At 41.2% G+C, this 57,671-nt stretch carries 49 protein-coding genes and 4 tRNA genes (1 of these 53 running past the window's edge); 19 read left to right on the forward strand and 34 right to left on the reverse strand.

Going from position 1 to position 57,671, the window contains the following annotated elements:
* Positions 1-150: 150 nt before the first annotated feature.
* The 8 genes from AC0SAP_RS02150 to AC0SAP_RS02185 form a co-directional block, all read right to left on the reverse strand.
* Positions 151-1,569, reverse strand: a complete 1,419-nt coding sequence (locus tag AC0SAP_RS02150; RefSeq protein ID WP_473382681.1) for an FAD-dependent oxidoreductase — start codon at positions 1,567-1,569, stop codon at positions 151-153.
* A 466-nt stretch (positions 1,570-2,035) separates the two neighbouring features.
* Complete coding sequence (locus AC0SAP_RS02155) at positions 2,036-2,965, reverse strand: MetQ/NlpA family ABC transporter substrate-binding protein (RefSeq protein WP_473382682.1); 930 nt, start codon at positions 2,963-2,965, stop codon at positions 2,036-2,038.
* A gap of 260 nt (positions 2,966-3,225) precedes the next feature.
* Positions 3,226-3,849 carry a metallophosphoesterase family protein gene (locus AC0SAP_RS02160; protein ID WP_473382684.1) on the reverse strand — a complete coding sequence of 208 codons (624 nt, stop codon included), beginning with the start codon at positions 3,847-3,849 and terminating at the stop codon, positions 3,226-3,228.
* Between the two features lie 28 nt (positions 3,850-3,877).
* The gene (locus AC0SAP_RS02165; RefSeq protein WP_473382686.1) at positions 3,878-4,426 is read right to left on the reverse strand and encodes a lipocalin family protein; all 549 of its coding nucleotides are present in this window, start codon (positions 4,424-4,426) and stop codon (positions 3,878-3,880) included.
* A 361-nt stretch (positions 4,427-4,787) separates the two neighbouring features.
* A complete protein-coding gene (locus tag AC0SAP_RS02170) occupies positions 4,788-5,282 on the reverse strand; it encodes a DUF2335 domain-containing protein (protein ID WP_286479685.1) in 495 nt (164 codons plus the stop codon).
* 44 nt (positions 5,283-5,326) lie between these two features.
* A complete protein-coding gene (locus AC0SAP_RS02175) occupies positions 5,327-5,515 on the reverse strand; it encodes a hypothetical protein (RefSeq protein ID WP_109201448.1) in 189 nt (62 codons plus the stop codon).
* Positions 5,516-6,054: 539 nt separating this feature from the next.
* Positions 6,055-6,131 (reverse strand) — tRNA-Ile (locus AC0SAP_RS02180).
* A gap of 43 nt (positions 6,132-6,174) precedes the next feature.
* Positions 6,175-6,251 (reverse strand) — tRNA-Met (locus AC0SAP_RS02185).
* A gap of 340 nt (positions 6,252-6,591) precedes the next feature.
* On the opposite strand from AC0SAP_RS02185, the gene AC0SAP_RS02190 reads away from it, so the two are divergent.
* Positions 6,592-7,374 carry a restriction endonuclease gene (locus tag AC0SAP_RS02190; RefSeq protein WP_473382688.1) on the forward strand — a complete coding sequence of 261 codons (783 nt, stop codon included), beginning with the start codon at positions 6,592-6,594 and terminating at the stop codon, positions 7,372-7,374.
* A gap of 205 nt (positions 7,375-7,579) precedes the next feature.
* Here AC0SAP_RS02190 and AC0SAP_RS02195 read toward each other — a convergent pair whose 3' ends face one another.
* Positions 7,580-8,158, reverse strand: a complete 579-nt coding sequence (locus AC0SAP_RS02195; protein WP_473382689.1) for a HutD/Ves family protein — start codon at positions 8,156-8,158, stop codon at positions 7,580-7,582.
* A 400-nt stretch (positions 8,159-8,558) separates the two neighbouring features.
* On the opposite strand from AC0SAP_RS02195, the gene glmS reads away from it, so the two are divergent.
* Entirely contained in the window at positions 8,559-10,412 is a 1,854-nt protein-coding gene (gene glmS / locus AC0SAP_RS02200; RefSeq protein ID WP_473382691.1) for a glutamine--fructose-6-phosphate transaminase (isomerizing), read from the forward strand.
* A 194-nt stretch (positions 10,413-10,606) separates the two neighbouring features.
* Here glmS and AC0SAP_RS02205 read toward each other — a convergent pair whose 3' ends face one another.
* From AC0SAP_RS02205 to AC0SAP_RS02215, 3 genes are all read right to left on the reverse strand, one after another.
* Positions 10,607-11,953, reverse strand: coding sequence for a nucleobase:cation symporter-2 family protein (locus tag AC0SAP_RS02205; RefSeq protein ID WP_473382693.1), 1,347 nt, complete (start codon positions 11,951-11,953; stop codon positions 10,607-10,609).
* A 394-nt stretch (positions 11,954-12,347) separates the two neighbouring features.
* Positions 12,348-13,511, reverse strand: coding sequence for a hypothetical protein (locus AC0SAP_RS02210; protein WP_473382695.1), 1,164 nt, complete (start codon positions 13,509-13,511; stop codon positions 12,348-12,350).
* 177 nt (positions 13,512-13,688) lie between these two features.
* Complete coding sequence (locus tag AC0SAP_RS02215) at positions 13,689-13,988, reverse strand: lipopolysaccharide assembly protein LapA domain-containing protein (protein WP_094567172.1); 300 nt, start codon at positions 13,986-13,988, stop codon at positions 13,689-13,691.
* A gap of 1,000 nt (positions 13,989-14,988) precedes the next feature.
* Here AC0SAP_RS02215 and AC0SAP_RS02220 point away from each other — a divergent pair.
* Positions 14,989-16,989: a hypothetical protein gene (locus AC0SAP_RS02220; protein WP_473382697.1), complete on the forward strand. Its 2,001-nt coding sequence runs from the start codon at positions 14,989-14,991 to the stop codon at positions 16,987-16,989.
* A gap of 12 nt (positions 16,990-17,001) precedes the next feature.
* Positions 17,002-17,520 (forward strand): transcription elongation factor GreB, encoded by a 519-nt coding sequence (gene greB, locus AC0SAP_RS02225; RefSeq protein WP_473382698.1) that lies wholly within the window; start codon positions 17,002-17,004, stop codon positions 17,518-17,520.
* Here the strand turns inward: greB and AC0SAP_RS02230 are convergent.
* From AC0SAP_RS02230 to ispG, 3 genes are all read right to left on the reverse strand, one after another.
* Positions 17,504-18,787, reverse strand: a complete 1,284-nt coding sequence (locus AC0SAP_RS02230; RefSeq protein ID WP_473382990.1) for an arsenic transporter — start codon at positions 18,785-18,787, stop codon at positions 17,504-17,506. The two genes, greB and AC0SAP_RS02230, sit on opposite strands and share 17 nt — an antisense overlap.
* A gap of 135 nt (positions 18,788-18,922) precedes the next feature.
* Positions 18,923-19,669, reverse strand: a complete 747-nt coding sequence (gene trmB / locus AC0SAP_RS02235) for a tRNA (guanosine(46)-N7)-methyltransferase TrmB (protein WP_473382700.1) — start codon at positions 19,667-19,669, stop codon at positions 18,923-18,925.
* Positions 19,647-20,870: a flavodoxin-dependent (E)-4-hydroxy-3-methylbut-2-enyl-diphosphate synthase gene (ispG, locus tag AC0SAP_RS02240; RefSeq protein WP_473382702.1), complete on the reverse strand. Its 1,224-nt coding sequence runs from the start codon at positions 20,868-20,870 to the stop codon at positions 19,647-19,649. The genes trmB and ispG overlap by 23 nt, the downstream gene beginning before the upstream one ends.
* Positions 20,871-21,226: 356 nt before the next feature.
* Here ispG and hemJ point away from each other — a divergent pair, with 356 nt between their 5' ends.
* Entirely contained in the window at positions 21,227-21,664 is a 438-nt protein-coding gene (gene hemJ, locus AC0SAP_RS02245; protein WP_109235620.1) for a protoporphyrinogen oxidase HemJ, read from the forward strand.
* Between the two features lie 155 nt (positions 21,665-21,819).
* On the opposite strand, the gene AC0SAP_RS02250 is transcribed toward hemJ, so the two are convergent.
* A complete protein-coding gene (locus AC0SAP_RS02250; protein ID WP_473382705.1) occupies positions 21,820-22,290 on the reverse strand; it encodes a peroxiredoxin in 471 nt (156 codons plus the stop codon).
* 172 nt (positions 22,291-22,462) lie between these two features.
* On the opposite strand from AC0SAP_RS02250, the gene dprA reads away from it, so the two are divergent.
* A complete protein-coding gene (gene dprA / locus AC0SAP_RS02255) occupies positions 22,463-23,638 on the forward strand; it encodes a DNA-processing protein DprA (protein WP_473382706.1) in 1,176 nt (391 codons plus the stop codon).
* Positions 23,639-23,664: 26 nt separating this feature from the next.
* Here the strand turns inward: dprA and AC0SAP_RS02260 are convergent, their stop codons facing one another.
* Both AC0SAP_RS02260 and AC0SAP_RS02265 read right to left on the reverse strand, forming a co-directional pair.
* Positions 23,665-24,396 (reverse strand): hypothetical protein, encoded by a 732-nt coding sequence (locus AC0SAP_RS02260; RefSeq protein ID WP_473382708.1) that lies wholly within the window; start codon positions 24,394-24,396, stop codon positions 23,665-23,667.
* A 249-nt stretch (positions 24,397-24,645) separates the two neighbouring features.
* Complete coding sequence (locus tag AC0SAP_RS02265; protein ID WP_094567163.1) at positions 24,646-25,335, reverse strand: Bax inhibitor-1 family protein; 690 nt, start codon at positions 25,333-25,335, stop codon at positions 24,646-24,648.
* 445 nt (positions 25,336-25,780) lie between these two features.
* Between AC0SAP_RS02265 and AC0SAP_RS02270 the strand changes: the two genes are divergently transcribed.
* From AC0SAP_RS02270 to AC0SAP_RS02285, 4 genes are all read left to right on the forward strand, one after another.
* Complete coding sequence (locus AC0SAP_RS02270; protein ID WP_473382710.1) at positions 25,781-28,069, forward strand: LPS-assembly protein LptD; 2,289 nt, start codon at positions 25,781-25,783, stop codon at positions 28,067-28,069.
* Between the two features lie 390 nt (positions 28,070-28,459).
* Entirely contained in the window at positions 28,460-29,866 is a 1,407-nt protein-coding gene (locus AC0SAP_RS02275) for an APC family permease (RefSeq protein WP_473382712.1), read from the forward strand.
* A gap of 245 nt (positions 29,867-30,111) precedes the next feature.
* Positions 30,112-30,447 (forward strand): hypothetical protein, encoded by a 336-nt coding sequence (locus AC0SAP_RS02280; RefSeq protein ID WP_473382713.1) that lies wholly within the window; start codon positions 30,112-30,114, stop codon positions 30,445-30,447.
* 148 nt (positions 30,448-30,595) lie between these two features.
* Positions 30,596-31,588, forward strand: a complete 993-nt coding sequence (locus tag AC0SAP_RS02285; RefSeq protein ID WP_473382714.1) for an LLM class flavin-dependent oxidoreductase — start codon at positions 30,596-30,598, stop codon at positions 31,586-31,588.
* Positions 31,589-31,645: 57 nt separating this feature from the next.
* Here AC0SAP_RS02285 and dtd read toward each other — a convergent pair whose 3' ends face one another.
* Positions 31,646-32,101 carry a D-aminoacyl-tRNA deacylase gene (gene dtd / locus AC0SAP_RS02290; RefSeq protein ID WP_473382716.1) on the reverse strand — a complete coding sequence of 152 codons (456 nt, stop codon included), beginning with the start codon at positions 32,099-32,101 and terminating at the stop codon, positions 31,646-31,648.
* A 149-nt stretch (positions 32,102-32,250) separates the two neighbouring features.
* On the opposite strand from dtd, the gene AC0SAP_RS02295 reads away from it, so the two are divergent.
* From AC0SAP_RS02295 to dinB, 7 genes are all read left to right on the forward strand, one after another.
* Positions 32,251-32,859, forward strand: a complete 609-nt coding sequence (locus tag AC0SAP_RS02295) for an HAD family hydrolase (protein ID WP_473382717.1) — start codon at positions 32,251-32,253, stop codon at positions 32,857-32,859.
* A gap of 200 nt (positions 32,860-33,059) precedes the next feature.
* Positions 33,060-33,500 carry a hypothetical protein gene (locus tag AC0SAP_RS02300; protein ID WP_473382718.1) on the forward strand — a complete coding sequence of 147 codons (441 nt, stop codon included), beginning with the start codon at positions 33,060-33,062 and terminating at the stop codon, positions 33,498-33,500.
* A gap of 104 nt (positions 33,501-33,604) precedes the next feature.
* Entirely contained in the window at positions 33,605-34,435 is an 831-nt protein-coding gene (locus AC0SAP_RS02305; RefSeq protein ID WP_473382720.1) for a type III pantothenate kinase, read from the forward strand.
* Between the two features lie 15 nt (positions 34,436-34,450).
* Positions 34,451-35,554 (forward strand): tetraacyldisaccharide 4'-kinase, encoded by a 1,104-nt coding sequence (lpxK, locus tag AC0SAP_RS02310; protein ID WP_473382721.1) that lies wholly within the window; start codon positions 34,451-34,453, stop codon positions 35,552-35,554.
* A 440-nt stretch (positions 35,555-35,994) separates the two neighbouring features.
* Positions 35,995-36,300: a DUF2218 domain-containing protein gene (locus AC0SAP_RS02315; RefSeq protein ID WP_094567153.1), complete on the forward strand. Its 306-nt coding sequence runs from the start codon at positions 35,995-35,997 to the stop codon at positions 36,298-36,300.
* Between the two features lie 13 nt (positions 36,301-36,313).
* Positions 36,314-38,692 (forward strand): ribonuclease R, encoded by a 2,379-nt coding sequence (gene rnr / locus AC0SAP_RS02320; protein ID WP_473382723.1) that lies wholly within the window; start codon positions 36,314-36,316, stop codon positions 38,690-38,692.
* 120 nt (positions 38,693-38,812) lie between these two features.
* Positions 38,813-39,907, forward strand: a complete 1,095-nt coding sequence (gene dinB / locus AC0SAP_RS02325; protein WP_473382724.1) for a DNA polymerase IV — start codon at positions 38,813-38,815, stop codon at positions 39,905-39,907.
* A 115-nt stretch (positions 39,908-40,022) separates the two neighbouring features.
* Here the strand turns inward: dinB and AC0SAP_RS02330 are convergent, their stop codons facing one another.
* Positions 40,023-40,907: a LysR substrate-binding domain-containing protein gene (locus AC0SAP_RS02330; protein WP_473382725.1), complete on the reverse strand. Its 885-nt coding sequence runs from the start codon at positions 40,905-40,907 to the stop codon at positions 40,023-40,025.
* Between the two features lie 328 nt (positions 40,908-41,235).
* Positions 41,236-41,379: a hypothetical protein gene (locus AC0SAP_RS02335; RefSeq protein WP_157953459.1), complete on the reverse strand. Its 144-nt coding sequence runs from the start codon at positions 41,377-41,379 to the stop codon at positions 41,236-41,238.
* 213 nt (positions 41,380-41,592) lie between these two features.
* Between AC0SAP_RS02335 and msrA the strand changes: the two genes are divergently transcribed.
* Both msrA and AC0SAP_RS02345 read left to right on the forward strand, forming a co-directional pair.
* Positions 41,593-42,105 carry a peptide-methionine (S)-S-oxide reductase MsrA gene (msrA, locus tag AC0SAP_RS02340; RefSeq protein WP_473382727.1) on the forward strand — a complete coding sequence of 171 codons (513 nt, stop codon included), beginning with the start codon at positions 41,593-41,595 and terminating at the stop codon, positions 42,103-42,105.
* Positions 42,106-42,425: 320 nt separating this feature from the next.
* Positions 42,426-43,031, forward strand: coding sequence for a hypothetical protein (locus tag AC0SAP_RS02345; RefSeq protein WP_473382728.1), 606 nt, complete (start codon positions 42,426-42,428; stop codon positions 43,029-43,031).
* A 54-nt stretch (positions 43,032-43,085) separates the two neighbouring features.
* Here AC0SAP_RS02345 and AC0SAP_RS02350 read toward each other — a convergent pair whose 3' ends face one another.
* The 13 genes from AC0SAP_RS02350 to ilvD form a co-directional block, all read right to left on the reverse strand.
* Positions 43,086-44,921, reverse strand: coding sequence for an SLC13 family permease (locus AC0SAP_RS02350; RefSeq protein WP_286479969.1), 1,836 nt, complete (start codon positions 44,919-44,921; stop codon positions 43,086-43,088).
* A 540-nt stretch (positions 44,922-45,461) separates the two neighbouring features.
* The gene (locus AC0SAP_RS02355; RefSeq protein ID WP_286479976.1) at positions 45,462-46,007 is read right to left on the reverse strand and encodes an isochorismatase family protein; all 546 of its coding nucleotides are present in this window, start codon (positions 46,005-46,007) and stop codon (positions 45,462-45,464) included.
* A gap of 401 nt (positions 46,008-46,408) precedes the next feature.
* Positions 46,409-46,678, reverse strand: coding sequence for a hypothetical protein (locus AC0SAP_RS02360; protein ID WP_286479984.1), 270 nt, complete (start codon positions 46,676-46,678; stop codon positions 46,409-46,411).
* Positions 46,679-46,910: 232 nt separating this feature from the next.
* Positions 46,911-47,726 carry a tryptophan synthase subunit alpha gene (gene trpA, locus AC0SAP_RS02365; RefSeq protein ID WP_473382731.1) on the reverse strand — a complete coding sequence of 272 codons (816 nt, stop codon included), beginning with the start codon at positions 47,724-47,726 and terminating at the stop codon, positions 46,911-46,913.
* 1 nt (position 47,727) lies between these two features.
* Positions 47,728-48,912, reverse strand: a complete 1,185-nt coding sequence (gene trpB / locus AC0SAP_RS02370; protein ID WP_473382733.1) for a tryptophan synthase subunit beta — start codon at positions 48,910-48,912, stop codon at positions 47,728-47,730.
* Positions 48,913-49,070: 158 nt separating this feature from the next.
* Positions 49,071-50,492, reverse strand: coding sequence for a bifunctional indole-3-glycerol-phosphate synthase TrpC/phosphoribosylanthranilate isomerase TrpF (gene trpCF, locus AC0SAP_RS02375; RefSeq protein WP_473382734.1), 1,422 nt, complete (start codon positions 50,490-50,492; stop codon positions 49,071-49,073).
* 81 nt (positions 50,493-50,573) lie between these two features.
* Positions 50,574-51,650, reverse strand: coding sequence for an anthranilate phosphoribosyltransferase (gene trpD / locus AC0SAP_RS02380; RefSeq protein ID WP_286480006.1), 1,077 nt, complete (start codon positions 51,648-51,650; stop codon positions 50,574-50,576).
* 507 nt (positions 51,651-52,157) lie between these two features.
* Complete coding sequence (locus AC0SAP_RS02385; RefSeq protein WP_473382993.1) at positions 52,158-53,384, reverse strand: metallophosphoesterase; 1,227 nt, start codon at positions 53,382-53,384, stop codon at positions 52,158-52,160.
* 14 nt (positions 53,385-53,398) lie between these two features.
* A complete protein-coding gene (gene nadE / locus AC0SAP_RS02390) occupies positions 53,399-54,148 on the reverse strand; it encodes an NAD(+) synthase (protein ID WP_473382736.1) in 750 nt (249 codons plus the stop codon).
* 188 nt (positions 54,149-54,336) lie between these two features.
* A complete protein-coding gene (locus AC0SAP_RS02395; protein WP_094567377.1) occupies positions 54,337-55,446 on the reverse strand; it encodes a nicotinate phosphoribosyltransferase in 1,110 nt (369 codons plus the stop codon).
* A 305-nt stretch (positions 55,447-55,751) separates the two neighbouring features.
* Positions 55,752-55,828, reverse strand: a tRNA-Asn gene (locus AC0SAP_RS02400).
* Positions 55,829-56,175: 347 nt separating this feature from the next.
* Positions 56,176-56,252, reverse strand: a tRNA-Asn gene (locus AC0SAP_RS02405).
* 118 nt (positions 56,253-56,370) lie between these two features.
* Positions 56,371-57,671, reverse strand: partial view of a dihydroxy-acid dehydratase gene (gene ilvD / locus AC0SAP_RS02410; RefSeq protein WP_286480026.1) — the 3' portion only. Its footprint extends 553 nt past the window's final position; only the last 1,301 of its 1,854 coding nucleotides appear in the window; the start codon falls outside the window, past its right edge; the stop codon is at positions 56,371-56,373.

Consider the following 57,671-nt stretch of genomic DNA (forward strand, 5'->3'; position numbering starts at 1 on the left):
CTCAATAGAACTGCATTATTCTGCCAATATCTATCAATCTCAACTAACCTCAACTGATTTCAATTAATTGAAATGTATAGATGTATAGAGATCAATAGATGAAGTTATAGCAGATAGAACAGATCTATACCGATAGACCTATACCGATAATTATGAGAAACGCTTAATGCTGTATGGCGTTGGATCGATAATCGGTGTTCTACCCATAATAAGATCAGCCGTAAGTTCACCTGCTGCTGGGCTTTCACTCATCCCCCAACCTGTTGCCGTATTGATCACAAGACCTGGATATTTTTCAACTTCAGAGATAATGGGTGAACCATCTGCTGTTGGTGCAATGCATGCGCCCCAACGCTCGATCACTTTAGAATCTGCAAATTGTGGGAACTCTGCCTTCATACGATCAAATACACCATCAAGATGTTCGTTGTTAGGCGTTGCAGAGGCAACACGATACTCTTCAAATGGTGTTACTTCATCCATGCTCCATGATGTTTTCATAGTGAATGAGTTGTAGAGATCACTTCCTAATTTAAACTCTAATGGAAGATCTTCTCCACCTAAGAGATGCATAAATTTAGGACCTAAGAGGAAGCTATCTTTAGTGATAGAACTTGTAAAGATACGCGGTGCAACCGCATAAGTCCCATCAGATTGTTCACGGAAATGGATACCATTTGGAAGATGGACGTTACCTCTTGGTGCGCCTTCTGCTCCTTCTACCACCTGTTGTGAGAGATAGACATTGAGCGTAGGAAGATCAACACCCATATTCCCCATAAAGAGACGCGCCCAGAAACCATTCGCTAATACAACAAGATTGGTTTTAATTGCCCCTTTTTCAGTGACAACTTCTGTGATCTTGCCACCTTCAGTCTCAATACCGCGGGCTGCACAATTGGTAAAGATCTTCACACCGATACGTTTTGCATACTCTGCTAAAACCGTTGTACCGCGCTCTGGATCAACACTTCCGGCATCTTCTTCAAAACCTGCAATTTCCCAAGCTGTTTGAGCATTAGGAAGACGATCTGCTAACTCTTTACCTTGGATGATACGGGTCTTTAAAGGTGTATCAAATCCTGGATTTTGTGAGTTAAGTGCAATCCACTCTTGAACAGTTGCAAGCTCTTCTGGCGTGATAATCGCCTCTACACGGCCTTGCGTACGATAGGAAGTATCTGCCCCGATGCGAGCATTCATCTCGCGCCACAATTTTTTACCATAGTGATGAAGTGGGAAGATCTCCGGCGCTGTTTTATAGCTGATAATTTGGCTATAAGCACGTCCTGATTGTTCCCCTGCAACTTCACCCTTCTCAACAATTGTCACGCTCATACCACGCTCACGCATGTTGATCGCACTCATAATTCCTTGAATACCCGCACCGATAATCACCACATCCGACTCTTTCGGTAAAGGACCCTCAGTTCCCGCAACATATGGTGCGCGAGAAGTTGTTGAAATTAAGGTCCCCTCTCTACGAATCATGGGGGTTACAGCTGCACCAGCCCCTAAAACGCCGACAGCACCAGCACCTAGAAGAAATTTTCTACGTGAAATACTCATATAAAAACTCCACTTCAAATAATTATGTTAAAACACCTAAAAATTTATAAGCGCGTATCTTATCACGAGAAAATTTTATTGATCATGATCAATTTTTAGCAACTATTCTAAAGTGATAACTTTTTTCAATGAAGAGAGATCTATTTTTATCTCCCTGAAAATATTTCACAAAAAAACAGAATATTTTTTATAAGATTAGACATCTCACAAAAAACAGCCCTAAAAGTATCAGTATTATCAAGCAATTAGATGGTTAATAAAAATATTACCTTTTTAGAAAAAAGAGACATTTAAGTGTCACTATCATTTTAATTAAGCACCATTACCTACTCAAATCCTTAAAAAAGGACTCCCTCTTTTCTTAAAGATAAAAAGGGGGATTGATCAACAAATATTCACACTTAGTTAAAAAATGACTCATTTTAAACTTAATTTATCGCGATCATTTAAGAAAGAAAATGAATCTCTAACCTTCAGGCCAGATAAACCAGCCGGCAATTTCAGGATCAGTTTCAATAAAGTGGCGCATCTTATCCGATTTAAATGCCGCTTTTAGATCATCAATCCAGGGTGCATTTTGATCCTCCTTCCTCACTGTAACCATCAGTTCAAGATCAGGAAGAAAGGTCTCATGAGCTAATGCGTATTCGGGCCCTATTCCCCCTAATAGTGCAACACCACCCGGCATCACACCATAATCGATCTCCTCGAGAAGACGAGGAATTAAGGCAGAATCCACCTCTGTAAATTGTAAGTTTTTACTATTTTTGGTGATATCTCTAGCCGTCACAATCGCCAAATCAACTTGAGGATCTAACTCAATCCAACCGATCTTCTGCAATAAGGCATAAGAACGTGCCGCATTCGAGGGATCATTCGGCACTAAAATAGAAGCGCCCTCTTCTACCGTATCTAACGATTTCTGCCGAGTAGAATAGATAAATGCCGGGATTGAAGGCGTATGCACAACAGAGACAAGATCTGCCTCTGTTTCTCGATTATAGACATCGAGATAAGCCTGATGTTGAGCGGTATGAAAATCGATTCCCCCTTCAACTAAAGCGCTATTTGCATCCCGTAATGCACCAAAATTACGAAAAACAACCTCATATCCTTTCGCTTCTAACTCCGGCTTGACAACCTTTTCTACTAAAATATTGTGCGCACTGGGCGGCATTCCAACTCGTAAAACTTTATGATCTGCATCTGAGGAATCACCACAGGCGGCTAGAATACCCCCTAAAAGAAAGAGTCCGGCTACTTTTACACCCTTTTCCAATTTTTGGCGAAAAGAGTTTTCCCCTCCCCTTGATTCAAAGGGATGATTAGCGCTCTTTCCCCTCATATTGCCGGCAGCCACTATCCTAGCGCCACTTATTACACTCTCTCGCTCCATTATGCTCTCCTTTCTCTGCATCACTAAAATTTTGCATAGCCAATAAAAGACCACACTCAAAACTAAACATATAAGATTTGTAAACAAAATAAAGGTATCATGCTTTTTACCAAAAGAGAAGCGGATAAAGAAAAAGCAATCTATTGCCTTCTTATCCTATTGCTTTCTTGCCTTTTGACCTTCTTGTTCTATTTACTTATGAATTACTTATCAATCACTTGTCAATTGCTTAACAATTGCTTAATAATTGATTTTGGGATCTACATAACATCGAGGCTCTTCTTAGAGCGATAGTAGGTAATACGACTATATTGAGGACGTTTAGGCGCATGATCACCACCGGAGTTATAGATCTTAATGCCATAACGGACAAAAATCGGTAGAAGTGGACGATGTGCATGCCCACACAATAGTAATTGCCCTCTAAATTGAGGGAGCTCTCGCGCTAATCGTTTACTACCAACATCTTTTCCTTTCTTTCGATGAAACGCTGTCAGCGTTCCTTTAGGCGGATAGTGATGCAAAACGATATCGCAATCATAATATGGGCTAAAATCACGGCAATCTTCAGGGATTGAGGCTATTTTCAACCCTAAAATAGCGTGAATATCACCATCTCCATAAGGTAGATCTCTCATCCAATCAATCGATCCTTTGACATAATCATGATTACCACTACAGATAATTACCGGCGTTTCTCGCTCTGCCAGCCATCGTTTAAGATATCGAATCTGTTTCTTACCAGAATCATTAGCACGCTCATCGAGAAGATCTCCCGTTAAGCAGATTAGATCAAATTGATCCTCCACTTTAGCAATCCAGCGATAGAGCTTCTTCTGATAGTGCAGATCAGTCACATGTAATATCTCTAACTTTTTTCCCATGCATTATTTTCCATCTATCATCTATTATCTATTGCTGGTCGCCCACACTATTTTGGGTATAGATAATATTATCGAGCTGATATCCCATCGCTTTTGCACTATTGAGATAATCCTTAATAACCTCTGCCGGCAAAGTAGGTGTCCGAGAGAGGAGCCAGAGATATTTTCGATCAGGATCTCCCACTAAAGAGATCTGATAATCAGGGTCGATTCTTAAAACCCAATAATCTCCTTTTGTAAAAGGAATCCAACGAAGATAACGGGGAAGAAATGAGACTTTCAATTCGCTGCCACTGCTATTTTCTAAGGTCGCAAAACCCGTTGCAACATCCATCTTACCATCAGCCACCCGGCAACGATTCACAACAGCAATCCCCTCCCCTTCACGATGATATTGAGCCGCAATATCACCCACACACTTCTCTTGAAAAAAGTTAGGCAAACGCGCAATCTCATACCACTGCCCAAGATATCGTTGACTATCAAAATCAGTGACTGCTTTCACATCACTTGCAGATACCATCTGCCCCAAAGTGACAAAGCCACCCAATACAAGACTCAATAATAATTTTCTCATGTTAGCTCTCTTCTCTCTTTAATTAGATCACGCCTTCTATATGGCTAAATTAAAGTATCTTACCTTGTTGCCAGAAATAATGACAAAAATAACTAATGGTATAAACAATGAAAGTTGGAGAGATAAATAGGGAGCAGAGAATGCTGTATATAGCTTACAATTCCAAGCTATTGGCGATCTAATAAAGGGCTTAGATTTAGACATTTAGGCATTTAGGCAATAAGAAAAGCCCACTAAAAAGTAGGCTTTGTGTTGGTGGTGACCCGTCCTAAATAACGTTGACAAATTTATAAATCAGAACAGTAGCTGTTTATCCGCATAACAATGTCTTGAGAACGATTTTAAGAACAAAGTTTAAATTTTATTTTTCTTTTTTAGAAAATTTACCAAAGTAACTAGATACGATAGGAGCTACACCAAAGCCGAGAATTCCATAAGATAAAACATCCCATCCCATATACATTCCAAACAAAGCTGCTATCACTAAAATTATAGATGTAAAAAATCCATATTTTTGAGCATTAAGATCAAACTTCGTTCCTCTCTCTACAATAATAGACTCCATATCTCTACGATGTTTTCCCTGCCGCTCAAATTCCTTAAAAACGGTTTCAGCAGCATCAGGATAGAGTTCGTTAAATCTTTCTAGATGATCAGGATGAGGAAATGGACTATCGTAACTTTCCTGTTTATGTTGAACAGCTATCTGAGTAATAACCTTTGCAGCTTCAGGATTTTCATATATAACTTTCAGCGCATCATCATCTAAAATACCTTGCTTTTGAAGCTCTTGTATTAAATCATTCGTCTGAGAGTTCTTATTATTTTCAGCTTCCTGATGATTTTCTTTTCTCATGCTAAATCTATGGTAATACTACAGTTTATTTATCAAAAAATGTATCACTCTATATTTTTATCAGATATATATTTTTTTGTGACTCTTTCAAAATCTTTAGATATTTCTAAAATATCCTCAGCAGAAGCCTCTTTAAAGGATTTTTGAGTAATTTTTTTATAGTCATAATAGCTAGAGCCTTGTATAAATATACTTGCTACAGATCGCAAAAATCCTTTTTTTTCATATAGCATACTTATGTCCTCCGGCAAATATTAATAATATTCTCCAATCAATGAAGAAATTTGATTATTTAATCTATTGTAGTATAGCTCTATGAAAATAGCGAAAACCTTCAAATAATCAAATTTAGAAAATATCCCTTTTAGGATTACTGACCAGGTTTACATGGTTTGTTACCCATCCAAACATAATAACGTTACTACTAATCACCTTAATTCTACCACCTACCCGTCACATATAACCCTTATCAATGATTTAAATCTTAAGTTATAACGAAGAAAGAACCCACGAATTATTGGGTAATATCCTTCCCAATCAATTTAGAACAGAATCCTTATTAATTTTATGTCTAACTTAACCGCATTCCCGTCAAAAATCCCGTCAAACACAATTTTAGACAATAAAAAAGCCCCGCATACAAGGCTTAACTTATGTCCCCAAAAGGGTAGATTCAAAAATCAAATATTAATGGTACATAAAATGGTATAAAAAAAGGTATAAACTTTTTTTGAAGCAATAAGAAAGCCCACTAAAAAGTGGGCTTTTGTGTTGGTGGACATAGCTAGATTCGAACTAGCGACCCCAGCATTATGAGTGCTGTGCTCTAACCAACTGAGCTATATGTCCTAATTTTTTGTGGTCTTAAAATTGCACTCTAAAACCACTGATTTGGTGGACATAGGTAGATTCGAACTACCGACCCCAGCATTATGAGTGCTGTGCTCTAACCAACTGAGCTATATGTCCTGAACTAGAAAGGAATTCTATATAGTATCACGATATCTGTCAACACTATCTTTATAATTGCGCACTAATTAAACGAGATATTGAAGAAGTTGTAATTTTACATCCCCTACAATCTAGGCATCTATTAGATAGTAGTGATTGAAAACAATCTCCGTATTAAGGCTTCTTCCCTTTTCTTCTTTCAATTTTAATTAAAATTTCTCTTTAAATCTCTTAAAAACCACTTTTTCAAGTCCATTTTTATCTTTTTTGAGATTAATCAGATAACCTTATGGTAGAATAATCTCTCTTAAGCTAGTTTAAATCAAGGTTTGCGCAGAAAAGTAGAAAATTAATAACGATGAAGTGCGCATTTACAATATCAAAATATTTTTTTGGCTATATCACAATGCCATTGATTACCCTTTCGGTTTTAACCCTAATGGGGCTCTCCCTTATTCACTCTGAAAATCATTGGGTTGCTTATCTTGGCGTTCTCTACTTTACGCTTCTTCTGCTAATTCCTATTGTCAGTATCGGTCGCTGGCTCTACCTCTCCGCATCAGAAGCTTTTATGATTACGACCGCTTGGGCCGGATTTCTGCTCTATATTGCGCTCTTTCGCCATGTTAATCCGCTCTATCCAAGTATTATGGCGCTTATCCCTATCATCCCTACATTTAAAGCAATCGGCGATCTTGTTTTACGAATGGGTAGAAAAATTATCTCACTCAATATCTTCCGTCGAGAATATGAGAAAGATCGGCGTACAGCGAGTTATACCTTAGAGGAGATCGATCAGATGGATGGGGAGAAATTTGAACATTATGTTGCTAACCTTCTTCATCTCTATCAATTTAAAAAGATTCGCGTCTCCCCTTATAGTAATGATAAGGGGCTCGATGTCTATGCTGAACATGAGAAGCTCAAATATGGTTTTCAATGTAAAAGATGGAGCCGAAACGTTCCTCTCTCTGCTATTCAAGAGGTCTATACAGCGAAAGATCTCTATGAGCTTGATCGTATTATTGTCATTACCAATAGTGGTTTTACTAAAGCGGCTATTGAGGCAGCGATTAAGCTTGATGTGATCTTAATCGATCGAAAACGACTAGGTGAGATGATTCGCTATCTACAACCATAAAGGTAAAATTCAGCTAGAAAAAAAGCTACAACATCTAAAGATCTTGTAGCTCTAACTTGTTCATATCGATTAATCTTATCGATTAATCTTATTCATTGATAAGAGTTACGCGGTCAGTCTTACATTTTTTAATTAAAACCATTCATAAAAAATCATTCATAAAAACTGCTGCTAAAAACCTTAAAATGAATCCCTTAATACACCACTATTTATACCAAACTTCAGTAATTAACATCGATGTTGTTGGATCGGCACTCTCAAAAACTAGATCAGCGCCATCATGCTTCTTAAACAGAACGGAATCATATTCAGCAAGGTAAACCACTTCTCCTTCAAAAATAAGATTACAACCTTTGAAAACAGTGACTAAAGTGAAGTCACCTTTACGATTGTAGACCTCTTCCTTCTTTAATGTTACGCAAGAAAGCTCATGCTCTACCGCGGCATCACGACTCATCACGTTATAATCTAAAACAGGACCATCGGCACTTAACACTTCCGCATGATCACCACCATCAAAGGTCACAATAGGTCCTTGATAGGAGAGTGTCTGTTTTGTTTCTCCCAATTTGAGCTCGGCACTCTTTCCTGAGAGAACGCTTAAGCTTCTAGAGACGCCTGGATAGTGAGAAAAATGACCTGGGAAGATGATAGCGGCAGCACTCACGCGCCACTCAAAATTACTAAGGTCCGCATTTAATGGCCAAATAACAATTTGACGGGTTGTCCCTAAACCGTTTTTCCAAGGCTCTTCAATAAGTGTGCTGTATTTTATAAGTTCCATAATTTTCTTAAGCTCTCTCAATCTAGATTAAATATCTTCTCATCTTTTGAAAAGGTCTATACATCTAATAGATCTCAATAATAGGGACTTTTCCCCGCTATTGCAAAAGATATCCCGAAGAATATGATTTTACCTTTGCAATCGCTTAAATATTTACCGACCTTAGAACTCTAAAATGCTCTCTTCTAACGTGCTTTCTACGATTTTTGCCTCTGTTTTGCCTCTATTTGGCCCCTCCACTCTCTTCTATCTCTTTTCTAACTCTCTTATAACGGTAAAAAAAGAAGCTACTTTTAAAAATTTTAATTAGAAATTATCCTGCTTTCCCTCTAAAATACGCTCTTTAATAGATATTTATAGATATTTAATACATTAATAACATTTAATAAAAGGGCGAACAATGTGCGGAATTTTTGGAATCATTAGTCAGCAAAAGAATATCCTTCCCACCCTATTAAACGGCTTAGAACAGCTCGAATACCGAGGTTACGATTCTGTCGGTATCGCCTTTTTAGACAAAAATAATTTAAAACGACTCAGGGCTGTAGGTCGTGTTGAAAATCTGCTCCAAGAAGCCTCTCCTTATGAGAGTTCTATCGGCATCGGCCATACTCGCTGGGCAACACACGGGGGCGTCTCCGTGGAAAATGCTCATCCTCATCAATCGAGTCATTTAATGATTGTCCACAATGGGATTATTGATGGTTATGATGAACATAAACAACGCCTTCAAAGTATCGGTTATCACTTTGAGTCAGAGACAGATACGGAAGTATTAGCGCACCTTTTACATGAATCCTCCACAAAACATGATTCGCTCTTAGAAGCAGTAAAGCATGTTATCGCAACTATTAGCGGTAATTATGCATTTTTAGTTTTAGACCAAAACAATCCTAATGAACTGATCGCAACTGCTCAAGGATGCCCCTTAATCATCGGATTAGGAGAAGAGAGCCACTACATCGCCTCCGACATTGCGGCGATAATCTCAGAGACAAATCGTCTGCTCTATTTAGAGAAGGGAGATCTTGCTATCTTACGTGCCGGTGGTGAACCGACGCTCTTCAATTACCAAGGAGAAGCACTCTCTTCTGAGGAGATTACAGATAAAATTAAAATTTCCGATCTCACATTAGAGAAGCTCGATATCGGCACATATCAACACTTTATGCTCAAAGAGATCTTCGAACAGCCAGTCGTCTTGGAAAATACAATGGCGAAAACAATGGCAGATGCAGATCACTCACCTTTCTCCCCAACACTTTTTGGGGAAAAGGCGGTCAAACTCTTCCCTAAAATCCAACGTATCCAGATTCTTGCGTGTGGGACTTCCTACTTTGCGGGCTTAGTCGCAAAATATTGGTTTGAGGAGATTGCCAAAATCCCAACACTTGTAGAGATCTCCAGTGAATATCGTTATCGCACACCGATTGTTGAAGAGAACACTCTAGTGATAACCATCTCTCAATCTGGTGAAACATTAGATACAATCGAAGCGCTGAAACATGCATTAGAGCTCGGCGCAATGAGTTCGCTCTCTATCTGTAATGTCAAAGAGAGCGTACTGCCCCGTATGAGTGATTGCTACTTCTATACCGAAGCAGGAATCGAGGTGGGCGTTGCTTCTACAAAAGCCTTTACAACACAGCTCATGAGCCTCTTTATATTGGCCAATAGTATTGCCATGAGCCAGGGAAAGCTCTCGTCCAAAGAGGCGAAGAATAATCTGCAGATGATGCGAGAATTACCGGCGATGATCATTCAGAGCTTTAATTGCCAAGAACTTGCAAGTCAATGGGGAACACTCTTCTTAGAAGCAACTAGCGCACTCTATTTAGGTCGCGGGATTCATTACCCCATTGCAGCTGAAGGTGCATTGAAGCTTAAAGAGATCAGCTATATTCATGCAGAAGCTTATCCATCAGGAGAGTTGAAGCATGGGCCGCTTGCGCTTGTCGATGATCAGATGCCTATTATCGCTCTTCTCCCAGATGATGCTCTCTTTGAGAAAGTGCGCGCTAATCTCCATGAGGTTTTAGCACGTAAAGGCCAACTCTTTATTATTACCGATAGCAAGGTGCCACTAGATGACCTCAAAGGTGCCCATATTATGCATCTACCTGAAGTGAGTGATCTTCTAAGCCCAATCCTCTTTACCATCCCGATCCAATTAATCGCCTATTATGCGGCACTGCAGCGTGGAGAGGATATCGATAAACCGAGAAATCTCGCTAAATCGCTCACTGTCGAGTAGTTTATCTTTATAATTTAATAAAACGCAGTTGTAAAAAGGCGAAAGCCAGTGAGATTCATGAATCCTCATACTTTCGCCTTTACTGTTAAGTCTCATTAAATCTTAAAGAGTAATTAAACTCGCTCAAACCTAATCAACTCAGATCAAACTCAATCGAGTAAGTTTGGCCGGCATTAGTCGCTCCTAGAGATCGATTAAGCTTCTGCCTCATCATCCGTTACAATCTCTCTTCCGGGAAGAATAAGGTTTAAGATCAGAGCTGAGAGCGAACCGACGGTAATACCTGATTTAAAGATTACCTGAACAAACTCAGGAAGTGCATTTAACACCTCTGGGCGCATCGTTACCATCAAGCCTAATCCCAATGAGACAGAGATGACTAAACCATTACGTTTATTGATCTCAACACGACCTAATACTTGAATCCCGGCAGCGATAATCATGGCAAACATCATCAAGCCTGCTCCACCTAAAACAGGAAGGGGGATCGATACCACAAGCGCACCAAAGATGGGGAAGATGCCAGCAAAAAGAAGCAAAATTCCTGCCATTGCAACCACAAAACGACTTGCAACGCCCGTTAAAGAGATGATGCCAATATTTTGTGCAAAGGTTGAAAAAGGCGTCGTGGACATTAAAGCGGCAAGCGCTGACCCTAATCCTTCACATAAGATTCCTGCCTTCATCCGTTTACCGGTTACTTTAGTCTGCGTTGCTTCACCGAGTGCGAGGAAGTTTCCACTCGATTCAACAATCGTTACAAGATAGGCGATACTCATTCCGATAATGCCGGAGATTGGAAAGGCAAAACCATATTCAAAGAGCGATGGAAGCGCGAAAACTTTAGCAGACTCAACACCTGAGAAATCGACTAAACCTAGTTCATAGCCAAAGCCCTTCTCTAAAATAATCACCGCCAAATAGCCAACGATCATTCCGATCACTATTGATGCAGATGCTAAAATACCCTTTCCCCACTGCGTCAAAGCAATCACCACAAAGAGCACAAAGAAAGCAACTAAAAGATTAGGGCCTGAAGCATATTGTGGAGAGCCCACCTGCCCGCCGGCAAACCAATCTAACCCTACTGGAAGAAGACTTAAACCGATCATTGCAACCACTGTACCGGTGACAACAGGCGGAAAGAGTTTACGAATTTGTGGCATAAAGAAGCTGCCAATAATCATCACTAATGAAGCAACTAATGAAGATCCTAAAATCCCGGCAACACCATATTCGCTATTACCGATTGCGATAGCTGATGCTACGAAGGTGAAACTTGTTCCCATTACAGCCGGCAATTTAAGCCCGATAGGACCAATTCCTCGAGATTGAACAAAGGTAACTGCACCAGAAACTAAGAGCGCGGCATTCACTAAGGCCACTTTTTCGGCACTAGGAAGGCCTAAGGCGCTACCGATCACTAAGGGAACAGCGATAATACCGCCGAGTGCAGCAAGTAGGTGCTGAGCGGCAAGGAGGAGTGAGATTGAAAAGGGAGGTCGATCTTCAAGATGGTATAACAGATTATCTTCTTTCATTAGAGGTCTCTCAAGAGTAATAAAAAAGCGGTACAACTAGAGAGGCTGCCCTATTATAGCGATGAAACAAGAGCAGAAAGATCGTATCTATAATGACCCTTCTGTAAAGTTACCTAGCAGTAATAGTCCTCAAAATAATATCGATATTAATCATTGTTGATATTATCCAAGGTTAGAGATTATCGCGATCAGAGATTATCGAGATTAGAGATTCAATATCAGCCCCATCTATTACGCGCACATTATACACCTCTTTTTCGAAAAGAGAGCCTAATTCAGGTGCTTAATTCATCTTTACATAAAGATAAGGAGAAAAAGAATAAGCTATACAATCACCTCTCTCAAAGTGCTGTTTTAAAATTAGTCGCTCTTTGAGCAAAAGAGAGACAAAAATTTAAGCGGAACCGTGATGTTTAACTTTTAACGCGACGATATCTTCTACCGGCATAGAGCGATTCCACTCAAAGCAACTTGGACAACTCCACTGTAAGGTCTTTGTCGTATAGCCACAAGAATCACACTGAAACTGGGCGTAACGATCTAACATCTCCTGAAATGTTTGATCGATCAATCGCGCAGATTCACTCTCTTGACAATATTTTTGTAGTTGATTGAGAATTGTTAGCCCCAATAAATTACAATCTCGCTTGAGAGATGATTGTAAATAATTGATCCCCGCCTCAAATGATTGATGCAAAATAAGGTAATGCGTCTTCCAAACCTTTAACATAATATGGTGATTTTTAGCGATCACCGCTTCTAACCAAGTAAGAAAATCTTCTTCTCGACTTTGTAGGTGGTAGAGTTCATAAACGATCGGAACAATAAGTGGAATCAGCTTAATCTCTTGTCGCTCAATCTCCAATAATGTCTCTAATGCTAAGGCATATTGCTCATATTGATAGAGACCATAAGCTCGAATCAAAGTTGCTCTAATACAGTTTTTATCTGCCTTATAAGCTTTATCGAGCCAAAGCATCACGCGTTCTAACCCTGTTGCACTCTTCTCTGCCAATGCTTCTTCCGCCAATTCACAATAGAGATGTGCCATCTCTGCTTTTAAAAGAGGTGTGAGCGACTCCATCTGCTCGAGCATCGCAATACTCTGCAACCATTCTCGCTGCTGCTTATAGATCTTTGTTAACTTGAGGAGAGCAAGATCTCGATACTCTGCCGACTCAAGAAGTTGACGAAGTGTACTCTCGGCACGATCAAGCATGCCGGCAGCAAGATAATCTTCCGCTAAAGAGAGATAGACCTTCTCCGTTAATGCTTTCGTAGGAGCTTCCTTAATCAAGTATTCATGAAGATTGATCGCTTTATCGATCTCCCCTCGCTTTCTAAAAAGATCCCCTAACATCAGGCTAAATCGTAAGTTATCAGCATCGAAATCTGGAGGGAGCGTTAGTAACGATTCATCGACCTCCTGACTCTCTTCAATAAAGTAGCGGAGATTGAGATAACGGAGCATCTTCTGCTTTTTGACGTTATCTCGCTTCGCTGCAAGCCAGCCGATCAATAAGCCTAATGGTAGAAGTAACCAGATATATTCAAGCATAATTAAATTGCAACAATGACTCCCCTATCACGATCACGGTAGGGGAGTCTGCTTATCGAAGAGGCTCTTTTTTGTAGAGAAGTTGTGGCGCTTATACCGATTACTCTAGAAATCAAAATCGCTCTTCTCCTCTAAAAACTGATCCATCTCACTCATGCTCTGTTGAAGCCCTATTGATTAAAGTACATGCGTTTTACGCTTTAACTCTGCATTCTCTCTTTCAAGCTTCTTCACAGAGCTTTTCAGGGAGAGATGTTGGAAGAGTCGAGAGACATTGAGCAATGCAAGAACGGCAATCGTAAAAATCGCCCCCACAATAAAGACAATACAGATAAAGAGGGAGGTATTAATTGTTGCTTCACCTAACAGATAATTGAAGGTGACATCACTATGACGATTCACATAGAAAATGATAAACATTACTGCAAAAATCAGTAACCAAATCGCCAATTTCAACCAAAAGTAGATTCGCTTCATACTCTTATCAATCCTTTCCCATAAGTCGTTCCGGAGCCCGGAATTGTAGATACTGTTGTAGACACTATATATTCAAATACGAGCTTTTCATTCTACCCTTATCGTGCTAAATTATAAAGCGTTATCAAAGATTGAAGTTGAGCGTCACTCTATCGATTGCAGGTAGCGATAAATAGAGCGCTATAAAGCAGATCGAGTATGAATAATATCTATACCAGATATAACACTTAAATAGAGACTGGCTTAAAATAGCAACCGCACGCTTAAAGCATAGATTATATCGTTATGATATTTTATATCGTTATCGATTTACAATACTCATTCAATCATCATATTATAAAATCCACTACTCCAATGCGAAGATTTGTTAAGTGGTCTCGATCCTTAAATGCTACAAAATTAAAGCAAGTTTATAAGTATTGAGAAGAGAGCTAAAAAACTTAAAATGTGCAATAACTCAAGGTTAAATAGCTCAAGCGATAGAGCTCAAACTAAAAACTAAATAAAAATTAAGTATAAATAATAACGTTGCTTTCCCATTAAAGTGGTAGGCATCGATCTCAAAAAGAGAATTACAGAACTTTAAGCAATTTAGAAATCTATTTTTGAAAGAATTGTTAAAAAAGTTTTGAGTAAAATTTAAAGAATTTTAAAAAAATTTTAAAAAATTTAAACAGTAGGGAGCGGCAGTGCCTTATTGGTCGATATCTTGTTCTTCATCAAAATTAATCGCATCAACATCGGTGTTGATCAAGATTAAAGTTGACCAAGGTTAAAGCAAGCTCTTGAGAGTAAGTGTATGGTTTATTGCAGAATCTAAAGAAAAAGAAGAAGTTTGATTCTCTCCTATATTGATACATATTGAATACCTAGTTGGTAGATACTTAATGGATACTTAATAGATACTTAAGATAGATATTTAAGTCCTATTAGGGACCTAAATCACAACTACAATCACAATTAAAATTACAACCACAAAGACAACTTAGAAAAAGATTATATGAATTCGACACAAGAGACGATATTATCACGTTGGAACACCTTCTCTGTCAGAGGAAAGTCCCTATTAGAGCAGAAAGCCCCTTTAGAGGTAGAAGAGATTCTTCCACCTTCGGTTATCTTGGTTCAACTCTCTCGACTCTTCACTCTGAAGTTACTCACGAGCGGTTTAATTATTACTCGCTCTATCAGTGATACCATCTTCCTTAAGCTCTTTCTTGAAGCACTCGATCCTAAACTGAGCGTCAACACTCTATTTCCAAAAGATGCGGATAAGCCTATCAATATCTCAGCTTCTGATCTCATTATCGCGCCCTACACTCTCTTCTCACTTGATGCGATGCGCAGACAACCCTTCAATCCAGCAAACTTCGATTGTATCATTGTCGATCAAGCAGTACCGATTGCACTTATCGATGATCTCTTCTTCCTCGAAGAACAAAATCGCAGTTATCTCATCGAAAGTTTTGAAAATCATCCTTCCTATTTTCTAGCTACCTGCTTTTCTGAAATTAGCGAGCCGATCTTAGCCTCTCTGCCGAAGGAAAAAATAGAAAAAGCCGTTAATATCAATATTATCAATGCTCCTAATAGCCAAGCAGAAGTTGTAACTGAAGCTGAAGCTAAAGCTAATAGCGATATTGATGTTGATATTGAAGAGATAGCATCACCAACAGCAGAGACTAGACCTTCATCGAATACAAAACCTGCAGCTAAGAAAGGGATGAAAATTAGTCTTAATAGCCATAAAAAGGAAGAGAGCAAAGAAGAGATAAAAGAGAAAGCAAAGAAAGAGACTCAAAAAGACGCAGAGTCGACCGCTTCAAAAGAGCAACAGAGTACAGGTGCCACCTTTATTGCAATGGTTCCCAGAAATTTACAGCGTCAATATATTCGTGACTATATCCGAGAACATAATCTTCAAGATGTATTAGTGATCACCCACAATCGACAATCAGCTCGCCTATTAGAGAAATATCTCTATCGTGCGCGTATTCGTAGCCGTATTGTGCATGAAAAGATCGATGATGAAACAGCCAATAGCCTCTTTGACCGCTATCATGAAGGACAGTTTAACACCTTGATTTTAATGCATCGTGTCGTTCAAGATTTTGCGGATAAGATTACAAAATGTGATGCCGTCTTCTTTCTCGATTTTCCTACTGTTTATGCTGAATATGAGGAGCGCTTACAGTTTGTTCAGCAGAAATTTAACCCTCAACACTTTATCTCGATCGCTTCTGAGAATGACCAGGTGTGGGTTGATGCACTCTTTGAAGAGTACCCCGACCTTCATCTTCCTATCGAAATAGTCGATATCAAACCACCGAAGCGTCAAAGCCGTGGAGAGAGTAATCGAAATAACAATCATCGAGAGAATCGTGATGGTAGAGATCAACGCAATCGCCGAGATCATCGAGCACGCACCTCTAAAAATAATCCTGCTCCTGAAGCCACTGAAGAGCACAAGGCAAAAGTAGCCGAAAATAGAGTAGAGTCACAATCTCAAACCACCAATAATATTGAAGAGAATGCTCAAAAGAATACCCAGAGCGCCCAAAATAGTACACGTGAAGAACGAACACCACGCCGTGGACGTGTTAAGCGTCAAGAACGCGTCAAACGTGAAGTCAAGCCACGCACAGCTCGTCGCCGCCGGGATGATCGAGAGAATCAACCAACGCCTTCCGCACAATCGGCGCCAAAAGGTGAGAGCCAAAGCGATTTCTTCAGCAATAATCACGATGAGATCGTCAATAAGAATCGACTCCCCTTTGAGTCAGGCTCATTTGAAGCAAATATCGCGCGGGAAAATCGTAGAAGAAATCGCGATCCTTTCGGCGTTCCGGGGGGATTAGGTCAATCATCAGATGGTAATTTTATCCAAAATTTAACCCAAGGATTGAGCCCTAATACTAATCAGACACCCAACTCAAATACCCCGACCAATAATCGCCGAGGTAGAAATAATCGTCCGAGAACACGTGGTAGAAAGAAATAGAGGCTTTTTATAATGGCTATCAATTTAATCACACAAGAAGGGATGGAGATTCTGCAAAAAGAGCTCGATTATCTTTGGCGAATTGAACGTCCCGAGATCACACAGAAGGTGACTTGGGCTGCCGGCCTAGGGGATCGATCAGAAAATGCTGATTATCAATTTAATAAACAGAAACTGCGTGAGATCGATCGTCGTGTTCGGCATCTACGAAAACGTCTTGAAATTCTTCGTCCTGTCGCCTACTCACCACAGCAGGAAGGAAAAGTCTATTTTGGTGCTTGGGTAACTTTGGTGGATGATGATGAAAATCGCCTCTTTTTTCGCATTGTCGGTGCAGATGAGATCGCTCACCACAAAGATTACTCCTCCGTCAACTCCCCTATTGCTAAAGCCTGCTTAGGAAAAGAGATCGATGATGAGCTCTTTGTTAGAACAGAGCATCTCTCAAAGCGTTGGTATATTGATGATATATTCTATGGCACGCCGGAAGAGATCAAAGAGAAGATCCCGGCAACTACGATAACCGAATAACCAGAGCGGCAAGAGTGACTAACAATACAGGTAATGTTAAGACAATTCCCACTTTAAAGTAGTAGCCCCAAGTAATTTTGAGATTATTCTGGCTCAATACATGTAACCATAAAAGGGTTGCTAAGCTACCAATAGGGGTGATTTTAGGACCTAAATCACTACCAATCACATTGGCATAAACCATTGCCTCTTTCGTCACACCTGTCGCAATAGAGCTATCGATTGAGAGAACGCCAATTAAAACGGTAGGAAGATTATTCATGACCGATGATAGAAGCGCCGACAAGAGCCCGGTCCCGATCGTTGCGCTCCAGATCCCTGCTTCAACTAACTGATTAAGAAGCATTACCAGATATGCCATCAGTCCGGCATTTCTTAAACCGAAGACCACCAGATACATCCCCAAAGAGAAGAGAACAATCTGCCAAGGCGCCAATAGAAGCACTTTTTTAGGTGCTACTACACCCCGTTTCCCGGCAACATAGAGAAGAAAGAGCGCGCCGGCACCGGCGATCACACTGAGCGGGATCTTATAGTGATCAGAGATAAAAAAACCGATCAGCAAAAGAATCAACGTTATCCAGCCCGCCCAAAAAAGAGGCTTATCTTCAATAACATTGCTAGGGAGAAGCTCATTACCTGAAAGTTGATATTGAAATCGGATCTCTCTGCGATAGAAGAGCCCCAACACTAACATCGTCATCAAAATAGAGACGATATTGACCGGCACCATAACTGACGCATAACGCCCAAATGAGATCGCATAGTAATCAGCAGAAACAATATTTACTAAGTTAGAGACTGTAAAAGGGAGACTTGCCGTATCGGCAATAAATCCTGCCCCCATCACAAAAGCTAATGTTGAAGCACGACTGACCCCTGCCCTCACTAAAATTGCCATCACAATCGGTGTTAAAATCAGCGCGGCACCATCATTGGCAAAAAAAGCGGAGATCAAGGCGCCTAAAAGCATCATCAAAAAGAAGAGTCTTAAGCCAACGCCACCACCAAAACGAGTGATATGGAGTGCTGCCCATTGAAAGAAATTAGCTTTATCTAAAACAATGGTAATGATAACAATCGCAATAAAGGTTAAAACAGCATTCCAAATAATCCCCCAGACAATCCAAATATCTGAGAGCGCAATTGTCCCGGTAACTAATGCGAAAATAGCGCCCAATGAGGCGCTATATCCAATTCCTAATCCTTTCGGTTGCCAAATAACCAAAACCATCGTGAAAACAAAGATAGAAAGCGCAAGAATCATAGCACCATCAATCATCACTCCCCCTTCATTGCTCTTTCTTAAGCACTTATTTTGATTACCAGCTTGATGACTAGCCTAATTAGTTATCTTCGAGGTTATCTTCGATTATGAACTAAGCGACTATTACCTCAGTCACTACTTCTTAAGAAAAACAAGATCCCAAACGCCATGACCTAAACGACGGCCTCTTGCCTCAAACTTTGTCGGCATACGATGGGTGGGGTTTTCAATAAAACCTTCCACACTATTTTTATAATCCGGCGCGGCTAACATCACCTCCATCATATGCTCAGCATAAGGTTCCCAATCAGTCGCTAAACAGAGCCGACCACCTGTACAGAGTTTTTTCGCAATAAGTGCAACAAACTCAGGCTGAATAATACGACGCTTATGATGCTTCTTCTTATGCCATGGATCAGGAAAAAAGATCTGAACACAATCGAGCGCACCATCAGGTATCGCATGCTTTAAGATATGAACCGCATCATAATCGATAACACGAATATTACTTAAATTCTTCTCTTCAACATCTAAGAGCAATCTTCCCACGCCAGGACGATGCACTTCAATCCCTAAAAAGTCACGCTCTGGTGCATTCTCTGCCATTTTAGAGAGCGAAGCCCCATCACCAAAACCGATCTCCAATGTCCGCGCACTATTGTGACGACCAAAAATTTGATCAAGATCCCATACCTCATCCACAATTGTATGAGAGAGAAGATAGGGACTCTCCGCTAAGATACGCTCTTGCCCCTTAGTTAATCGCCCTTCTCGCTTTACAAATGAACGAACGGTACGCAGTGGGCGCGCCTTATTTTGCTCATCTTCTACTTCATGACGCTTCTCAAGCACAACTTCGTTACTGTTTTCGATATTTCTCATTAATATATTCGTTTATGATCTGTTTAAATTCTTGAGCGATCTGCTCCCCTTTTAGGGTTACTGATCGTTCACCATCAATATAGACTGGTGCGACAGGTCGCTCACCATTCCCCGGTAGACTAATGCCGATATTCGCCATTTTAGATTCGCCAGGGCCGTTAACAATACACCCCATAACTGCAACCACCATCTTCTCAACCCCTTCATATTGGGTCTTCCAAGTAGGCATATTGTTATCGATATAGGATTGGATATCTTGCGCTAAATGTTGGAAATCATCACTACTTGTTCGGCCACATCCTGGGCAAGCGACCACTTTTGGGGTAAAAGCACGAATCTGTAGACTCTGTAAAATCTCTTTCCCTACGAGCACCTCCTCGGTCCGAGAGGCATTAGGTTCCGGCGTTAAAGAGATACGAATGGTATCACCAATTCCCTCTTGGAGTAATACGGCTAATGCAGCTGTTGAAGCCACTGTTCCCTTCATTCCCATCCCTGCTTCTGTTAAACCTAGATGGAGCGGTACCTGAGTCAAGGGCGCAATATCACGATAGACCTTAATTAACTGCTGGCTCTGACTCACTTTCACAGAGAGGATAATATCTTCATCTGTCATCCCTATCTCTTTCGCAAAAGCAATACTCTCTAGCGCCGAGACAATCATCGCTTCACACATCAACTCATCATTAGATAGAGGGATGGCTTTTTTAAGATTCTCATCCCAAAGACGCTTTAAAACCTCAGGGTCTAAGCTACCCCAATTGACACCAATTCTTACCGGCTTTTGATGCTTGAGCGCCTCCTCAACGATGGCACTAAATTGTTCATCTTTTCGTGCCCCGCGCCCTACATTGCCGGGATTAATTCGTAATTTCGCCAATGCTTTGGCACACTCTGGTTCCGCTTGTAATAGACGATGCCCATTAAAGTGAAAATCCCCAACAATCGGCGTCTCATACCCGGCAACTCTTAGCCGCTCAACGATATGGGGAACTGATTTTGCCGCCAATTCAGTATTGACCGTGACGCGAACAAGCTCCGAGCCGGCATCCGCAAGCTCAATGATTTGCGCAACAGTTGCCGTAACATCTTCTGTATTGGTATTGGTCATCGACTGTACTCTAATGGGATAATCTGACCCGATGCCGATATTACCCACCATCACTTGACTTGTGGGGCGTCTTTTGATGGTAAAAACCATATAAAATCCTTTGTTGAAGATCTAAAGTTATCAATGCCGGACATTATCGCTAAAATAAGCCCTTAGCACAAGATCGGGAGTGGGTGATTCTTATCTATCAGCCCTCTATCATTGGTTATCGATAATTTTTATTGAATTTTTATTGAGAATTGATGGCCAATGGAGATTGATGATCGATAGGGATTGATAATCGAGAAAAAGATTGCTCCCCCCGAGACTTCATCCTCCTTACCTCATCCTTTTGCTTTATCGGTGACAGCTAGGAATCTCTGTTATAATCGTGAATATGAAAAATATCATCAGATATAATCATCAGGCACATTAATATAAGGTTATAAATAAGGTTATAAAATTTTATGTCATATCTTGTCTACAAAGCGCTACATATTATCTTTATGGTCACATGGTTCGCTGGCCTATTCTACCTTCCCCGAATTTTTGTCTATCATGCCTCTAATAGTAATCCCGCAACTAGCGAGACATTTAAGGTGATGGAGAAAAAATTGATGATCATGACCAATATTGGAGGGGCTCTCACCGTTATCTTTGGATTGATTTTAATTATGAAGAATCCGGCACTTCTCAAGATGGGATGGTTTCATTTTAAATTGACACTCGTCTTTCTTCTTTTGATCTACCACTTCTACTGCTATCGCTATGTCTTAATCTTCCGTCACGATAAAAATCATCACTCCCACAAGTTTTATCGTTACTTCAATGAGATTCCAAGCGTTATCTTAGTGCTAGTTGTCTTCCTTGTAATCCTAAAAGCGATTCCCTTTATCCACTTCTAATTTATCTACTTATAATTTATCTACTTATAATTTAACCATTTTTCCCATAAAAGAAGAGGCTAGTATTAACTAGCCTCTTCTCCTATATTATCAATGATATTTATAGTCCCTATCGCTTGCCATTGCATGTATTGCATCTATGGTATCTATGGCGTCTATAATGATTTTAACGTCTCTAAAACCTCTTCTGCATGACCCGGCACCTTCACTTTACGCCACTCATGAAGAATCGTTCCACTCTTATCGAAGATGAAGGTACTACGTTCAATCCCCATCCCTACCTTACCAAACATCTTCTTCTCTTTAATCACATCAAAAGCGCGGCAAAGCGTCTCTTCCGGATCTGATAAGAGGGGGTAATTGAGTTCAAATTTATCTGAAAACTTAATATGAGAATTTTTACTATCTCGAGAAGCCCCTACAACAGCACAATCTAGCTCAGCAAATTGAGATAATAATTGATTAAAATCTTGTACTTCATTACTGCACCCCGGCGTATTATCCTTTGGATAAAAGAAGAGCACAATATACTTCTCCTTTAAAGAATCGAGCGCTAATGGCTCTCCCTGCGTCTCATAGGGGGTTGATAAAATTTCTGTTGCGACTTTCTCAATCATATTTCCCATTCTAAAACTCCGTTACTTATAGTTATAGGTTATCAATCAGTTGTCGATCAGTTGTCGATCACTCTGATAATCGATCTTCCATCTCCTCTCAATATAACATGAATAGATCACATAAATAGATCATGTGAATGGATCACATCAATAGATAGCATAAAGAGTAAGGATTAAATTGATGCTACAGGACTGGCTGACGCTCTACTATACCCCAAAAATTGGCGCAAGACGCTTTCAACAACTTCTCAACTATTTTGGCTCCATCGAAAAAATTTTAGAAGCGGATCAACTCGCTTGGCAAGAAGCGGGAATTCCCAGCTCTGTCAAACACCCTAATCATTACCAATTAGCACCTAAGATAGAAGCCGCACTCAGTTGGGCGGAAGAGCCCAATCACGCCATTTTACATCTTGAAAGCGAATCCTATCCGCCACTCTTAAAAGAGATCTTCGATCCACCGGCGATCCTCTTTGTTAAGGGCTCTATTCCGCTTCTCTCCGCGCCCCAAATTGCGATCGTAGGTACACGCAAGCCGACACAAGAAGGAAGCTATAATGCTAAACTTTTCGCCTCAGAATTAACCGCTGCCGGACTTACGGTAACGAGTGGTTTAGCGCTAGGTATCGACTATATTGCCCATAAAGCAGCCGTTGAACGTCAAGCGCCTACTGTTGCCGTTTTAGGAACGGGGCTCAATGAGATCTACCCGAAAAACCATCTGCCCTTGAGCGAAGCGATTATTGAATATGGAGGCACTATTATAAGCGAATATCCTCTCCATATGCCGGCAAAACCTCAAAACTTTCCCCGGAGAAATCGTATTATTGCAGGTTTATCTCTCGGCACCTTGGTGGTAGAAGCGGCACAAAAATCAGGCTCTCTCATCACTGCAAGAATGAGTATGGAGGAGAATCGTGATCTCTTTACTATTCCCGGCTCCATCCATTCACCACAATCTCGAGGCTGTCATCAATTGATTCGTGAAGGTGCAACCTTGGTAGAATCGACTCACGATATCCGCTCTCTCCTTAAGGGCTGGATTGACCCAGCACCAGACTCACCACAAACGTCTCTCAATCTTATCATTGAAGAGGAGACTCCTAATGAGAAAACAAAAAATAGTCGCTTCCGCCCAAAGAGCGAAAAGAGGACCGCTAGAACAGCAGTACCACTAATACCGGCAGATCACCCTCAATATGAGCTCTACCAACTCTTAATGACACCAAAGTCGATCAACCAATTAGTTGAACAACTTAATAAGAGTGCTGCAGATATCACCACTGATCTAATGATGCTTGAGATCGAAGGCGTCATCACCTCTGATCAAGGAATCTATCAACAAAAAAGAGGTTAAATCGATGATCAAAGTATGATGAGAGATTAACGACTCGGCAGATCGATAAAGTATTCCCGTTTAATCTGCTCATATTGCTTTGTAAACTCCGTACGAGAGTATCCCTTAAGATAACGCCCTTCAGCACTCATCAATAAAATATCGATAGTCGGATGAAAAAAGGTTGTCAGACTCAATTGAGGTAGAGATCGATTCTTAATAAATGCATCCCAAAAAGAGTCTTCAATATCTCTACTCTCTTTAATCATAGGAATCTGCTTCTCTAACAATAGCGCTTCGAGCGATTCTGTTAACGAATTTCCCACCACAACAAGTTGTGAAAAGAGATTGATCTCTTGCAGAAAGGTGAAAAACTCAAGTGTTGCCTCTTCATTTCCTCGATAGAGATAGAAGAGACGTAACTCCCCTAAAAGGCTATTGATACCCCTTAATCGCTCCCCTTCCCGCCACTCAAAGTAAGGAAGTGAAGCGCCGGTACTGAGAGCATATTGATGATCAAATACCGATTGTGTGCTACCGGCTAAATAATTCGCAAAAATTTGCAGACGCGCCAACGCCTCGTCGCTCGTAAGATTCTTTAAAGTAGGGAGATAACGCTCCATCCTCCAACTTGAAGGCATCGATATCTGTACCCGAAATGGACGCTTTTCAACCATTCGCTTTAAGAGCTCTATCTCCGCACTCATCTCCGTTAGAGGTGCGATATAGAAATTCTCTAAAGTACTCAATACTTGATCTTTTCGATTTTGAATCATCATATCCTCACTACATATTTAGTGTTCTATCATATCGATCTTATGTAATAAACTCTAGCAGAGGATTAATGAAAATAATCGGTAATGATCGGTCATGGTCGGCAGTGGTCAGCAGTGGTCAGCAATGGTCGATATCAATCAATTCATACGAATTATACAAGCAGGAAGATAAATACCGGCAATAAAAAAGGTGCTTATCAAATAAGCACCCTCTTATACTCTTTACAATGATCTCGGCGATACGCCTACTGATTAATCATTACTTGCAAGGATTAAACGAAGTAAGCTTGAGAAGATATTATAGAGCGCAATATAGATATCTAATGCTACGCTGATATAGTTATCTTCCCCACCTCTGACAACGCTATTCACGCGCCATAAGATGATTGCCCCTGAGAATGGAATGATCAACATCGATAAAATCAAGTTAATCATCGGCATCTTTAAGAAGAGGAAGTTAAGCGCGATAGTGATAATCATCACAATCCCTAATGCTCCAACATACTTACCAATTGGAGAGAAATCTTTTGTTTTGTCTCCCCCTAAAATAGCTAATACTAAGAAGAGACCAGCAGTTCCTCCTGCTGCAATCCCGATATATTGCCAGCCATTTGTGGATTTAAGCGCTAATGTTAAGAGAGGACCTAACATCATTCCCATCAAAAAGGTAAAGACAAACATCAATACCAAACCGGTGACCGATGTTTTATTCGCCTCAATCGCAAAAGAGAGTCCGTAGAAAGCCACCATAAAACCGATAAAGAAGATAATGGGGCTTGAAACCATTAAGTTTAAAACAACATTGGTTTGTACAGAGATAAAAGCACCAATAATTGTCGGAATAAGGGAAAGCGCAACTAAAGTATAAGCTTGACGCAATACCTTGTGCATCCCTTCACGCTGTACGCCTGCATAGGCATCTGCTTGATAATAGTTATTCATCTAATTAACTCCTAAGGGTTAGTTGTAGATCGACCTTTTCAACGATCGATATTTATCATGAATGAACGAATGTTAATAAAAACGAAAGTCAATAAAATAGTAAAACTTAAAGCCTCTCTTCCTACAGTCTATCTACTTATACCGCTCATACCGCTCATGTCTAGAGAAATCTATCCCCTTTTTGACAATCATCGATATACTATAGCGATATCTTTACAGAAAACCTGTGTATATCTATCTATATCTGTGCAGATCTGTATAGATCTATGCAAATATATACTAAACCTGTGGAAAGAGTTAGCTTCTCTTTATATCGATTGTATCATCTTTGATAGAAATTTAGCGAGCCTTTCCGTTGAAATTAAGCGTAAAAAATGAGATTCTACACTCCATTAAAGTTTATTAGCCTGATCTTTCTGATCCCAACTTTCGAGCATAAATTGTCGTGCCCAAGACTAGATATCTACCCTCCAAACTTGCGATTGCATTAATGCTCTCGCTACCGGCCTTGTCTCTGGCCTCTACCCCTGTAGCTTGTCAGATCTCTCCACTTGCTCAACATATTATGCCGGAGCAAAACATCTCTAAAGAGCAACTATTTGCAACAGCAGAGCATGGAACACTAACACCGACGGATGGTGATCTCTATGGTGATGTGAAGGTCTATCACGGCGATGATCGACTAGAAAGTGACCATTTTAACCTCGACAGAATTAACCAAGTCATCACTTCTGATGGAAAACATGTTCTCTACTCTTCACCAACAACGGTATTAGAAGGTGTACATCTCACACACCGAATTGATCAAAGAGAGACTGAGGTGACAGATGCAAAGTATTATTTAAAGGCAACCCCCAATATTCAAGGTAGAGCAATACAGATCGAACATAAAGATAATGAAAAAAATACTCTTTTAAAAAATGCGACATATTCCACCTGTACTGTAGATAATGAGATCTGGAGCCTAGATGCAAAAGAGTTAGATATCGATCATGTCGCTGGAAGAGCCGAGGCTTACGATGCAACATTTGATGTTTTTGGTGTACCTGTGCTCTATACCCCTTATCTCTCCTTTCCTATCGATGGAAAAAGACACAGTGGGTTTCTCTTCCCTGAGCTTGAGATTAGTAGAAGCAATGGAACAACTTTCTTTCTTCCCTACTACTTCAATATCGCCCCCAATATGGATGCTACGATCGCGGCAGGAGTAATTGCTAAACGTGGTGTCGCTGTTAAGGGAAATTATCGCTATCTTAATGAGTGGCAGATGTTAACCCTAGATGGGACTTATCTCTTCAAAGATAAACAATTCGACCACAAAAAACGTTGGATGCTTAAGGCTGAGCAAGAACTCAACTTCGATAAAAACTTAACAGGTAATGTCCTCTTTCAAAATGTTTCCGATGATCAATACACTAAAGATCTTGGTAGACAGACAGGCCTCTTTGAAGAGGTAACATTAGAGCGTCATGCTGTTTTAAATTATCGAACAGAACATTGGACCGCTCTTCTTCGCTTTCAAGATTTTGTTGTCACAGATCGTGGCATAGTTGACAAAAATCCATATGGACGCTTGCCTCAACTTCTCTTTCAGGGGGGCTGGGATTTTAAGGGATTGGGTTTTGAGCTCTATGGAGAGTTGGTTCATTTTTCCGCTAAAAATGATCGCTATTTAGAAGAAAGCACTAAACGGCCTCGCGCAGCAACGCGTCTCGATCTGATGCCCACCATTAGCTATCGTTTAGAGAATACCTGGGGGTTTATTGAGCCTGCGGCAAGATTTCGCTACACCCAATATCATCTCAATTATCATAATAAAAAGGGAAATAAAACCAGCCTCTCTCGCTCAATGCCGATCTTAAGTCTCGATACAGGATTCTTTCTAGACAAAGATCTCCAGCTTTCTCAATTATTTGGCGGTGGCGATTTTACACAAACCTTTGAGCCCCGTCTCTTCTACCTCTATGCGCCTTATCGAAAACAGGGTGATATTCCTATTTTTGATACCTCTAAAATGAGTTCTAGCTTTGATAACCTCTTCAACTTCAATGATTTCTATGGTGCAGATAGACAGAGTAATGCCAATCGACTCACTGCATCTGTGACTACTCGTCTCGTTGAAAATAAGAGCGGTATTGAGCGTCTATACTTCTCTCTAGGGCAAACTCGATATTTTACAACCCCCAGAATAACAATGGGAGAAGATCGTAAAAAAGGAGAAAATGAGATTCGAAAATCAGCCTTAACAGCTGAAACAGGCATTGCTATCACTCGTTCGCTTTATACCAAAGCAAACTTTGACTGGTCCCCTACAAATAAACTAATCACTTATGGAACTTTCGACCTTAACTATAGACCTTCATCCGATAAAATTTTTTCAGTCAGCTATCAATATAATCGCCCCGATCGAAAAAACTCAGATAAAACAGACCAGATCGATACCTCTTTCTACTGGAGCCTCAATAATAAATGGGCTATTGCCGGGCGTTACAACTACATCTTAAGCGAATCGAAGATGATCGATAGCCAATTAGGATTTGAATTTCGCGATTGTTGTGTCACAACACGCGTTGCCGCACGCTACTATAGACAAAATGTTAGAGATGATGAAAAACAGTGGCGCGTTTATGTTGAATTTGATCTCAATGGCATCGGCAGTGTCGGCCAAAACACCGATGGTTTATGGAAGGATAGCATTAAAGGCTACTCTTCACGACAAGGGAAATATTTCTAAAGAAGAGACTCCCGCTTCACCTGACCTCTACAGAAAATGGCAGCTTGATAATTAAATTTTATCAAGCGCTTCTTTTTTCTTCTTTTTTCTTCTTTTTCTACGCTCAATCTTGCTATTCATTAACAAATGATTACTCCAAAGAAGGCTCTTTTAAAGTCTTTCCCTCCTCATAATCCTAAATCCACAGTCAATAATCGCTATTAAATATTTAAAAAAGGGTAGCCATATGGGATAAAACGTGTAAAATTCCCCGAACCTCAAATATAAAGTGGGGATTTTATGAGAAGATTCTTTCTCATTTCGATACAAGGGGGCAATAATTCATCTGAATTAACGCGGCTAATTTATCTCTCTTAACATGCCATTAAGACGGCTGGGGGAAATAAACTTATGTTATTAAATACGAAGGCGTTATCTCCTAACGCTACGACTGCTTCATCCATCTCTTCTCCATCAAAACTACAAAAAACCTTAGTATTATGGCAACTTGTCATGATCGGTCTTGCTTATATGCAACCGATGACTGTCTTCGATACTTTCGGAATTGTCAGTGATCAATCAGGCGGACATGTTCCAACAGCATATATCATCACTCTTGTGGCAATGATGTTTACGGCGATGAGCTATGGCCAAATGGTAAAATATTACCCATCTGCAGGATCAGCATATACCTATGCTCAGAGATCTCTTAATCCTAATCTAGGATTTTTGATCGGTTGGTGTACGATGCTCGATTATCTCTTTAATCCGATGATCAATATTTTACTTGCAACCATCTACCTAAAGACCCTCATTAGTGCTGATATTAGTGTCTGGTTTTATGTTATTCCATTAGCAATTGCAATGACTTATATCAACTACCGCGGTGTTGAACTGGTCGCAAACGTTAATACCTTAATTGTCTTCTGCCAATTGCTTCTGATCGGGATCTTTGTTGGATTGATTATTAAGGGCTTAGCATTTGATGACATTGGTGCCGGCACTCTCATGAGTACAGAACCTTTCTGGTCTGAAGATATGCAGATCGGCGCAGTTGCTGCGGGATCAGCTATTCTCTGCTTCTCATTCTTAGGATTTGATGGCTTAAGCTCTCTTTCAGAAGAGACTAAAGATGCCGCCAAAACAGTACCAAGAGCGATTCTTCTAACCACTCTCGTGGGGGGGATTATCTTTATCTTCGTCACCTACTTCATGCAACTCTACTTTAAAAACTATACCTTTATCGATCCTGAAGAGAGCCAACCGGAGGTGTTACTCTATGTTGGTAAAAAGCTCTTCCAATCGATCGGTCTTTGGTTAGCGGTTCTTGCTGTCTGTGCATCAGGGATTGCAGCGCATACAGGGGTATCGAGAATGATGTATGTTATGGGACGTGATGGTATCTTACCACCTAAGATCTTTGGCTATATCAATCCTAAATATAAAACCCCATCGATTAATATCATTATTGTTGGTTTTATCTGTCTTTTTGCAGGATTCTTCGATCTTAGCTTTGCGCTTCACCTTGTTAACTTCGGGGCGTTGACAGCATTCTTCTTCGTTAATCTCTGCGTTGTCGTTCAATACTATATTCGCGACAATCAACGTTACTCTGTGATGCATAATTTGAACTACCTTCTCTTCCCAATGGCAGGAATGGCGTTTATTATCTATCTCTGGTTTAACCTTGAGTATACGGCGCTTGTAATCGGAATTGTTTGGGGCATGATCGGTTTAGTCTATCTCTCATTTGTCACGAAAGGCTTTACCCAATTCCCGAAAGAGTTTTTAAGTCGTTCACGGACACCTGATGCTTAAAAATCGATCAGTCAAAAAATGATCAATTAGAAATTAGGTTGATGAAAAATCACAAGTGAAAGAAATAAAAAATAAGAAATAAGAAATAAGAAATAGGAAACAGTGGCAAAATAGTTAACGGTTGGAGAAGCGTTAACGCTACCACTTAAAGGGCCCTCTATAAACCAGCACGTTATAGAGGGCTTTCTCTATCCTTCCCTTTTCGATACACTGATAACGTCACAGAGAGTAATAGATAATATATTATGCAAGACTTACAACGAATTCACCCCTTTGAACTTATTCAATATGATGATCATCTTTGGGGCGTCTATTTCCCTGCCCAAGATCGCTTTGAGGTTTTTGATGACCTTGAGATAGAGGTTACCGGCTACACTTGGATCGATATTATAGAGTTTTATCTCGAACATGAATTGATAGAGCTCCAAGGCGCTTTCCGCTACGAACCCAATGAAGAGAGTTGTGAATTACAGGGCTCTTTTGAAAACATTAAAGCTTTTATCCTCAATTTCCGTCCACTCTACTTTAGTGATAATGACCTCGCCCTCTTAATCGAAGAGATGCGTGAAGCATGGTATTAGAGAGCTAGAGCGATGAAGGATGGAAGAAGCTAAGAGGAAGAAGGCAAGCTATAGAGAAAAGTGAGTGCCTAAATAATTGAATGATTGAATGATTGAATGAATCAATGAATGAATAGAAATTAACGAGGAGAAAAATAGGAGAATCAGTATGAAATATTCCATTTTAGATTTAGCCAATATTAATCAAAAAGAGACTCCTCGAGATGCTTTTCATCGTGCTGCCGCACTTGCACAGCTTGGCGAAGAAGCGGGATATACCCGTTTTTGGGTTGCCGAGCATCACAATATGGTTAATATCGCAAGCTCTGCTACATCAGTATTAATCGGCTACCTTGCGAGTAAAACAGAGAAAATTCGTCTCGGATCAGGCGGTATTATGCTCCCCAATCATGCGCCCTTAATGGTAGCAGAGGCTTTTGGCACCTTAGAGAGCCTCTACCCTAATAGAATCGACCTTGGAGTTGGACGAGCTCCCGGCACTGACCCACAAACCGCTTATGCCCTTCGTCGCGATCCTGCGCGCGCAGATCATTTCCCCCAAGAGGTTGTAGAACTGCTCAACTACTTCCATCCTCAAGATAATCAGCGAATTAATGCCATTCCCGGCATGAATCTCTCCATTCCTGTTTGGATCTTAGGCTCGAGCCTCTTTGGCGCACAATTAGCGGCACATTTAGGGCTCCCTTACGCTTTTGCCGCCCATTTTGCACCTACCCATATGAAAGAAGCGCTTGCACTCTACCGAGAACGCTTCCGCCCATCAGCATATCTTGATAAACCTTACGCTATGCTCTGTATGAATGCTATTATTGCCGAGAGTAATGAGGAGGCGGATTATCTCTTTACCACAATGGAGCAGAGTTTTACCCAATTGATTCGCGATGATCGCAAGTTAACCCCGCCGCCTATTACCCGAGAGGAGATGGAGCGCTATTGGAATCCGATGGAGAAACGCCATGTCTCCTCGATGTTACGGATCTCTGCTGTTGGCGATCACAATCGCGCTAAAGAGATGATCGAATCATTGCTCACTGAGATTGAAGTTGAAGAGCTCATGTTTGCCGGCGTTATCTATGATCAAGAAAAGCGGCTCGACTCTTTTCGTCGCTTAAGTGAAGTGATGCAATCTATCAAGCGCTAATCGATACTGAACTCTCTTTTAATCGGATTTTGATCGGATTTTAATCTGCGAGATCTATTATCGCGTCTCTAAGAGAAAGGTGACAGGTCCATCATTGATCAACGCAACCTGCATATCCGCACCAAAGCGGCCAGTTGCTACTTGACCGGCACCGCTTTTCTCCATCACCGATCTTGCAACAGAAGCAGCATAATCGAAAAGCGCTTCTCCGAGCGTAGGTGTTGCGGCTGAGGTAAAACTTGGTCGTAAGCCCCGATCTGTATCGGCAGCTAAAGTAAATTGAGAGACTAAAAGGAGATCTCCTCCACGATCGATCAATGAAAGATTCATCTTTCCGGCATCATCACTAAAGATACGATACTTCATAGCTCGCTCAATCCCCTTCTTGACACTCTCCTCGCTATCAAAAGGTTCAATACCGACAAAGAGCAACAACCCTTGATTGATAGCACCAACGACCTCTCCATCCACGGTTACAGATGCCTCTTTGACTCGCTGTAATAATAATTTCATCTTATCTCCTTTATTATCTCCATGATTAATCCTCTCTGTACTTCAATCTGACCTTGATCCTAATCGCTATAGTGCCATAATGATACTCTCCTCAATACACCATCTTCAATATGCTAAGCCCTATTCACTGTGCTACTCAAAGGACTCTTATGATACACAATATTTCTCGTTTACAAGATATCCGCTACTGGATTTTTGATATGGATGGCACCCTCACTGTCGCAAAACATGATTTTGCCATGATACGAAAAGTTCTTGAAGTCGCTGATGATGAGGATATCTTAGATAATCTTGCAAAACTCCCCGAAGCAGACCGCTTAGCCAGAGAGCGCTGGCTTGCAGAGTATGAACTTAAAGTAGCAAAAGCAACAAAGGCGGCTCATGGTGCCGCTGATCTTCTCGATTACCTAGCAGAAAGATCGACCCATTTTGCAATCTTAACGCGCAATTTACATGCCCTTACAGAGATAACGCTCACAGCTGCCAATATTGCGCATCACTTCCCACCAGAGCTTATTATTGGACGCGATACCGCAACTCCCAAGCCATCACCTGATGGTATTATAGCGCTTCTGACTCAATGGCAGATCGCACCAGAAGAAGCGCTGATTATTGGTGATCATGAGTATGATCTCGCTGCCGGGAAAAGTGCCGGAATCATAACTGTCTTGATCAACCAGAGAGAGAATATCTACCCAAAACTTGCAGACTACTACTTTCCAGACTGTTTAACGCTCCTCAATGCCCTACGCGCTTAAGCGATCCCTTCACAACCCCAATCCGAGATTTCAACTTACAATCGCAACTCCCAGAATAACGCACTCTTCACTACGCTTGATAGTTATACAATCTATTCAAAGATTTTAACGATATGCCGTCCGGAGAGATCTTAGAGAATCTAAAATGATCATCTCCTCGGCTATACTCTCAATTCACCATTTAGGGAGGAGTCAGCGAAATGTTGGTTGATAAGATTCTATTAGAGCAATTTCAAAAGGAGATACTTTCAGAAGGAGATGAGGCGACTCTGCCCACTAATCTCCCCCAAAACTGGCTCGATATTCTCTCCTTAGCGCTTGAAAAGATCCTCAATGCACCTGCCGCCAACTCATTAGTTCTACTATTACCGGAAGATATCCCCTCAAAATTGATCATTGCGGCAATTACTCCACTTTTAAAAGCAAAGGCAGAGATGAATTTTCCGATCACCTTAAAAGAGAAAGATAACCCCTTTCACACAAGACGAGAGCGCTATCCGATCACGAAAAAGATCTTAGAGAGCTATCGAATGGAATTGGCCTTTGAAGCGATCTCACGAACGATGGATATCGCCATTAATCCCGCCTCTATTGAGACGATTTTTACCAATAGAGAGGTGATTATTGAGCAGAAACATTAAAAAACTTTATGCGCTTCCTTGCTGCTGAAGATGATCTTTAGGATGATTTCAGTAAAAAAGCGGCTATAATGACAAGCTTTATCTCTGTAAATAGGCGTAAAATCATGAAGCTACTTTTAGTAGATATTGGCAATACCACAGCAGACTTTCGACTCTATGACGCTAAAGATGGCACTTTAACGCCCTTAATTCGCCCTCTTAGTCAAGATAGCGTTCTTAGCGATAGAGTAGCGATAAAGGATAAGCTCGATCAATTTCAGATCTCTTTTGATGCAGTGATCTATGTCTCTGTCGTCCCTGATCTGAATAATCTTATTCGCGCAATTGCCGATCTCTACCAGATCCCTGTCTACAGTCTACGCCATGATCTGCCGGTAGATTGGTCTCGCTTCTCCCTTAAAAACATCCACCTTTTAGGGGCCGATTTTGTTGCAAACTTTTATGGAGTTGAAGCCGCTTATCAATATCAAAATTGTGCCGTTGTCGCACTTGGCACTGCCACTACTATCTTTGTGATCAATGAGGGGCAATTTGTCGGAACAACGATCTCTCCTGGAATTCAGTCGAGCCTTCAAGGACTTTTTGCGCAAGCCGCCCTTCTCTCTGAGATGGATTATGCCCTACAAGAGGGAACGCTCGGGTTTAATACCTTTGAATCGATTAGTATCGGCACTATTAATGGTCACTACCATATGATTATGGGGTTAATCGCTGAGATAAAGAAAGAGTACCCCATTGAGCATCTGATCTTTACCGGGGGTAATCTCCATTACTATGAAGATGCCGCTTTCAGAGAGGAGATTATCTTTGATGAAACCTTAATCTTTAAAGGATTGATCTATCTCTACCAGCAGTTGCAAAAAGAAGAAGAAAGGGAATCACATAATCTGAATCTGCCTTTAGAAGCATCAAATTCCTCGAAGCAAGCGATTTAAAGAGGTCACCCACAGATGATATTAAAAGCTCCCCTCTTTTGGCAAAAAAAGGGCATAATCTCAACACTTCTACTGCCTCTTTCATCGCTCTATCATCTTCTCTCTCAATATGATCTTCAAAAACGGGAGAAACGGGCTCAAAAGCTACCACGTCCAACCATTGTTATCGGCAACATCAATGTGGGAGGAACAGGAAAAACCCCCACAACCATTGCCTTGACAGAAAGCTTACAAGCTCGAGGCCTTACGGTTGGCATACTCTCAAGAGGTTTTGGACGAGAAGATCAGACGCTACAGGTTGTCTCTCCTCACTCTACCGTTAAAGAGATCGGTGATGAGCCGGCACTCATCTACCAAAAAACTAAGGCCCCTATGGCTATCTATCATGATCGCTATAGTGCCGGCATTGCGCTCTTAAAAGCTTTTCCAGACATTGATTGCTTTCTCTGTGATGATGCATTGCAACATCGGCAGTTAGAGCGAGATATTGAGATTATTGTGGTGGGTGCGCAAGGATTTGGAAATGGTCGAATCTTACCCGCAGGCCCTTTAAGAGAGCCTATCTCGCGCATCGATAAAGCGGATTTTATTATCTGTAATCAGATCTCTCCACAAGATGTCAAAGCAGAGATTAATCAACTCTCTGACCAATTTGCTGATCATAGACAGCCTGCAAAGAGAGCGACTGATCTTGAAGGTAAACGCAACAATATAGATAACAAGATCGATAACAATATAGAAGTTATTCCGCTAACATCACAATTAGATGATGCTATTTCACTCAATGATCCGACAATCAAAAGAAGATTATCATCTTTTGCATCGACCCATTTTACCGCTATTGCCGGCATCGCTCATCCTGAGAATTTCTATCAAATGCTCCGTGCTAAAGGACTCCAATTTACAACAAAGAGTTTTCCTGACCATCATCAAATTAAGGAGCATGAGCTTGCCTCACTGGCGCTCCCTATCCTTATGACAGAGAAAGATGCCACAAAATGTCGCCATTTTAACCATCTTACAATGGATAATCTCTGGGCAATTCCACTAAAAAATGAGCTACCCGATCATTTTATTGATACACTACTGGAAAAAATAACGACAAATAATGACAAATAATGATAAATAATCATTAAATAATTAATAGTTGCTCGATAGCTACATTATCTCACTCCCCCACCTACTCTATTTAGCCCCTATCCCCTTTCTGAGCATGTTGCAATCGATTATCGCTATCTGACTGAAGAGAGTGATATCTAAGTCGAGCATCAAGCGCCCTATCTGCTTTTCGATGCATATTGATATTTTATATTGCTTACGATGCAGGCAATAATCTCTTGTAATGAGACTCTTGTAATGAGAATAATTAACCCCATCATCTATGAGTGATGCCTTACTCTTTTATCAAGCATTGCTGGTAACGTATTACTGATGATAACGCATCGCTGATACTGATATTATATTGCTGATAGCCCATTCTTATGAAGGACTAACATCAATAAGCCCATAAATCCATCAATCAATAAAAATAAATAACAATCACTATAATAGGAGTTCATATGAGCCACTCAAACTTTCACTCAACAACGACATTTGCCCTCAATGACCCGACACGTTTAGTTCGTCGCCTTTGCAAACATTGGGCACACAAATTAATAACCGAATATAATGAAACAGAAGGTAAGGTCGATTTCGGAGATGGCAAAGTTGCCCTCTTCTATCCACAAGAGAAATCCCTTACCATTAAACTTACAACGCCAACTGAATCAGAGTTAGAAACCATTCAATCTGTGATCGATCGCCATATTGAGCGAATGATTCCAGAAGATGAGAAGATCGATATTCAGTGGCAGTCATCCCTATAAGGAAAAGACATCAGTGAATGACATCAAGAAAAATTTAGAATACTTTGCACAATATTATGAGAACGATGCAGAGTATGCAGCACAAAAAGAGCAGTATGGCCGAGCAATTCCAAGCCGCTCTTTTATTTTAGAATTATTACAAAATCATCCGAATCTCGATTTTGATGAGATTGTGCGCACCTTCAAGCTCCGTAAAAATTGGGAGCTTGATGCCTTAGAGAGCCGAATCAATGCCATGATTCGCCAAGGTACACTCTATATCGATAAAGCAGATAAGTTACAGATTATCGATAATAGCCAACGCTTTATCGGTATAGTCTCCGGTCATGCGGAAGGTTATGGATATCTCGATCTTGAAGGTGGTGGTTCCTTCTATATCCCGCCCCATGAGATGAAAAAAGTACTCCACGGCGATCGAATTGAGGTCTCAATTGCCGGCATCGACAATCGCGGACGTCGAATTGCCAAAGTTGAGCAGGTTCTCGAACATAAACTCCATGAGTTTATCGGCCGGTTCTATCGTGAAAAAGGGGTCAATAGCGTGATCTCTGAAAACCGCAAAATTACTACAGAGTTTTTTGTCGATGATGCCAAGAGCATGAAAGCAAAAAACTTCGATCTTGTTCGCGTTAAAATTGAGAGCTATCCCTCTGATAATACAACTCCTAAAGCTGAAGTTTTGGAGGTATTTGGAGAAGAGATGACGGTCGACATTGAGATTATGCAAGCAATTTTAGAGCATAATATCCCGCATCAATTTACAAAAGCGTGTGAAACAGAGGTGGAGACAATCCCTTCTGAGGTGAGCGCTGAAGAGATGAAGGGACGCAAGGATTATCGAGATCTGCCTCTTGTCACAATCGATGGCATCACCGCACGAGACTTTGATGACGCAGTCTATTGTGAACCTCTTAAAAATGGTCACTACAAACTTTACGTCGCCATTGCAGACGTTGCTCACTATGTCACCCGTGACTCAGCAATCGATCAAGATGCCTATCTCCGCTCAACATCTGTCTACTTCCCGAACTATGTTGTTCCGATGTTACACCCTAAGCTTTCAAATGGGATCTGTTCGCTCAATCCTGATGTCGATCGTTTAACCATGGTTGCAGAGCTTACTATTAATCGAGAGGGTGATCTTGTTGAGTATCAATTCTTTGAGGGGGTGATGCGTTCACATGCGCGTTTGACCTACGAGTTGGTACAAAAAATTATTGATGGTGATGAGATCCTTCGTGAAAGCTATCAGACATTAGTACCACATCTCGATCATCTCTATGCACTCTACAAAATCTTACGTAGAGCCCGTGAAGAGCGTGGAACAATCGATTTTGAAATGGTAGAAACATTGATCTTATATGATAATGATGGGGAGATTGAGAAGATCGTTCCTGATGCACGCTTTGATGCTCATAAAATCATTGAAGAGTGTATGATTACTGCCAATATCGCAGCGGCTAAAACCATTGAAGCCTCTCCGCTTTCTGCCCTCTATCGTGTCCATCCGAAGCCTGATAGTAAAAAATTATTGGCATTGAGGGATTTCCTCAAAGAGTTTGGTCTCGGTCTTGCAGGTGCAAGTGAACCGACGCCCATGGACTTTGCCGATACCCTCAATGCTGCGAAAGAACTACCGGCATTCAATATGATTCAGACCGTTATGTTACGCTCTTTGAGTCAAGCGATCTATCAACCTGAAAATGAGGGGCATTTTGGTTTAGCACTCACCCACTATGCACATTTTACCTCGCCGATTCGTCGTTATCCTGACCTGATTGTGCATCGAGCAATTAAATTAATTCTTCAGAAAGGGGATTTTAATCAATTCTATCCGGAAGCGCATATGGTTCATATGGGCGAACATACCTCAATGTGTGAACGCCGTGCCGATGACGCCACACGCGATGTGATGGATTGGTTAAAAGCAAAATATCTCCAACGTTTTATCGGTGATGAGTTTGATGGCACAATTACCAGTATTACCAGCTTTGGAATCTTTGTAGAGCTCGATAATATCTTTATTGAAGGATTAGTTCATATCTCTCAAATGAGCGATGATTACTATATCTATGATGAGACAAAACATCGCCTTATTGGCGAAAGAACTCGCCAGCAATATCGCCTAAGCGATAAAGTTCGTGTAAAAGTACTCGAATCGAATCCTGAAACAAAGCATATCGACTTTGAGCTGATCTCTGCCTCGATGACCAATGGTCAGAAAGAGAGAAGAGAGAATGGCAATGGCAATGGCAATAAGGGTAATCATGGAGATCGTCCTGTTCCCAATAAAAGCAGAAAGCATCGAATCGATGAAGCTCGCAAAGGAAAAGAGAAAAAGCGCCTTAAAGCAGGAAAAAGCAGGAATCGTCGCCGTAAAAAAGCGAAATAAAGATCAACGATAGCTTGAAGGAATATCTGAAATCCTAATCGTTTGCTATTGATGACTTTCTAATAACTTATCTAGTAACTTATCTAGTAATTTTATTTCTTCCGATAGTTATTTCTTCCTATGGCAGAACTTCGCAAAATTATCCATATCGATATGGATGCCTTTTATGCCTCTATTGAGCAGCATGATCACCCTGAATATCGAGAAAAGCCTCTCGTTGTCGGTTTTTCTGAGGGTCGGGGGGTCATTGCTGCAGCAAGCTATGAGGCGAGAGCATTTGGTGTTCATTCGGCAATGCCAACCAAACGAGCCTTAGAGCTCTGCCCTCATCTGATCTTCGCAGCTCCGAGATTTACCCGCTATCGAGAGATCTCTCAGCAGATTCGGCAGATCTTCTATCGTTACACAACTTTAGTTGAGCCGCTTGCGCTCGATGAAGCTTATCTCGATGTAACGGAAAATCTTCAAAATCTCACCTCTAGTAGAGAGATCGCCCTAAAGATAAAAGAAGAGATTGAGAAGACCTTAGGACTCACTGCCTCTGCGGGTATCTCTTACAATAAATTTCTTGCCAAAATCGCCTCTGATATCAAAAAGCCTAATGGTCTCTTTGAGATTAAACCGGAAGATGCCATCCCCTTCTTAGCGGAGTTACCGATTGAAAAGTTTTTTGGTGTCGGCCGAGTCACTGCTCAAAAGATGCATCAGATGGGCATCAAGACAGGGGCGGATCTACAAAAATTAGAAAAATCTTACCTGATCGACAAATTTGGAAAAGCGGGAAAGAGCTACTTCTATTATGCGCAAGGCCTCGATGATCGCACTGTCGATCCTGATCAACCTCAAAAATCTCTCGGCGTTGAGGAGACCTTCTTCAATGATCTCCTTCTTAAAGAGTCTGTGATTGAAGAGCTTGAGATCATTGCTCAAGAGCTCATTCGCCGTGCTTTAAAGAGCCAATTTGTTGGGCGTAATTGCACACTTAAATTGCGTTATAAAGACTTTACCCAAACATCACGCAGCATCACAACTCATTTCCCTTTAGGGGAGGATTTAACCGCACTCTGGTCTGTTGCGCTCTATCTTTTAGAAAGAATAGAACTCAACCCCAATAAAGGCATTCGCTTGATGGGGCTCTCTATTACCAATATCGATCTTGATAAAGAGACGCTCAATTGTGAGCTTAATCAACGATCTCTGCCACTCTTATTCTAGAGTCTATCCTTAAATATTTAATATCAGATCTGTTTAATATCAGACCTGCTGCATATCAGATCTCCTGAATATCTAATCAGTAATAGTGATCAGCGTCATAACAATCAAATCCCGCTTAACTGAGCCACTTCTCTGCTAACGCCTCTTTCCACCAATTTAACGCAAGCCCTTCATCATGCGTACGCCACGCTAAATAAAGCGTCTCTTCGCGATAACCCTCAACCACCTCTTTTGTCACCAATGTTCCGACATCAAGATAGGCTTGCGCCTGTTTTTTCGGAAGGAAGCCATGTCCCACGCCGGCAATTTGTAGGGCAATCTTATCTTGTAGTGTATTCACTGTAATAACCTTCTCCCACTCATGAGCCGTCCGTTGACCTCTAGGGAGTGAACGAGCACTATCAGATAACATAATTGCCGGATATTTTAAAAGATCGTGCTTTGTTAAGGCACCCTCTTTTGTCGCTAAAGGATGGGTCGGTGCAACAGCAAAGATAAAGGGGACCACACCGATCGGATAGGTACTATAACCCCCTCCTGATGGACCTTCGCCTAATGCCACAATAATATCTGCTCGAAACTTTAAAAGAGCTTCCCACGCGCCCATCATCACCTCTCGGCTAATATTGAGTTCCGTCGCGACAAGTGAATTTTTAAAGCGTGTAAAGAGTGGCATAATCTCTTCGAGTGGAAAGAGCTCATCAAAGACAATATTGAGTTCTAACTCGACACCGCCCGCCATCTTTTGCAGACGCGCTTCAAGGTCTGTCACAGCGCCTAAAAGAATACGCCCCTCCTCTAAAAGAAGCTGTCCTGTCGGAGTTAAGATTATCTGGTTCTCTCGTTTTTCAAAGAAAACGAGTCCTAACTTCTTCTCAATCTCGCTAATCTCTTCGATCAATGTTGTAGTTGGCGATTGTAATATCTCAGAAGCTTGCTCATAAGAGTTCACCTTAGCGATTGTATCAATCATTCTAATCGCCTCTAATGTCAACTGCATCAACGACCTCCTTTATCTATTCAAATTCATTATCTCTCAAATCAATCAAGATGGATCACAATGGATCACAATGGATCACGAAAGATCCTCAACAGAATCTTTCATCACTACCATCAACGTCATCAAAGTCATCAAAGCCACCGAATCAAAAGAGTCAAAAAAACGACCTATCTACTCGATAGATCGTCTCTTCTACTCTTGAAGATCTACTAGAAAAATACCTTTTCTATCGTTCGATAATCTCAAATGATCCATAAAGGATCTGTAAGATCAATCATTTAAATCAATCTCTTAAAGCTGAGGTCGACTCTTAAACGACTATTGATACTTAAAGTGTACAGCCTCCGCCGGTACAACCTGTATCTTCTACTACTTCAGGTGCCGTTGTATCGATGGGATTATCGGAGTTTGCCGTAACTCCTTCGTAGAGATTATCAAGATCAAATGTTAAATCATCTAATTCTTCACTCATTTTTTAGACTCCTTGATCCTATTTCAGAAAGAGAGTCTATTGTATAAAATTATGCTGCACTTCACAGCTCTAAATGTAGACGCATAGAAATATGTTAAACTGCCCTATCTGTAGAAACATTTCAAAAGGCTTTAAAAGTGCAATCTAAAGTTATCGAAAAAGCCTTTGAGAACAGATTGAGAAATAGGAAGAGAAAATTTAAGCGAGGAAATAATGGATAGTAGAGATATTAGAGAAATTGTAGTTGCCGGCGGCTGTTTTTGGGGCGTTGAAGAGTATTATAAACGTCTTAAAGGGGTGATCTCCACCGAAGTCGGTTATGCTCAAGGGATCACTGAAAATCCAAGCTATGAAGAAGTTTGCACAATGGAGACCGATCACGCCGAGGTCGTTAAAATAGAGTATGATGCCGATATCATTTCGTTAGAGAAGATCTTAGAGCATCTCTTTCGCATGATCGACCCACTCTCCCTTAATCAACAAGGGGGCGATGTTGGAACGCAATATCGCACCGGCATCTACTATAGTGATCGCACTGATCTTCCCACTATTAAAGCCTTTATTGCCCAAGAGCAACAAGCTTATAGCGCACCAATCGCCGTCGAAGTGGAGCCTCTGAAATCTTTTTGGCCAGCGGAAACGATGCATCAAGATTATTTGGAAAAAAATCCTCGCGGTTATTGTCACATCAATTTTGCCCTCATCAAACCTAGCGAGTTGAAATAGTCATCAATAAATAGTCACAAATAAAAATGTGAAGAATAAAAAGAACAAAGTATGGTTATTTTGATATCAAAATAGCCATATTTTAAAGATAAATTATTATCTGACCTTAATCAGATAATGCTCACTTAACGCCTCTCACGATCCCTATTTACGGTAAAATTAAGCAACTTATTGTGAGTCTATTATAGACCTGTTAGCGAGATCGCAATCCCTTGATGAAGGGCGATTATGCGCTAAAGCTATAGTTTTGAAATAGCCATAATGACAAGCAAGATCTCCGTAAAAGAAAACAATCAATAATAAAAATGGTGAGAGGGTTTATGGAACTTAAGGTAGATAACCAAACAGTTTTTCACTTATATCAAGAGATCGGTCAGCATCGCTCCTTCTCTGACGTCACACTCTTTAGAGAGTCTGGCAATATTGCGCTCAATAGCGATAAGATAGCGACTTTTTTACCTATCCAAAAAATCACAGACCTCTGCAGAGCATTACAAGATCTTGGCGTCGAAGCGCTACTGAACTATCGCCTCTACCTCTATCGCAAAGAGTATGGAGAGGCAAGACCGCTCTTAAAGGTAGCTCAAGTGCAATATGATGCCTCTGACAAAGAGAAGGAATCTCAAACTAGTGAAATAATCAGCCGTGCGCTACAACATCTTATCGACTTTAATCTCTATCAGATGATTCTTGATGATTCTTCTCATGCCACTTTTAATATCTTAAGAGAGACACTCTTTACCATTGAAGATTATTGCTTGCAGATCGAACATACAATCTCCCTACGAGCACCGGCTCATAAGAGCGCAAAAGAGGATGAGCTACAGCTAAAACTGATCGAAGATGAGAAGATGATGCGACGCTACTATGATGAACTTCACCTCATTACCGAGCTTGCAATCAAAGAGCTTAAAAAACGCTCGTAAAAAATAAGATCCTAAAATACAGTCCTAAAATAACCCCCGAGATATACTCCCGCTCTAAAGCGGGAAGAGTATCGGAATAAAGGTTACGGCAATTAACATCACAATAATGACGAAGGGAACGCCAATTTTAATAAAGTCGGCAAAACTATATTTCCCTGGGGCAACCACTAAAGTATTAACTGGAGATGAGACCGGCGTCATAAATGCCGCAGAAGCTGCAATTGCAACTGCCATCGCAAAGGGATAGGGAGAAACTTCTAACACTGCAGCGGTCTGAATCGCAATCGGCGCTAAGAGAACCGCTGTTGCCGTATTAGAGATAAAGAGCCCAATAATTGCGGTAAACCCAAAGAGCATCGCCAAAATCACTCTAGGGCTTGCATCGCCGCTCGCCTCTAAAAGATATTTAACGGCAAGATCAACGCCTCCCGTATTTTGCAACGCAACAGCAAAAGGGAACATTCCCACAATTAAGATAATACTCTGCCAATGAATCGATTTATAGGCACTATCCATTGTGATACAACCAAATGCCCCCATCAATAATGCCCCAAAAATAGCGATTAAGACATTCGGGAAAATCCCCGAGATCATCAATCCAATGGTGACTAAAAGAGCAATAATGGCATAAGGAGCCCGATCCATTGCCGGCGCGACCTCATCAACCTCTGCCGGAATTGTCAGAACAACAAAGTCATTCTTCATCGTCTGTAGTTGACGAATGGCACGCCACATACCAAATACTAAAAGAATATCTCCCCGTTTTAACTTTTCATTGAGAAGTTCATTTTCTAATACCTCTCCTTGGCGCTTAATTCCCATCACATTAAGCCCGAACTTCGATCTAAAGGCATTCTCCAATACTGTTTTATCGATCAATTTCGAGTCTGGATGAATCGCAACCTCAACCATTCCAATTTCACGAGAATGTTCATTAAAGTAACTACTCATTAAGGGAAGCGAGACAAGATTGAAACGTTGTAAAAATAGATCGACCTTATCAGGATAGAAAAAGTCAAAGAGAAGAACATCATTTTCTTGAATAACCCGGTCAGGTACTCCATCGAGCACCACATTCCGAAGACGATTAAGGCGACGCTCAACCGCAATAATATTAGCACCATGAGCTTCTCGCAGGTTTAACTCTGTTAAGCGTTTACCAATCATCGGAGAGCCTTTCCCTACCTGCGCCCGATAATTACGCCCTTTTAGCTTATATTCACTCGCTAAATCATCAAAATTGATCCGATTCTTACCTCTATTTTGTGAGGTCTCCTCCTGCTTTTTCCCTAAAAATCGTCGCGCAAAGAGCATATAGAAGATTCCCACAAAGAGGATAATAAGGCCAATCGGTGTAAAGGAGAAAAACTCAAATGCCTTATTCCCGGCAAGCTCAAGTTGCGCAGAGACAACTAGATTCGGAGCAGTTGCAACTAAGGTTAACATGCCACTAATTAAGCCGGCAAAACTGAGGGGCATCATCAATCTACGGGTATCCGCCTTCATCTTAGCCGCAACACTTAAGACTATCGGAATAAAAATGGCTACAATTCCGGTAGAACTCATCACTGATCCCAATAGCGCAACAGAGAGCATCAATAGAACAATCAATCGCGTTTCACTATTTTTTGACTGCTTCATCAGCCAATCACCAACTCTAAAAGCAACGCCGGTTCGAACCAAGCCATCACCAATAATAAAGAAGACGGCAACAATAATGACACTACTATCACTAAAACCTGCTAATGCTTGATCTAAGGTGACACTTCCCGTTAGAGGAAGTGCTAATAGCGCACAGACAGCAACAACATCCATTCTCGGCTTATTAGCCATAAAAGCGACAATAGCGATAAAGAGAAGTGCGAGGACAATGAGAAGTTCTTGGTTCATATTACATCTATAATTCCTAACAAATGAGGATCGTAAAATCGAAAGCGCAAGTTGAGATAAAAAATAGTAATGCCCAACAATGCCCTATAACAGTAATGGATCATAGAGATCAACAGTATCTCCCAAAATCGATGAGAGCATAATAGGGGTAATAAAAAATAACTCAATATCAATTATCCTATTATTTGACCACTCTTCAATAGCGATCAGATAAAACTTATCTGGGGGTTGCCTGAAGGTCCCATGAAGATCCCATGAAAACCCAATAAAGACCTCATAAAGATCGTATAAGCGTCGTATCGAGCATCAGTGGATCTTACAATAAAAATGGACGCATTATGACGTCCATCTCCAATAATCTATCTCCAATAATATTACTCGTCGATATCCTCAACGATCAAACTGATCATTGATTAAATGAGTACTATCAATGATAGTACTCAATCCTCTATTTATGAAATAGAGGGCGTTAACGACAATTGATATATCATTGATATCCATTGACATCAATTGATGCCAATTGATGCCAATTGATGCCAATTAACGAATCAAACGACTAATTGCCTTAAATTGAGCATCTTCTGCACTCTCTAGAAGTTCAAAGAGCACCATCTCTACACTTGTTAAGTTAGCGCCTAATTGAATCATCTTATTCAACCCTAACTCAATATTAGGCTCAACTCGAGAAGAGACAGCATCAGAAACAACTTCAACCTCGCGATCAAGCATTAAAAGATCTCTTACTGTCTGATAGACACAGACATGTGTCTCAATGCCGGCAACAACAAAGTGAGCCTCTGGATACTGATCTAACATAGCTTGAAATTGTGGATGAGGAACACCACTAAAGGTCATCTTCTCTAAAGGAGATAATGCCGCATCAACTAAAAGATTCTTTAAAGTGGGAACTGTTGGTCCTAGCCCTTTTGGATACTGTTCTAACCAAATAATTGGAATATCGAGTGTAATTGCCCCTTCAACTAAAATTTCTAAGTTCTTAAGAAGCTTCTCTTCTTGATACATCACCGGCAATAATTTCTCTTGCACATCGACAAGCACTAAAATGGTCTGATTTCGCATTAACATAAACACTCTCCTTTGGGGATCTCTGCTTCTATCCCTTCTCAATAATAGCTTCTTTTAGAATAACCACTTCTCCCTAAATGTCTATTAAAAATATTCATAGGCAATATTCACAGAAAATAGTCATAAAAAACAGTCATAGAATATAGTCATAGAATATGGCTCTAGAATAGTGACCGAGCCTTATCGATTGATAAGAGCGAGCATCTGATCTGCCTGAAGAGCAATATCGAAATCAATAAAAAAGATCACTACGGTTAAATAGTGATCTTTACAATAATATCTATAATAATCTTTATAACAATTCGTTTAACAATCCAGATAACAATCCGTATAACAGTTTTGCTGCAGAGCTTAATTATTGATCTCTAATCATGAGCTCAATGTGCTTCTTCCCTTAATCCTTAATCAGAAGTTGCCCCGCTCTCGATAGCGTTTTGCATCTCTGCTTCTGCAGATTTTTCCTGCTGAGCCTCTGCTCTTCTAGCTTTTCGACCTTTCGCCATCTCTACCTCTTTATGGTAATGCGCTTCAAGCCCCTCTTCAGCAATATAGTAATTGACCTCCTCTATCGGCTCTTGATGATCTTGATAGAGCATAATAAAAGGCATACTGACCATATAGATAAAGACAGCAACAAGCGCCGCAACCACAAAATAGATCCACTTATGCATTTTTTAACCTTTCCATTTACCTTTGCTAATAATGTTAATTGTACCAATCGCAATATCATCGGCTCAATTTTAAGGGATCAATTATACGCTAAAAGCGTAATCTCTGTCAGCTTCTATTCACCCTTACTCTCCTGATCGGACGAAATATTACTCGTTGTAGGATTAATAGGGTCGATAGGATTGATAGAGCTGATAGAGTTTATAATAGTTAGCGATCATGAATCCTAGAGCTCTATTGTGTGGCCTGCTTCATCAATCGGACAAAATCAGCGAGTTTTTCTAACATCTCAGACTCATTATCGAGGTTTTCCCGAATAATCTGTGTTACAGCAGAACCACTGATCACGCCGGAGACCCCTTGCGCTAAATAGTAACGCGCCTGCTCTGGTGTTGAGATCCCAAATCCTTGAATAATGGGTGCCGCCTTTGCCGCTTTTAAACGGCGAATATTTTGTGTCAGATCACAATTCTCCTCTGAGTGAGAATCGTGATCAACACCCGTTACTCCCGCTCGAGAGACCAGGTAAGTATACCCTTCCCCCTCTTGAGCAATGCCGGCAATTGCTTCATCAGTTGCATCGGGTGGGCAGATAAAGATCGGAGCAACATCTTTCGCTTTGGCAATAGAACTAAAAGGTGTAGCCTCTCTTAGCGGAAGATCTGCCACTAACACAGAATCGATCCCAACCTCTTGACAACGTTGATAGAATGCCTCTACTCCATATGCATAGATAAGATTGGCATACATCAATAGACCGATCGGAAGCGTAGGATGATTTGTTCTTACTTCAGAGAGAAGTGAGAAGGCTCCCTCAACCGTTGCACCGCTCTCCAATGCGCGTAAAACAGCTCCCTGAATTTCAGGGCCGTCAGCTAAAGGATCAGAAAAAGCAATGCTAACCTCTAAAGCATCCGCACCAGATACCACTAATGTCTCTAAGATCTTGGCAGATAGCGCTCTATTTGGGTCACCCAATACGACAAAGGGGATAAATGCGCCCTCTTTTTTTGCACGAAGCTTGGTAAATAGTTGATCATATCGCGCCATTTTATGCTCTCCCTTCTAAAATTTTATGAACTGTAAAGATATCCTTATCTCCTCGACCGGAGAGATTCACTACAAGCAATTGCTCCTTATCAGGTTCTGCTGCAATCATCTTCAGAGCATAAGCAAGCGCATGGGATGATTCTAAAGCGGGAATAATTCCCTCTCTTTTCGCTAACTGCTGAAATGCATCAAGTGCTTCCTCATCTGTCACAGAGTGATACTCCGCTCGACCGATATTATGCAGATGAACATGTTGCGGACCGACTGATGGAAAATCTAATCCTGCAGAGATGGAGTATGAACCTTTAATCTGCCCTTCATCACTCTGCATCAGATGGGATTTCATTCCAAAATAGATTCCCGGCGTTCCATGTTTTAAAGAGGCGCCATGTTGACCACTCTCAATCCCTTTTCCTGCAGGCTCTACACCGATCAAGCGAACAGCCGCATCAGGGATAAACTCTGTAAACATCCCAATGGCATTAGAACCACCACCGATACAGGCTAAAACTGCATCTGGCAATCGTCCTTCACGCGCTAGAATCTCCGCTTTGGTCTCCTCCCCAATCATTTTCTGAAACTCTCTGACAATTGTTGGGAAAGGGTGAGGACCTGCGGCAGTTCCTAGAAGATAGTGCGTTGTTTTATAACTTGCTGACCAATCTCTTAATGCCTCATTACAAGCATCTTTCAATGTTCCAGAACCACTAGAGACAGGAATAATCTCAGCACCCATCAACTCCATTCGAAAGACATTAGGCGCTTGACGCTCAATATCTTTAGCCCCCATATAGATCCGGCACTTCATATTTAAGAGAGCGCAAGCTAGAGCAGTCGCAACACCATGCTGCCCGGCGCCTGTTTCAGCAATAATTTCACGTTTCCCCATCCGCTTTGCCAAAAGTGCCTGCCCTAAAACTTGATTCGTTTTATGCGCACCGCCATGAAGAAGATCTTCCCGCTTAAGGTAGAGTTTGCTCTTAGTTCCTGCTGTTAAATTACGGCAGAGAGTTAAAGCCGTTGGTCTGCCGGCATAATTTTTAAGAAGATCCATAAATTCCCGTTGAAACTCAGGATCATCTTGCGCCTTAATAAATTCCGCTTCTAACTGATCGAGCGCTGGAATCAGCAACTCCGGCACATATTGCCCACCAAACTCCCCAAAGTAAGGGTCTAACTTTCTCATGCTATGCTCCTAATCCTATTCTATCGTTATCTGTTATCTGTTATCTGTTATCTGTTATCTAAAAAGAGTATCTCTATTGCTGATCTTTACCTACTTTACGTACTTTACATAAAGTGTAATTTTATAAAGATTGCGCACCTTGTCATCATCACAAATATTCATCGCGAATATTGATCCCGATTAATTTTGATCGGTTGCTTATGTTCTGCAATTAATTGAAAGATCTGCTCTAATTTCTTGGCATCTTTCTTTCCCGGCAGAGCTTCAACGCCGGAGTTAAGATCTATGCCTAAAGGGTGAAATGAGAGTGCATCTACAATATTGTTATGATCGATTCCGCCAGCTAAAAAGAGGTTAGAGAGATCCGCTCCTTCTAGAATCGACCAATCGAAAGGTTCACCACTTCCCCCTTTCTTACCATCAAGAAGATAGTGATCCACATCTTGGTAATCGAGAAAGGGTAGTTGTTGCTCCCCTTCTTGAATATTGATCGCCTTAATAATTTTAATATTTCTGGGTAATTTTGCGCGCAATTCACTGATGTAGTGTTGCGGCTCATGCCCATGGAGTTGAATCGCCGAAAGCCCTACCTCTTTAGCAATAAAGAGAATGGCATCAATATCATCATTCTGGAAAACCCCAATGTACTCCAAGGGAACTGCATGACGAATCTCCTTCGCCTGCCGATAAGTAACACCGCGAGGACTCGTGAGAATAAAGATTAAGCCCCCATATTGCGCACCGGCATCAAAGGCAGCTTGCGCATCCTCTATTGAGGTCAAACCACATACCTTATCCCCGCCAACAAGTAACTGATGAAGCGCACGATCGAGATCGGGACTCCCCATAAGATGGCTGCCAATTAAGAAGCCATCCACCGATTGAGATAATTTGCGAATATCATGATAATGACGAATACCTGACTCACTAATTACAATCTGCTCCGCCGGCATTAAGGCTCGTAGACGCTCACTCTTACCTAAATCGATAGAGAGATCTCGCAGATCACGATTATTAATACCGATCACTTTTGCACGCAGCTTTAGCGCACGGCGCACCTCATCTTCATCGTTCACCTCTGTTAATACACCCATTCCAAGAGTGTGAGCGATATTAGCAAGATAACGATACTCATCATCTCGAAGAACAGAGAGCATTAAGAGAACCGCATCAGCACCATAGTAACGCGCTAAATAGATCTGGTAGGCATCAACAATAAAGTCTTTACAGAGAATCGGTAGATTAGTGGCAGCTTTTGCGATTTTCAAATTGATAAAATCGCCCCCAAAGTATTGTGGCTCAGTTAAGACGGAGATTGCTGTCGCATAGGGAGAGTATGACTGAACAATCTCTGGTAGATCAAAATCTTCACAGATCAATCCTTTTGAAGGAGATGAGCGCTTACACTCTAAAATATAAGCAGGAAGCCCTTCCTCTCTTCGCGCTTCAATCGCTTGATAAAAATCGCGATCACTGGGGGTTAAATCTGCTTCAAACATTGTTAATGGCATCTCTTGCACCAACTGTGCAATCGCTTTACGTCGCGCCTCTACAATTTTCCCTAATACTGTCTCACTCATTACTCTCTGCTCCCTTCTATGATCTCTCTACTTATCTCTTTATGATCTATTTCTATCTTCTCTCTCACTTTAAAGATCGCTTTAAGCGAGACGTTGAATCGTTTTTGCATCAGTGATAATCTCCCCCTCTTTTGTAAATTGATTACCGGTGATACGCTCAAGTAATCGTAATGCCATCCCTTCATCGATCGCGGTTAATGCTCTGTCGGCATTCTCTCTTAAATCCTCAAAACCAAAGAGCTTTAAAAGAAGCGCAACATTGATAGCAACGGCATGACGATGTGCCTCTGGAGCTGCACCATGTAACATCGTTAAGAGTGTTTTACGATTCTCTAAGGCATCTCCACCACGAATCGCTGAGAGCGGATGCTCACTCAATCCAAAATCGGCAGGTTTGAGATAATAGGTCTCAATCATACCTGAACGCAGTTCTGTAATTTTGGTCGGAGCGTGAAGTGCCGCCTCATCCATTCCACCACCGTGAATCACTAAAACATGCTCATAACCGAGTAATTTTGCCGTTTCAGCAACCAATTCTGTTAAATCTGCATGATAGACCCCCATCACTGCACGCTTAGGGCGAGCAGGATTCGTCAAAGGTCCTAGTAAATTGAAAATGGTACGTGTTTTAAGCTCTCCTCGCGTTTTCGCTGCATGCTTAAAACCACCATGATAATGGGGTGCAAAGAGAAAGGTGATTTGATCATTATCGAGTGAAAGACGCGCTTCTTCTGGACTTTTATAGAGATCGACACCTAAAGTCTGTAGAAGATCTGAAGAGCCCGTTAAGCTAGAGACACTGCGATTACCATGTTTAGCCACAACCGCCCCACAACTTGCACCGACTAAAGCACTTGCTGTTGAGATATTGACGGTATTTAGACCATCACCACCGGTACCAACGATATCAGCAAAAGGATATTCTGGGGTTGCAAAAGATCTCGCCTCATTTAAGAAAGCGGCGGCCGCTCCGGCAACTTCAGCTGGTGTTTCTCCACGTAATTTCATCGAGATCAATGCTGCTCCTAAAAGGGTATCTCCAACCTCTCCTTTAGCAATAGCACTAAAGAGTTGGTGACTCTCTTGTTGAGATAATCGCTCACCACTATAGAGTCTTTGAAAAGTCGTCTTTAATGAAGTATTCGTTCTATCTGTCATGGTTCTATCCTATCGTCATCGCGTTAAAATCGGGGTGCTCTCATCATCTACTCTACGACTGCGGATCTTATTACGATTTCTTTAGGCATAAAAAAACCCGCAGCGTGTGCGGGTTATTCTGATCTATGGCTAAAAGCTTCTATCTTTCACTTAGGCACACAGATACCTCCCGCAATTGCGAGCTGTGCCACCAATAGTTATAGAAAAAGCTTTCTCCAAACATCTCAATAAATTCCTCTATTATTATCTCTGCTTATGATTGGGATCTTTTATAAGAGATTTTATCAATCTCTACCTTAAACATCCCACTGCAGATCACTTTTGTTCTGATTCCTATAAAGTTATAGGACGATTTTTAACAATTGTCAAACCCTTTTATGATTCTCTACCAATTTAAGATCGAATGAGTCTTTTCTTGCAGCCCCAAAAAAGAGGCTTAAAAGTCCTCTCAACAATTTAAATGATAGCGCAATGTAGAGTCGTCAATTGTTAACGAAACGGAGAGTGCTACTTTGCTCTCTCTTCCAACAATTCATCTTCGAAGCAAAAATTGATCACCACATATTCAGAGCGAGTGCCAATTCTAAATTTCCCCCCCCACACACCTAAACCAGAACTGATTAAAAAATGGTCTTCTCCGAAACTTGTTAAGCCTGAAGAGATTTGATGGAGATAATCGGTCGCATACATATAGGGCCATACTTGACCATCATGTGTATGTCCAGAGAGCTGTAAAAATGGTCCCTTCTCTCTTCGCGAGGCTAATGTGCCGGCAATATCTCCCGGCTGATGATCTAAGATAATAAGTGGAGCTGCAGGATCGATCTCATCGACAACTTCTAAAAGTGATGAGAGTGTTGCTCGCTCACGATTCATTTTGTCATCTCTCCCCATCAAGATCAGCCCTTCAGGTAATAAAACGACCTCATCGCGCAATAGAGTGATGCCACTTTTAGCGAAGAAAGGGATACTCTGCTCCACACCGGCAATATACTCATGATTCCCTAAAACCGCATAGATACCTTTAGAGACGGAGAGTTTTGCCAAAATCTGCTCCATCTTGCCGGCATAGAGAGGTCTAAGATCATTATCGATAAGATCCCCGGCAATCAGAAGGTAATCAGCCTCTTCTGCATTGAGCATCTCAACCCAGCGTTTGAGCTCTGCCCCTTGAATGGTATGTCCTAGATGGAGATCACTTATCATCACTACTTTAAGTGAAGTCTTACCGCTCGGGCTCCCCTTATCTACTCTATCTGCCGGTAATAGACAAGCTCTCTCATCTATCAATTGCAGATCAGCCAGATCAAAAAAATATTCTCGGCGCGCCTTCTCCTCATAAACCCAATGTCCGATGGAGAAAAAGAGAAGATAGAAGAGCGCAAGAGAGAGAAACAGCTTGCCATTTGCAAGGCGGAAAGCATCGATCTTCTTCGACGATATCCACTGGGTAAAATGGTTGATAAGCCGAAAGAGATCGAGCAGAAGAGGTGGAATCAGAAAATAGATCAAGCCAACCATCCATGTTGCCCCCATCAGATAGAGTGGCTGCACAATCTCTCCCGGAAGCATCCGCCCTAAAAGCATCACTAACGGCATACTGATAGTAAGCAGTAATGCTCCAATAGCCCCCAATATCCTTACAATTCGATATTGGGGGAGCATCTGATAGTAGCGCCACAAAATATAGCTCTGAATCGAGAGATAGAGCGCCATAACGACAACAAATAACATCACTCTTTAACCTTTTAACGTTGAGGTTTTTGCGGAATTCGGGGCATTGCACGTTTATGATGGGAGCGTTCATGCCAATAATTGATTCGCTCTAATTCTGCTTCTGTCACCGCTTCACCTCTTAAATGACGATTCAGCGCTTGATAGGTAACCCCCATCTCATCTTCATCTGTTTGTGCCTCCCAAAGACCTGCAGAAGGTTTCTTATCGATAATCTTTTGAGGAACGCCTAATATCTCCGCAAGTTGAAAAATCTCCTCTTTATCGAGATGAATCAGAGGAGCGATATCAACGCCACCATCCCCAAACTTTGTGAAATAACCGGTATACCACTCAACTGCATTATCGGTGCCAACTACAACACCATTTTGTGTCTGCGCAATGAGGTAGAGCGTCGTCATCCGCAATCTTGCACTACTATTTCCGGAAATAACACGATCTTTAGCGATATCTCCCGTATGGTTATAAGCCGCACCTACTGCTTGCATCAATTGTTGATGGGTCTCTGTTAAATCAACGATATGGTAAGGCAAGCCGGCACTCTCCATTACCAATTTAGCATCATTGAGATCATCTGGATGACTATGAGAAGGCATCATAACCCCCAATGCCCGCTCTGAAAATCGTCTCTTTAATAGAAAAGCGATCACAGCTGAATCAACACCGCCACTGACACCAAAAATGAAATTATCTGCCTGACGATACTGTAGTTCTGCTTCTAACCAATGCTCTAACTCAATAATATAATTTTCTAAATATTGCATAACCGCTTCCTTCCTATTTCGATGCCCATTGCAAAAGAGCGCGATATCTCTATCACGCTCTCAATTTTTATCTTAATTTTGATCCTAATATTTATCTTTTATACTCTACTCTTTTACGCTCTATTGAATATCGATACTATTCGATTCTATCGATGATCGATGATGTCGATGATGTCGACGACTGAACCCTAACGAATCTCATTATCACCGTAAAGAACACGTTCAAGGCGAGGATTAGGTCGATAACGACGCCCTGCTTTTGCTTGCTCTTGACCATCTAATAGAACATTATCGCCGGTAAAACTAATATTAACTTTCAATAGGCTCGAACCAACACCGTAAATATCAACAGGAGTATTTTGCTTCTCAAACTCAGCTATCTTTTCTGCATTAAAACCACCACTTACGACGATCTTTACATTATTAAAGCCCTCTCGATCAAGCGCATCTCTTAAAGCGAAGATTAAAGTTGGGTTTGTTCCGCGCGGATCAAACGTCCCTAACTGATCTTGATGGCGCATAAAGTATTGATCCACCATGGTGTTCGAGGTATCAACACGAACCGCTGACAGTTTATCTCCAAAATGGCGCGCAACTTTCAAAGATTCCTCGACGGCATCATTATTATAATCAACTAAAACCATCAACTTATCTTCTGGAAAGATCTCATGATACGCTTTTGCCGCGGCCAAAGTATCACCATTGAAGAGTTGAATTAAGGCATGTGGCATTGTTCCTAGCCCTTCAATTCCCCACCACTCATTCATTGCATGCGTCGCTTGCGCCGTTGATCCTCCAATAAAAGCCGCATAACCATCACCGGCTTGCTGGCTGAAGTGGTCATCTCGATCCCCCATAAAGATAATCTCTTTATCTCCGGCAGCTTCTACCACCTCTAAAACATGGGTTGCTACTGATGTTCTGCGCGCTAAAATGCCATCAATAATTCCCTCGAGAAAACCAAAATCTTGGTAGCGCCCCGTAATGGTTAATACTGTCTCATAAGCATCAATACGATCACCATCATTGAGTGCCCAAATTTCAAGATCTTCAGGATGATTCGCAAAAGCATGGAGGAGAGAGATCGCTTCATCGATCCCACATAACACAGCACCATTTTTGCGCTGAAAAAATTGCATGGTGACAATCTTATCTGGGGCACATTGACGTGCAATCTCTGCCGTTTTTAAGAAGTAGACTGCAGAGAACCAACCCTCACCGACACGCTTATCAAACTTAAATGTCTTATTGGTCAACCGCTTAATTTTACCGCGATGTTTTAACTCATACTCTTTAATATCGTTTGCTATTGTTGTTGCTGTCATCTTTTGCGTCTCATACCCTTCTCAAGTGGGAGAAGATAGTTAATATCGTAGAAAGAAGTACTATAGCAAGGATTGATCAATATTTTCAATGATTCTTCCCTATTTCATCCAATCCTTTGATCTTCATAAGCATCGAACAACAAGCGATGAAGATTAATGAAAATGGCAGAAAAGAGAGTAGATTTAAAAGAGTGGAAAAAACGTTAAGTCTCTGTAGCGTCGCGGTTAAAAATGGAGATAACAAAAAACCGAAGTTATGATAACTTCGGTTTCTTATCTGGCTCCTCGACCTGGGCTCGAACCAGGGACCCCTTGATTAACAGTCAAGTGCTACTACCAACTGAGCTATCGAGGATTAGAGATTAGGTATTATAATCATAATTTTTGATATTGCAACTTCTTTTTTAGCTTTAGACTCAATTGCACTTAATTTGCTCTCAATTTTACCAAACGCCCTTCCCTTGCCACCACACCGTTCTAAGAAGAGAAGGTACTCAATAGGAAGATGCTCAATCAAGATAGTCTCAATAAAGATAAATGCAATAAGGAGAAACTCAATACAACTCAATACAACTCAATAATATTACTCTACTCTTGCTAAGAGTAGTTGAAAGAACAGAGCCGAGGAGATGTAAGAGATAAAAAATAAGGAAAAAAGGGGATAGTAAAAAGCCGAAGTTATGATAACTTCGGCTTCTTATTTGGCTCCTCGACCTGGGCTCGAACCAGGGACCCCTTGATTAACAGTCAAGTGCTACTACCAACTGAGCTATCGAGGATTAACTTTGATGTATTATAGAGATCTTTCTCTAGATAGCAAGTGCAAAAATCGATTCGTCTATTTTTAATACATCACGATATTGCTTCACATCTCATTCAATCTCTAAAAGAGATCAATTAACGTAATTTCTCTAAGCGCGAGACATCTCTTACGGCACCAAAAGCTGCTGAGGTCGCTAAAGCCCCATACACCTTTAATGCATTAGAGACCTTGCGTGGACGCTCTTTTGCCGGCACAAAACCCTTCTCCCGTTGAGCTTTCATCCGCTCTTCTAAAATCGCTTCCGGCACATTGAGATGGATTGAACGATTAGGAATATCGATAATGATCTCATCGCCATTCTCTACAACGGCAATTAAACCACCATCAGCAGCCTCAGGCGAGACGTGACCAATCGAGAGTCCAGAGGTTCCCCCAGAGAAACGTCCATCAGTTAAAAGCGCACACTCCGCATCGATCTTTTTACTCTTCAGATAAGAGGTCGGATAGAGCATCTCCTGCATTCCTGGCCCCCCTTTTGGCCCTTCATAGCGGATAATAACCACTTCCCAAGGAGAGACTTCATCACCTAAAATGCCGGCAACAGCCGCATCTTGACTCTCATAGACACGCGCCTTACCAGTAAACTTAAGGATAGATGCATCAACACCTGCTGTCTTTACAATACAGCCATCGGTTGCTAAATTTCCATAGAGAATTGCAATCCCACCATCTTGACTATAAGCATGTTTAATATCACGGATACAACCTGACTCACGATCGAGATCGAGCGTCTCAAAATGACGATCTTGGGAGAATGCCTCTGTTGTTCTCACCCCGCCGGGCGCCGCTCTATAGAAATCATGATGTTTCTCCGACCGGCAGATATCCCACTCATCAAGCCCCTCTTTCAACGTTTTATGAGCAACTGTAGGCTGTTGATTATGAATTAGACCTGCCCGATCAAGCTCCCCTAATATGCCGTAAATTCCCCCGGCACGATGAACATCTTCCATATGATAGAGATTTGTTGAAGGCGAGACTTTCGAGAGATGGGGAACTTTTCTGGAGAGACGATCGATATCCTTCATCGTAAAATCGACCTTCGCCTCATGAGCCGCCGCTAAGAGATGAAGAACTGTATTGGTCGATCCTCCCATGGCAATATCGAGCATCATCGCATTTTCAAAGGCATCAAAATTAACAATATTCCGCGGTAATACCGCTTCATTTCCATTAATATAGTGATCCTTCGTAATTTTTACAATGGTTCGTGCGGCCTCTAAAAAGAGCTCTTTTCGGCGAGCGTGAGTTGCCAACAATGAGCCATTTCCCGGAAGTGCTAATCCTAAAGCCTCTGTTAAGCAATTCATGGAGTTTGCCGTAAACATCCCAGAACAAGAACCACATGTGGGGCAAGCAGCACTCTCAATAGCAG

It is taken from the genome of Ignatzschineria sp. PL_is040 (assembly GCF_055813795.1).

What these genes read in the sequence shown, in the direction of transcription:
- nadE (WP_473382736.1), bottom strand. Translation starts at nt 54,148, where the DNA reads ATGCAATATTTAGAAAATTATATTATTGAGTTAGAGCATTGGTTAGAA.
- AC0SAP_RS02285 (WP_473382714.1), top strand. Translation starts at nt 30,596, where the DNA reads ATGAAATATTCCATTTTAGATTTAGCCAATATTAATCAAAAAGAGACT.
- AC0SAP_RS02155 (WP_473382682.1), bottom strand. Translation starts at nt 2,965, where the DNA reads ATGGAGCGAGAGAGTGTAATAAGTGGCGCTAGGATAGTGGCTGCCGGC.
- AC0SAP_RS02385 (WP_473382993.1), bottom strand. Translation starts at nt 53,384, where the DNA reads ATGTTATTTGTTGTCGTTATGGCGCTCTATCTCTCGATTCAGAGCTAT.
- glmS (WP_473382691.1), top strand. Translation starts at nt 8,559, where the DNA reads ATGTGCGGAATTTTTGGAATCATTAGTCAGCAAAAGAATATCCTTCCC.
- AC0SAP_RS02150 (WP_473382681.1), bottom strand. Translation starts at nt 1,569, where the DNA reads ATGAGTATTTCACGTAGAAAATTTCTTCTAGGTGCTGGTGCTGTCGGC.
- AC0SAP_RS02355 (WP_286479976.1), bottom strand. Translation starts at nt 46,007, where the DNA reads ATGTTAATGCGAAATCAGACCATTTTAGTGCTTGTCGATGTGCAAGAG.
- AC0SAP_RS02230 (WP_473382990.1), bottom strand. Translation starts at nt 18,787, where the DNA reads ATGATTCTTGCGCTTTCTATCTTTGTTTTCACGATGGTTTTGGTTATT.
- AC0SAP_RS02280 (WP_473382713.1), top strand. Translation starts at nt 30,112, where the DNA reads ATGCAAGACTTACAACGAATTCACCCCTTTGAACTTATTCAATATGAT.
- AC0SAP_RS02170 (WP_286479685.1), bottom strand. Translation starts at nt 5,282, where the DNA reads ATGAGAAAAGAAAATCATCAGGAAGCTGAAAATAATAAGAACTCTCAG.
- trmB (WP_473382700.1), bottom strand. Translation starts at nt 19,669, where the DNA reads ATGAGAAATATCGAAAACAGTAACGAAGTTGTGCTTGAGAAGCGTCAT.
- trpD (WP_286480006.1), bottom strand. Translation starts at nt 51,650, where the DNA reads ATGACAGATAGAACGAATACTTCATTAAAGACGACTTTTCAAAGACTC.
- AC0SAP_RS02330 (WP_473382725.1), bottom strand. Translation starts at nt 40,907, where the DNA reads ATGCAGTTGACATTAGAGGCGATTAGAATGATTGATACAATCGCTAAG.
- AC0SAP_RS02300 (WP_473382718.1), top strand. Translation starts at nt 33,060, where the DNA reads ATGTTGGTTGATAAGATTCTATTAGAGCAATTTCAAAAGGAGATACTT.
- AC0SAP_RS02205 (WP_473382693.1), bottom strand. Translation starts at nt 11,953, where the DNA reads ATGAAAGAAGATAATCTGTTATACCATCTTGAAGATCGACCTCCCTTT.
- msrA (WP_473382727.1), top strand. Translation starts at nt 41,593, where the DNA reads ATGGATAGTAGAGATATTAGAGAAATTGTAGTTGCCGGCGGCTGTTTT.
- dinB (WP_473382724.1), top strand. Translation starts at nt 38,813, where the DNA reads ATGGCAGAACTTCGCAAAATTATCCATATCGATATGGATGCCTTTTAT.
- AC0SAP_RS02360 (WP_286479984.1), bottom strand. Translation starts at nt 46,678, where the DNA reads ATGCATAAGTGGATCTATTTTGTGGTTGCGGCGCTTGTTGCTGTCTTT.
- AC0SAP_RS02195 (WP_473382689.1), bottom strand. Translation starts at nt 8,158, where the DNA reads ATGGAACTTATAAAATACAGCACACTTATTGAAGAGCCTTGGAAAAAC.
- AC0SAP_RS02210 (WP_473382695.1), bottom strand. Translation starts at nt 13,511, where the DNA reads ATGCTTGAATATATCTGGTTACTTCTACCATTAGGCTTATTGATCGGC.
- AC0SAP_RS02335 (WP_157953459.1), bottom strand. Translation starts at nt 41,379, where the DNA reads ATGAGTGAAGAATTAGATGATTTAACATTTGATCTTGATAATCTCTAC.
- AC0SAP_RS02260 (WP_473382708.1), bottom strand. Translation starts at nt 24,396, where the DNA reads ATGATGATTCAAAATCGAAAAGATCAAGTATTGAGTACTTTAGAGAAT.
- AC0SAP_RS02265 (WP_094567163.1), bottom strand. Translation starts at nt 25,335, where the DNA reads ATGAATAACTATTATCAAGCAGATGCCTATGCAGGCGTACAGCGTGAA.
- AC0SAP_RS02350 (WP_286479969.1), bottom strand. Translation starts at nt 44,921, where the DNA reads ATGAACCAAGAACTTCTCATTGTCCTCGCACTTCTCTTTATCGCTATT.
- trpCF (WP_473382734.1), bottom strand. Translation starts at nt 50,492, where the DNA reads ATGAGTGAGACAGTATTAGGGAAAATTGTAGAGGCGCGACGTAAAGCG.
- AC0SAP_RS02215 (WP_094567172.1), bottom strand. Translation starts at nt 13,988, where the DNA reads ATGAAGCGAATCTACTTTTGGTTGAAATTGGCGATTTGGTTACTGATT.
- AC0SAP_RS02160 (WP_473382684.1), bottom strand. Translation starts at nt 3,849, where the DNA reads ATGGGAAAAAAGTTAGAGATATTACATGTGACTGATCTGCACTATCAG.
- AC0SAP_RS02190 (WP_473382688.1), top strand. Translation starts at nt 6,592, where the DNA reads ATGAAGTGCGCATTTACAATATCAAAATATTTTTTTGGCTATATCACA.
- AC0SAP_RS02175 (WP_109201448.1), bottom strand. Translation starts at nt 5,515, where the DNA reads ATGCTATATGAAAAAAAAGGATTTTTGCGATCTGTAGCAAGTATATTT.
- AC0SAP_RS02250 (WP_473382705.1), bottom strand. Translation starts at nt 22,290, where the DNA reads ATGGGAAATATGATTGAGAAAGTCGCAACAGAAATTTTATCAACCCCC.
- AC0SAP_RS02275 (WP_473382712.1), top strand. Translation starts at nt 28,460, where the DNA reads ATGTTATTAAATACGAAGGCGTTATCTCCTAACGCTACGACTGCTTCA.
- AC0SAP_RS02295 (WP_473382717.1), top strand. Translation starts at nt 32,251, where the DNA reads ATGATACACAATATTTCTCGTTTACAAGATATCCGCTACTGGATTTTT.
- trpB (WP_473382733.1), bottom strand. Translation starts at nt 48,912, where the DNA reads ATGAGAAAGTTAGACCCTTACTTTGGGGAGTTTGGTGGGCAATATGTG.
- trpA (WP_473382731.1), bottom strand. Translation starts at nt 47,726, where the DNA reads ATGGCGCGATATGATCAACTATTTACCAAGCTTCGTGCAAAAAAAGAG.
- AC0SAP_RS02315 (WP_094567153.1), top strand. Translation starts at nt 35,995, where the DNA reads ATGAGCCACTCAAACTTTCACTCAACAACGACATTTGCCCTCAATGAC.
- dtd (WP_473382716.1), bottom strand. Translation starts at nt 32,101, where the DNA reads ATGAAATTATTATTACAGCGAGTCAAAGAGGCATCTGTAACCGTGGAT.
- AC0SAP_RS02305 (WP_473382720.1), top strand. Translation starts at nt 33,605, where the DNA reads ATGAAGCTACTTTTAGTAGATATTGGCAATACCACAGCAGACTTTCGA.
- AC0SAP_RS02220 (WP_473382697.1), top strand. Translation starts at nt 14,989, where the DNA reads ATGAATTCGACACAAGAGACGATATTATCACGTTGGAACACCTTCTCT.
- hemJ (WP_109235620.1), top strand. Translation starts at nt 21,227, where the DNA reads ATGTCATATCTTGTCTACAAAGCGCTACATATTATCTTTATGGTCACA.
- dprA (WP_473382706.1), top strand. Translation starts at nt 22,463, where the DNA reads ATGCTACAGGACTGGCTGACGCTCTACTATACCCCAAAAATTGGCGCA.
- greB (WP_473382698.1), top strand. Translation starts at nt 17,002, where the DNA reads ATGGCTATCAATTTAATCACACAAGAAGGGATGGAGATTCTGCAAAAA.
- lpxK (WP_473382721.1), top strand. Translation starts at nt 34,451, where the DNA reads ATGATATTAAAAGCTCCCCTCTTTTGGCAAAAAAAGGGCATAATCTCA.
- ispG (WP_473382702.1), bottom strand. Translation starts at nt 20,870, where the DNA reads ATGGTTTTTACCATCAAAAGACGCCCCACAAGTCAAGTGATGGTGGGT.
- AC0SAP_RS02345 (WP_473382728.1), top strand. Translation starts at nt 42,426, where the DNA reads ATGGAACTTAAGGTAGATAACCAAACAGTTTTTCACTTATATCAAGAG.
- AC0SAP_RS02165 (WP_473382686.1), bottom strand. Translation starts at nt 4,426, where the DNA reads ATGAGAAAATTATTATTGAGTCTTGTATTGGGTGGCTTTGTCACTTTG.